Annotated in this window: 41 protein-coding genes, 14 pseudogenes, 1 riboswitch and 1 other annotated feature; of the genes and pseudogenes, 34 read left to right on the top strand and 21 right to left on the bottom strand. The window is 63.9% G+C overall.

Going from position 1 to position 50461, the window contains the following annotated elements:
• The 7 genes and pseudogenes from NI18_RS23545 to NI18_RS15780 form a co-directional block, all read left to right on the top strand.
• Positions 1 to 454 (top strand): annotated as a pseudogene (locus NI18_RS23545) (P-type conjugative transfer protein TrbL); the annotation flags it as partial.
• Between the two features lie 17 nt (positions 455 to 471).
• A pseudogene (gene trbF / locus NI18_RS15805) lies at positions 472 to 864 on the top strand (conjugal transfer protein TrbF); the annotation flags it as partial.
• A 127-nt stretch (positions 865 to 991) separates the two neighbouring features.
• A pseudogene (locus tag NI18_RS15800) lies at positions 992 to 2042 on the top strand (IS110 family transposase).
• 327 nt (positions 2043 to 2369) lie between these two features.
• A pseudogene (gene trbF / locus NI18_RS15795) lies at positions 2370 to 2687 on the top strand (conjugal transfer protein TrbF); the annotation flags it as partial.
• Positions 2684 to 3676, top strand: coding sequence for a P-type conjugative transfer protein TrbG (gene trbG, locus NI18_RS15790; protein ID WP_009398076.1), 993 nt, complete (start codon positions 2684 to 2686; stop codon positions 3674 to 3676). The pseudogene trbF (NI18_RS15795) and the gene trbG, both read left to right, overlap by 4 nt.
• A 2-nt stretch (positions 3677 to 3678) precedes the next feature.
• On the top strand, positions 3679 to 4956 hold the full coding sequence (locus tag NI18_RS15785; protein WP_009398074.1) for a TrbI/VirB10 family protein: 1278 nt from the start codon (positions 3679 to 3681) through the stop codon (positions 4954 to 4956).
• Entirely contained in the window at positions 4953 to 5198 is a 246-nt protein-coding gene (locus NI18_RS15780; protein ID WP_009398072.1) for a DUF2274 domain-containing protein, read from the top strand. The genes NI18_RS15785 and NI18_RS15780 overlap by 4 nt, the downstream gene beginning before the upstream one ends.
• A gap of 291 nt (positions 5199 to 5489) precedes the next feature.
• Here NI18_RS15780 and NI18_RS15775 read toward each other — a convergent pair.
• The 3 pseudogenes from NI18_RS15775 to NI18_RS15760 form a co-directional block, all read right to left on the bottom strand.
• Positions 5490 to 5723: pseudogene (locus tag NI18_RS15775) on the bottom strand (transposase); the annotation flags it as partial.
• A 99-nt stretch (positions 5724 to 5822) separates the two neighbouring features.
• A pseudogene (locus NI18_RS23540) lies at positions 5823 to 6584 on the bottom strand (IS5 family transposase).
• 60 nt (positions 6585 to 6644) lie between these two features.
• A pseudogene (locus NI18_RS15760) lies at positions 6645 to 7601 on the bottom strand (IS481 family transposase).
• 66 nt (positions 7602 to 7667) lie between these two features.
• Between NI18_RS15760 and NI18_RS15755 the strand changes: the two are divergent.
• The 6 genes from NI18_RS15755 (at position 7668) to NI18_RS15735 (ending at position 11481) form a co-directional block, all read left to right on the top strand.
• Positions 7668 to 8264 carry a hypothetical protein gene (locus tag NI18_RS15755; RefSeq protein ID WP_052149243.1) on the top strand — a complete coding sequence of 199 codons (597 nt, stop codon included), beginning with the start codon at positions 7668 to 7670 and terminating at the stop codon, positions 8262 to 8264.
• 17 nt (positions 8265 to 8281) lie between these two features.
• Positions 8282 to 9307 carry a catalase family protein gene (locus NI18_RS15750; RefSeq protein WP_037531276.1) on the top strand — a complete coding sequence of 342 codons (1026 nt, stop codon included), beginning with the start codon at positions 8282 to 8284 and terminating at the stop codon, positions 9305 to 9307.
• A 37-nt stretch (positions 9308 to 9344) separates the two neighbouring features.
• The gene (locus tag NI18_RS15745; protein WP_037531274.1) at positions 9345 to 9914 is read left to right on the top strand and encodes a type 1 glutamine amidotransferase domain-containing protein; all 570 of its coding nucleotides are present in this window, start codon (positions 9345 to 9347) and stop codon (positions 9912 to 9914) included.
• Complete coding sequence (locus tag NI18_RS15740) at positions 9914 to 10675, top strand: SDR family oxidoreductase (protein WP_037531291.1); 762 nt, start codon at positions 9914 to 9916, stop codon at positions 10673 to 10675. The genes NI18_RS15745 and NI18_RS15740 overlap by 1 nt, the downstream gene beginning before the upstream one ends.
• A gap of 96 nt (positions 10676 to 10771) precedes the next feature.
• Positions 10772 to 11104, top strand: a complete 333-nt coding sequence (locus NI18_RS27225; protein ID WP_306286462.1) for an SDR family NAD(P)-dependent oxidoreductase — start codon at positions 10772 to 10774, stop codon at positions 11102 to 11104.
• The gene (locus NI18_RS15735) at positions 11017 to 11481 is read left to right on the top strand and encodes an SDR family oxidoreductase (RefSeq protein ID WP_306286461.1); all 465 of its coding nucleotides are present in this window, start codon (positions 11017 to 11019) and stop codon (positions 11479 to 11481) included. The genes NI18_RS27225 and NI18_RS15735 overlap by 88 nt, the downstream gene beginning before the upstream one ends.
• A gap of 279 nt (positions 11482 to 11760) precedes the next feature.
• Here the strand turns inward: NI18_RS15735 and NI18_RS27220 are convergent.
• The 4 genes and pseudogenes from NI18_RS27220 to NI18_RS27210 all read right to left on the bottom strand — a co-directional run.
• Positions 11761 to 12189: pseudogene (locus NI18_RS27220) on the bottom strand (epoxide hydrolase); the annotation flags it as partial.
• Positions 12190 to 12521: 332 nt separating this feature from the next.
• The gene (locus tag NI18_RS25170; RefSeq protein WP_052149242.1) at positions 12522 to 12806 is read right to left on the bottom strand and encodes a hypothetical protein; all 285 of its coding nucleotides are present in this window, start codon (positions 12804 to 12806) and stop codon (positions 12522 to 12524) included.
• Between the two features lie 1073 nt (positions 12807 to 13879).
• Positions 13880 to 14968: a TonB-dependent receptor gene (locus NI18_RS27215; RefSeq protein ID WP_306286460.1), complete on the bottom strand. Its 1089-nt coding sequence runs from the start codon at positions 14966 to 14968 to the stop codon at positions 13880 to 13882.
• Entirely contained in the window at positions 14902 to 16050 is a 1149-nt protein-coding gene (locus NI18_RS27210; protein WP_306286459.1) for a TonB-dependent receptor plug domain-containing protein, read from the bottom strand. Before NI18_RS27210 ends, NI18_RS27215 begins: the two co-directional genes overlap by 67 nt.
• A 167-nt stretch (positions 16051 to 16217) precedes the next feature.
• A riboswitch (cobalamin riboswitch) is annotated at positions 16218 to 16459 on the bottom strand.
• Between the two features lie 449 nt (positions 16460 to 16908).
• Between NI18_RS27210 and NI18_RS15715 the strand changes: the two genes are divergently transcribed.
• The 6 genes from NI18_RS15715 (at position 16909) to NI18_RS15690 (ending at position 23924) form a co-directional block, all read left to right on the top strand.
• A complete protein-coding gene (locus NI18_RS15715; protein ID WP_306286458.1) occupies positions 16909 to 19107 on the top strand; it encodes a TonB-dependent siderophore receptor in 2199 nt (732 codons plus the stop codon).
• Positions 19104 to 19418 carry a hypothetical protein gene (locus NI18_RS15710; RefSeq protein WP_037531268.1) on the top strand — a complete coding sequence of 105 codons (315 nt, stop codon included), beginning with the start codon at positions 19104 to 19106 and terminating at the stop codon, positions 19416 to 19418. Before NI18_RS15715 ends, NI18_RS15710 begins: the two co-directional genes overlap by 4 nt.
• Positions 19415 to 21010 carry a PepSY-associated TM helix domain-containing protein gene (locus tag NI18_RS15705; protein ID WP_037531266.1) on the top strand — a complete coding sequence of 532 codons (1596 nt, stop codon included), beginning with the start codon at positions 19415 to 19417 and terminating at the stop codon, positions 21008 to 21010. The genes NI18_RS15710 and NI18_RS15705 overlap by 4 nt, the downstream gene beginning before the upstream one ends.
• Entirely contained in the window at positions 21007 to 21291 is a 285-nt protein-coding gene (locus NI18_RS15700) for a DUF3325 domain-containing protein (protein ID WP_052149241.1), read from the top strand. Before NI18_RS15705 ends, NI18_RS15700 begins: the two co-directional genes overlap by 4 nt.
• Positions 21292 to 21759: 468 nt before the next feature.
• The gene (locus tag NI18_RS15695) at positions 21760 to 23037 is read left to right on the top strand and encodes a sorbosone dehydrogenase family protein (RefSeq protein ID WP_084215241.1); all 1278 of its coding nucleotides are present in this window, start codon (positions 21760 to 21762) and stop codon (positions 23035 to 23037) included.
• Between the two features lie 29 nt (positions 23038 to 23066).
• Entirely contained in the window at positions 23067 to 23924 is an 858-nt protein-coding gene (locus tag NI18_RS15690) for a hypothetical protein (protein ID WP_052149240.1), read from the top strand.
• A 458-nt stretch (positions 23925 to 24382) separates the two neighbouring features.
• Here NI18_RS15690 and NI18_RS15685 read toward each other — a convergent pair.
• From NI18_RS15685 to NI18_RS15650, 8 genes and pseudogenes are all read right to left on the bottom strand, one after another.
• Positions 24383 to 25548 (bottom strand): annotated as a pseudogene (locus NI18_RS15685) (IS91 family transposase).
• Positions 25549 to 25582: 34 nt separating this feature from the next.
• The gene (locus NI18_RS15680) at positions 25583 to 26488 is read right to left on the bottom strand and encodes a tyrosine-type recombinase/integrase (protein ID WP_037531264.1); all 906 of its coding nucleotides are present in this window, start codon (positions 26486 to 26488) and stop codon (positions 25583 to 25585) included.
• Positions 26489 to 27011: 523 nt separating this feature from the next.
• Positions 27012 to 27806, bottom strand: coding sequence for a MobA/MobL family protein (locus tag NI18_RS22485; RefSeq protein ID WP_052149239.1), 795 nt, complete (start codon positions 27804 to 27806; stop codon positions 27012 to 27014).
• Positions 27807 to 27849: 43 nt separating this feature from the next.
• Positions 27850 to 28476: a hypothetical protein gene (locus NI18_RS15670; protein ID WP_306286457.1), complete on the bottom strand. Its 627-nt coding sequence runs from the start codon at positions 28474 to 28476 to the stop codon at positions 27850 to 27852.
• A 42-nt stretch (positions 28477 to 28518) separates the two neighbouring features.
• Positions 28519 to 29148 carry a hypothetical protein gene (locus NI18_RS15665; RefSeq protein WP_037531259.1) on the bottom strand — a complete coding sequence of 210 codons (630 nt, stop codon included), beginning with the start codon at positions 29146 to 29148 and terminating at the stop codon, positions 28519 to 28521.
• Between the two features lie 259 nt (positions 29149 to 29407).
• Complete coding sequence (locus NI18_RS15660) at positions 29408 to 29680, bottom strand: hypothetical protein (RefSeq protein WP_037531257.1); 273 nt, start codon at positions 29678 to 29680, stop codon at positions 29408 to 29410.
• Positions 29681 to 30415: 735 nt separating this feature from the next.
• Positions 30416 to 31572 (bottom strand): annotated as a pseudogene (locus NI18_RS15655) (IS110 family transposase).
• Entirely contained in the window at positions 31533 to 33392 is a 1860-nt protein-coding gene (locus NI18_RS15650; RefSeq protein ID WP_128082260.1) for a hypothetical protein, read from the bottom strand. Before NI18_RS15650 ends, NI18_RS15655 begins: the two are co-directional and overlap by 40 nt.
• An 84-nt stretch (positions 33393 to 33476) precedes the next feature.
• Here NI18_RS15650 and NI18_RS24500 point away from each other — a divergent pair, with 84 nt between their 5' ends.
• The 9 genes and pseudogenes from NI18_RS24500 to NI18_RS15600 all read left to right on the top strand — a co-directional run bounded on the left by NI18_RS24500 (position 33477) and on the right by NI18_RS15600 (position 41339).
• Positions 33477 to 34157: a hypothetical protein gene (locus NI18_RS24500; RefSeq protein WP_128082259.1), complete on the top strand. Its 681-nt coding sequence runs from the start codon at positions 33477 to 33479 to the stop codon at positions 34155 to 34157.
• 320 nt (positions 34158 to 34477) lie between these two features.
• Positions 34478 to 35368, top strand: coding sequence for a hypothetical protein (locus NI18_RS15645; protein WP_037531253.1), 891 nt, complete (start codon positions 34478 to 34480; stop codon positions 35366 to 35368).
• Between the two features lie 171 nt (positions 35369 to 35539).
• Positions 35540 to 35737, top strand: a complete 198-nt coding sequence (locus NI18_RS15640) for a hypothetical protein (protein ID WP_037531252.1) — start codon at positions 35540 to 35542, stop codon at positions 35735 to 35737.
• Entirely contained in the window at positions 35734 to 37194 is a 1461-nt protein-coding gene (locus tag NI18_RS15635) for a hypothetical protein (protein WP_128082258.1), read from the top strand. Before NI18_RS15640 ends, NI18_RS15635 begins: the two co-directional genes overlap by 4 nt.
• Positions 37188 to 37469, top strand: a complete 282-nt coding sequence (locus NI18_RS15630; RefSeq protein WP_037531248.1) for a hypothetical protein — start codon at positions 37188 to 37190, stop codon at positions 37467 to 37469. The genes NI18_RS15635 and NI18_RS15630 overlap by 7 nt, the downstream gene beginning before the upstream one ends.
• 25 nt (positions 37470 to 37494) lie before the next feature.
• Positions 37495 to 37947 (top strand): hypothetical protein, encoded by a 453-nt coding sequence (locus NI18_RS15625; RefSeq protein WP_128082257.1) that lies wholly within the window; start codon positions 37495 to 37497, stop codon positions 37945 to 37947.
• A 136-nt stretch (positions 37948 to 38083) separates the two neighbouring features.
• The gene (locus tag NI18_RS24495; protein WP_157840554.1) at positions 38084 to 38257 is read left to right on the top strand and encodes an SRPBCC family protein; all 174 of its coding nucleotides are present in this window, start codon (positions 38084 to 38086) and stop codon (positions 38255 to 38257) included.
• Positions 38258 to 38324: 67 nt separating this feature from the next.
• Positions 38325 to 38945 (top strand): annotated as a pseudogene (locus tag NI18_RS15615) (integrase core domain-containing protein); the annotation flags it as partial.
• Between the two features lie 1165 nt (positions 38946 to 40110).
• Positions 40111 to 41339, top strand: a protein-coding gene (locus tag NI18_RS15600) for an IS3 family transposase (RefSeq protein WP_128082255.1) whose coding sequence is annotated in 2 segments (ribosomal slippage) — positions 40111 to 40399 and positions 40399 to 41339 — 1230 coding nt in all. Because the reading frame shifts where the segments join, the coding sequence is not laid out codon by codon here.
• Positions 40392 to 40508, top strand: a sequence feature (AL1L pseudoknot). Its footprint overlaps the gene before it by 117 nt.
• Positions 41340 to 41378: 39 nt before the next feature.
• Here the strand turns inward: NI18_RS15600 and NI18_RS24490 are convergent.
• Positions 41379 to 41462 (bottom strand): annotated as a pseudogene (locus tag NI18_RS24490) (IS5/IS1182 family transposase); the annotation flags it as partial.
• Between the two features lie 73 nt (positions 41463 to 41535).
• On the opposite strand from NI18_RS24490, the gene NI18_RS15595 reads away from it, so the two are divergent.
• A complete protein-coding gene (locus tag NI18_RS15595; protein ID WP_037531241.1) occupies positions 41536 to 42561 on the top strand; it encodes an IS110 family transposase in 1026 nt (341 codons plus the stop codon).
• Between the two features lie 206 nt (positions 42562 to 42767).
• Here the strand turns inward: NI18_RS15595 and NI18_RS15590 are convergent, their stop codons facing one another.
• The gene (locus tag NI18_RS15590) at positions 42768 to 43145 is read right to left on the bottom strand and encodes an IS5 family transposase (protein WP_037531239.1); all 378 of its coding nucleotides are present in this window, start codon (positions 43143 to 43145) and stop codon (positions 42768 to 42770) included.
• Positions 43146 to 43582: 437 nt separating this feature from the next.
• Positions 43583 to 44626 (bottom strand): site-specific integrase, encoded by a 1044-nt coding sequence (locus tag NI18_RS15585; RefSeq protein ID WP_306286456.1) that lies wholly within the window; start codon positions 44624 to 44626, stop codon positions 43583 to 43585.
• 312 nt (positions 44627 to 44938) lie between these two features.
• Between NI18_RS15585 and NI18_RS15580 the strand changes: the two genes are divergently transcribed.
• The 5 genes and pseudogenes from NI18_RS15580 to NI18_RS15560 all read left to right on the top strand — a co-directional run bounded on the left by NI18_RS15580 (position 44939) and on the right by NI18_RS15560 (position 47598).
• Complete coding sequence (locus tag NI18_RS15580; protein WP_037531235.1) at positions 44939 to 45181, top strand: AbrB/MazE/SpoVT family DNA-binding domain-containing protein; 243 nt, start codon at positions 44939 to 44941, stop codon at positions 45179 to 45181.
• Positions 45178 to 45567, top strand: coding sequence for a type II toxin-antitoxin system VapC family toxin (locus tag NI18_RS15575; RefSeq protein WP_037531234.1), 390 nt, complete (start codon positions 45178 to 45180; stop codon positions 45565 to 45567). The genes NI18_RS15580 and NI18_RS15575 overlap by 4 nt, the downstream gene beginning before the upstream one ends.
• Before the next feature lie 110 nt (positions 45568 to 45677).
• Entirely contained in the window at positions 45678 to 46037 is a 360-nt protein-coding gene (locus NI18_RS15570) for a hypothetical protein (RefSeq protein WP_037531230.1), read from the top strand.
• Positions 46038 to 46389: 352 nt separating this feature from the next.
• A pseudogene (locus NI18_RS15565) lies at positions 46390 to 47323 on the top strand (IS5 family transposase).
• A gap of 23 nt (positions 47324 to 47346) precedes the next feature.
• Positions 47347 to 47598 (top strand): hypothetical protein, encoded by a 252-nt coding sequence (locus tag NI18_RS15560; protein WP_037531227.1) that lies wholly within the window; start codon positions 47347 to 47349, stop codon positions 47596 to 47598.
• 15 nt (positions 47599 to 47613) lie between these two features.
• Here NI18_RS15560 and NI18_RS15555 read toward each other — a convergent pair whose 3' ends face one another.
• The 3 genes and pseudogenes from NI18_RS15555 to NI18_RS25165 form a co-directional block, all read right to left on the bottom strand.
• Positions 47614 to 48930, bottom strand: a complete 1317-nt coding sequence (locus NI18_RS15555; RefSeq protein WP_037531224.1) for an MFS transporter — start codon at positions 48928 to 48930, stop codon at positions 47614 to 47616.
• The gene (locus tag NI18_RS15550; RefSeq protein ID WP_037531221.1) at positions 48927 to 49820 is read right to left on the bottom strand and encodes an ROK family protein; all 894 of its coding nucleotides are present in this window, start codon (positions 49818 to 49820) and stop codon (positions 48927 to 48929) included. The genes NI18_RS15555 and NI18_RS15550 overlap by 4 nt, the downstream gene beginning before the upstream one ends.
• Positions 49821 to 49857: 37 nt before the next feature.
• Positions 49858 to 50461: pseudogene (locus tag NI18_RS25165) on the bottom strand (hypothetical protein); the annotation flags it as partial.

Raw genomic sequence — 50461 nt, 5'->3', positions numbered from 1 at the left:
GCCAAGCTCGCGGGGCTGGCGCACGGGCCACGACCTCGGCGGCTGGCAGCGCGAAGTCGGCTTTCCAGTCCGGTTCTGCCGCTGCGGGCGGCGGGGCCAAGGGTGCAGTGGCAGGGCTGGGCAGTGTTGCCAAGGGCGGCGCACAGACGGCAGGCCAACGCGCCGGTGCTGGCATCAAGCAGCGGCAGCCAAGGCGGCCGCGCCATTCAAAGCAGGCTGGCAAGGCTCTGGTGCCGATGGCGGCTCAGGCGGCGGCACTGCTGGGCCAGCCGCCGCAGGCGATGCCGCTGGCAACACGGCCAACGCGCAGAAGCAGGAACAACCCGGCTGGGCCAAGCGCCTGCAACGCCGCCAACAACTCACCCAGGCCACCACCACTGCCGCGCACACGCTGCGCGGTGGTGACGGCGGCGGTTCGGGCCAAGGCCCGAGCCTGCGGGATTCCGATAGCTGACTTTCAAGGAGAACTCCATGCGATTCAAACGACCGCAGGTGCGTTATGCCGATACGCCACAGCCTGCCACCCCGTATCAAGCCGCCGCCCAGGTGTGGGACGAGCGCATCGGCTCGGCCCGCGTGCAGGCCAAGAACTGGCGGCTGATGGCCTTCGGCTGCCTGGTGCTCGCGCTACTGATGGCCGGCGGCCTGGTGTGGCGCTCGGCCCAGTCCATCGTTACGCCCTATGTCATCGAGGTCGATCAGTCCGGCCAGGTGCGCACCGTGGGCGAAGCGGCCACGCCGTACCGGCCCTCCGATGCGCAGACCGCGCACCACATCGCGCGCTTCGTGACGCTGGTGCGCTCGCTGTCCATCGACCCCATCGTCGTGCGCCAGAACTGGCTGGATGCCTACGACTACACCACATGGGATAATCGCGGGATCGAGTCGCACAATCCAGGCTTACGAATTGGAGGTGGTGGCCGCTCCCCGATATGATTAAAAACGGGCTCATGACGCGGCGTCGGGCCCAAGCATCAAGCGGAGAGCAACCGTGGCCCAGTATGTTGGATTAGATGTTTCGTTAAAAGAGACGGCGATCACAATAAGGGAGGATGGCAGGAAGATCTGGCGCGGCAAGTGCGCGTCTGATCCCAAGCTGCTTGCGGACGTGATCCGCCACCGCGCTCCCAACGCTGTTCGCGTCGTATTCGAGACGGGGCCATTGTCGGTGTGGTTCTATCATGCACTGATTGCGGAGGGCTTGCCCGCGATTTGCATCGATGCTCGTCATGCCAAGGCGGCGCTCGACATGGCACCGAATAAAAACTGATGCGAATGATGCAGACGGGCTCGCACATCTGGCGGAGGTTGGATTCTTCCGCGAAGTACGAGTGAAGCAGTTCAATAGCATGATGACGCGGACGCTCATTGGCGCTCGCGATCAGCTGCTCAAAATAGAAGCGATCTTGTTCAATCAGATAAGGGGGCTGATGAAGACTTTTGGATTAGTCGTCCCAAAGGGTAGAGGCCGAGTGTTTGAAGGCCACGTCCGAGATATGCTTTCGACCAACGCGGATCTAGAAATCATAATCATTCCTCTTTTGGAGGCATGGCGTAGCACCAGAAAACAGACGACAGATCTTAGCAAACAGGTTGTAGCGGCGGGGCGGCAAAGCGAGCAATGTAAATTGCTTATGACAATTCCCGGTGTGGGAGCAGTCACCGCGACATCATTCGTTGCCGCGATTGAAGACCCGGCAAATTTTAAAAAATCCAGATCTGTCGGGGCTTGGCTAGGTTTAACGACCCGCCGATACCAGTCAGGCGAAGTCGACTATGATGGTCACATATCCAGGCGCGGTGATAACCATCTACGTGGACTGCTCTATGAAGCCGCGACCGTCATTTTGACACGCACAAGCAGCGAAAGCAGCCTCCGTACTTGGGGATTGAAACTTCGGGAACGCGTTGGCTTCAAGCGCGCGGCGGTCGCAGTGGCCCGCAAACTCGCCGTGATCATGCACACGATGCTGAAAACGGGAGAGCTTTTCGACAAGGCGCATACGGCCGCCCCATCAATGAAGGAGTGCGCAACGATCTAACCCGCCGTACCTTCAACCAGTTGCATCTGACCCCCAGATGCGTCGAGACGTCCCTGCCAGGACGTGGGTAAGGCCATTCCGCCCCGGGTTTTGCAGTCAACGGCTTCGCCGCTCGACCTGCGTACACCACATTGGAAGGCCCACTCCCGCGTAAACCCATCATGCGGCGATCCTGCATCGACCGCGAAGACAACCCTGCTCCAGGCAAACGCCTCTAAAAGCGCATCCTACCAGCCCTGCAATTGCATCTCCCATCCCGCTGGACCGCTACGCGGGCCGGCTCCGAAGGCTACTATCTTAAGCTGTTGACCGAGCTTCAGCGATTAGACAACCGACCGGGGCGCGGCGGTGCTCAACGACTACGCCCGCACCAATGACCCGTTCGCCCGCATCGGCAAGGAGTCGGTGACGGTGCAGATCACCAGCGTGGTTCGCGCCAGTGATGCGTCGTTCAACGTGCGCTGGACGGAACGCCGCTACGTCAATGGCGCGGCTGCCGGGCTGGAGCGATGGACGGCGGTGGTGTCCATCGTGCAGCAGACCCCGCGCACCGAAGAACGCCTGCGCCGCAACCCGCTGGGCATCTACGTCAATGGCCTGTCGTGGAGCCGTGAACTGGATTCGTCTGAAGGAGTGAAGCCATGAATGTGCCTTTCCGTTTTTACGCTTTGCCGCTTGTCGTGCTGGCCTTGGCCGGCTGCGCCACGCAGGGCAAACCCCCGCCAGTGATTTCCTTGGATGAGCCGGTACAGGCGGAGCCTTTGCCGGAAATGCCTGTGCCGATCGAGGTGGTCACTATTGCAGAGCCACTGCCATTGCCTGAGCAGTTGAAGCCAGTGCCGGAGGAAAAGGATGCGAAGCCTGCGCCTGAACCGGCTGATGAGACGGTACGTGTCTCGAAAGCCAATGCCGAGGCACGGGTGGCTCCGACGCGCGAAGGCTATGTCAATGCGATCCAGGTCTGGCCGTATAGCGATGGCGCGCTGTACCAGGTCTATGCGTCAGTAGGTCGCGTGACGGTGATCGCGCTCCAGCCTGGCGAGGAACTGGTGACGGTCGCTGCGGGCGATACCGTGCGCTGGATCGTCGGTGACACCTCCAGCGGCAGCGGGGCCGATCTGCGCGTCAATGTGCTGGTCAAGCCTATCCGTTCCAGCTTGAAGACCAATCTGGTCATTACCACCAGCCGCAGGACGTACCTGCTGGAACTGACTTCGACCGACAAGGCATGGATGGCGTCGGTGTCCTGGGACTACCCGAAAGACCGAATGCTGGCCTTGCGGCGCCAAGCCCAAGCCGCCAACGCTGCCGCGCCGGTCGATGCAGGCTTGTCGCTGGATAACATCCGCTTTCGCTATGCAATCAGCGGCAGCAATCCATCGTGGAAACCGCTGCGCGCTTTTGATGATGGCGAGAAGGTCTATATCCAGTTCCCGGCAGGCATCGCCCAGGGCGAGCTGCCGCCGCTGTTCGTCATCGGCGCACAGGGCGACGGGCAACTGGTGAACTATCGCTTCCGCTCGCCGTACTACATCGTGGATCGCCTGTTCGGTGCAGCAGAACTGCGCCTGGGGGCCGACAAGGGCGATATGGTGCGCATCGAGCGCGCGGATGGCATCGTCGGGAGGAACTGAGCATGAGCCAGGACGACACTCCCGACCTTGCCACGCCGCAGGCGGACAAGATGGCACCCGAGGCGGTGGCGCTGCGCGCCCAACCGCGCCCGGTCACGCGTCTGAACCGACGCACGCTGGCCATCCTCGCTGGCGGCCTGTCGGTTGGCGTGATGGGCGCGCTGATCTGGTCACTGCAACCGCAGCAACGCGGCGCGGGCGAATCCACCGAACTGTACAACGTGGATCGTGTATCGCGCTCGGAAGGCCTCGACCAACTTCCTGCCGACTATTCCAAGTTGCCAGCGCTGCCGCCCGACGTGCCGGAGCTGGGGCCACCGCTACCGGGTGATCTGGGGCCGGCCATCGTCAATTCGCAGCAGCCGGTCGCCGCCACCTATGCCGCGCCCGGCTACGACCCCAACGATGCGCTGCACAAGGAAGCAGAAGCGGCGGCAGCTTCAACGGTGTTCTTCCGCACCGGCTCCCCGCAGGCCGCGCCCGTGGCGCAGTCGCAAGTCGCTGCCGCGCCGGGCTTCGCCGCCAATGCCGCTTTCGATCCACTGGCCGCTGGCCCGGCCTCGACGGCGGCCCAGCCTGCTGATCCGACTGCCGTGCAGAACCGGCAAGACCAGAAAGAGGCGTTCCTGACAGGCGGTTCTACGGAAACCCGTAACTCCGGCAACCTGCAAATGCCCACCTCGCCGTATCAGGTGATGGCCGGAACGGTCATTGCCGGGGCACTGGTCACGGGCATCAAGTCCGACTTGCCGGGCGACGTGATCGCCACGGTGACGGAACCGATCTACGACACGGCCACTGGCAAGTTCCTGCTGATCCCGCAGGGATCTCGCATACTGGGCAAGTACAACAGCCAGGTCAGCTACGGCCAGAGCCGCGTGCAGGTGGTGTGGAATCGCATCATCCTGCCCGACACGTCATCACTCACGCTCGACAACCTGATCGGCACCGACCCGGCAGGCTATGCCGGTCTGGAGGACAACGTGGACTGGCATTGGGATCGGATCTTTGCAGGTGCCGTGCTGACCACGCTGCTGGGTGTCGGTGCCGAACTGGCTGCACCTGAGAACCGCCAGGACGGCGATCGCGTCATCATCGCCGGGCGCGACAGCCTGCAGGACACCGTGAACCAGGTCGGCCAGGAAGTGACCCGGCGCAATCTCAACATCCAACCCACGCTGACCAGCCGCCCCGGCTTGCCGGTGCGCATCATCGTCAACCGCGATCTGGTGCTACGGCCTTATCAGCCGCTGTTCTTCAACAAGGGGACTTCTCGATGAGCACGACCAAGAAACTGCGGCTGGGGCCGCTACCCAAGACCGAAAGCGTCAAGCTGACCTTCGCTTGCCCGGCCAGCTTGAAAGCCGATCTCGACCGCTACGCCGCGCTGCATGCGCAGGCGTATGGCGAGGCGGTCGATGCCTCGACGCTGATCCCGCACATGCTGGAGGCGTTCATGGCGGGGGATCGGGGATTCAGGAAAGGAAACGGCAGCAAGGCCGTGCCACCGAAGCCAAGCTGAAGATGCACTGGAACCAGACTGACCATCCCTCGAACGCGCAGCCCAACGCTGCGCGTTCTTCGTTCTGGATAGGCTGCGAGGGAATCGGCTAAGATGACTGAACAAGCCTGCCAGCCATTGGCAATCTCCATCGCTGCAACGCGACTCGACTCTCTTTCTCCAGGCTCTTATGTGGCTCCCAGCCCACAATGCCGCATCCTCTGCGAACGGCATGAAACAGAGCTAACCTATTGCCCCGTATATGGTTTCAAGCTTCGCGTGATTTCAACAAAATGCTTGACGCCAGCAATTTTTTAAGATGTCTCGCTCCTCGGTCACCCGAGCCAACTCGCGCTTCAACTGGCGAATCTCGGCGTCCTTATTGGCATCGCCCGACGCCACCTTCGCAAACTGCTTCTTCCACGCATACAGCGAGTGCGGGCTGACGCCGAGGCGCTGCGAAACCTCCGCTACCGGGTAACCCCGCTCCATGATCTGCACCACCGCGTCACGCTTGAACTCATCGCTGAAATTGGGCTTCCCCATCGTCGCCTCCTATCCTCAAAATTAGGATTGAAGCGTCCAGAAATCTAGGGGCTATTCATGGAAGCGGTTGGTCTAACGCTTAGGGTCAGGACTCGTTGATCATAGCCAGAAGATGACGGTGGCGGCGAGGGCCACAGCGGAGAAGAAGACGGTCGGGCATCGATCGTAGCGGGTGGCAACGCGGCGCCAGTCCTTCAGGCGACCGAACATAATCTCGATACGGCTCCGGCTTCGGTAGCGGCGCTTGTCGTATTTGACGGGCATGATCCGGGATTTTCGGCCGGGAATGCAGGGCGTTATGCCCTTTGCCTGAAGGGCGTCCCTGTACCAGTCTGCGTCGTAGCCGCGGTCGCCCAGCATCCACTGCGCCGGGGGTAGATCGTCGAGTAGCGCGGCAGCGCCGGTGTAGTCGCTGACCTGACCAGCCGTCATGAAGAAGCTGAGCGGTCTACCTTCTGCATCGGTGACGGCGTGCAGCTTGGTGTTCATGCCCCCTTTGGTGCGTCCGATCAGGCGCCCAAGGCCCCCTTTTTAACCCGCAGGCTCGATGCCGTGCGGTGTGCTTTTAGGTAAGTCGCGTCATCATGATCGTCTTAGGCGTGGCGCTCGCGGCAGCCAGCCCCTCCATTATGCGGACGAAGACACCCCCTTTTCGCCCCCACCGCTTCCACCGGTTGTAGAGCGTCTTGTGGGGGGCCATACTCCTTGGGTGCATCGCACCAGCGCAGTCCGTTGCGGTTGACGAAAAACGATGCCGCTCAACACCCGCCGATCATCAACTCGGGGCTTGCCGTGGCTCTTTGGGAAATATGGCTCGAGCCGCGCCATCTGCTCGTTGGTCAGCCAGTACAGGTCGCTCATGCGCGGTCTCCTCACGGAGCCTGAATCAGATCGTGCCTCTCAGATCAATGGGTCCTGACCCTAGCTGTTTAGTCCCGGCATCTGGTGGATCGGATCGACGATGAACCTGTCAGGCTCTGACGTCCAGAATTTGGCGATGTATTCGTAAGGCGTGAGGCCACTGAGCGTCTTGAGCGACGGGCGAAATTATAGGCTGCCATGAAGTCTGCGAGGTGCACCCGCAACTGCTCGTGGCTCTCGTAATGGAAGCGTTTGACCGTCGCCTCCTTGATGGTGCGGTTCATCCGCTCGACCTGACCGTTCGTCCACGGGTGGTTCGGCTTGGTCAACCGGTGCTCGATGTCGTTTGCTTCGCAGATCATGTCGAAGCGCATCTGACGCGACCAGGCGGTGTTACGGTTGCGCGGCTGCTCGGCAAACTGGATGCCGTTGTCTGTCAGGATCGTATGGATCCGGTACGGCACCGCTTTCAGCAGGTGTTCAAGGAACTCCCACGCCGTTCGCCTGTCCGCCTTGTCGACGAGCTGGGTGACCGCGAACTTACTCGTGCGGTCGATGCCGACGAACAGGTAAAGTTTGCCTTCGGCAGTCTGAACCTCGGCGATATCCATGTGAAAGAAGCGATCGGGTAGCGCTTGAAGCGCTGTCGCTTCGGCTTGTCCCCCTCAATGTCCGGTAGAGGGATATGCCGTGCCGTTGCAGGCAGCGGTGCAGCGCTGACCGTGTCAGATGCGGGATCGACGGCTGCAACGCGTATAGGCAATCGTCGAGAGGCAGTAATGTGTGACGCCGGAATGCAACGACCGCTGCCTCCTCGGCTTGGGTCAAGGTCGTGGAGTGAGGGGCCTTCGGCCCGGTCTTCAGATCCTCAACCGTTGCCCGCTTGCGCCATTTTGCGACCGTCTTCGGGTTGATCCCCAGCTCTCGGCTCAGCGTCGAGAGCGAAGCTTGCGATCGCTGTATTGCTGCTCTGACGGCGTGCGTGGTCGTGGCGCTCCCGTGACGTACTTGTCCCATACGGCTTCCTTCCATTCCAACGAAAGGATCGCACCATCAAACCGTGGGATCAAACACCTAGCTGCTTTGGAACAGCGAATTAGGTATCCGGACACCAACCCGATCGGCGATCGCTATGGCACGCAAGCGCCGCTCCGATTCGGCGACTATATCGCCAAGTCCGACATCGTGCCGCAATCGCCCAATTCCCGCGCGCTGACCGACCAGAAGCTCGACGAGAGCAAGAGCCCCGACTCGATCCGCGAAGAATTGATGGCGATCTTCGCGAACGAGGGTGGTGCCTGGACGCTGCGCGCGCAACTCTGCCGTGACCTCGAGGAGAACCCGATTGAGGACGCCGCGACGCCGTGGCCCGAGCAGGGCAATCCCTACATCCCGCTCGCGACCATCACGGTGAAGCCGCAGAAGAGCTGGTCCGAGGAGCGCGTCACCGTACTCAACGAACAGACCGCATTCCGCCCGTGGCATGGTGTCGAGGCGCATCGCCCGCTCGGGTCGGTCATGCGCGCGCGCCGTGCGGTGTATCCGGTGATCCAGGATCTGCGCAGCCAGCTGAACGGCTGCCCGATGCACGAGCCGCGGACACTTCCCCCCGCTCGACTGACCGGGTCTGCACGGAACCGTACTGAAACGTCGCCGGGCATTCGGCTGTTAAGATCCTGATCCAACAGGAGCTTCCCATGCCCTATCTACCCTATCGCGACGACATCGAGACGCCCGAAGCCGGCGAGCAGGAGAGTATCGACGGCATCATCAAGGGGATGACGCAGGAGAGCGAGACGGTCGAGAAGCGCGACGGCCATGCGGTGCGCGCCAGCCACGCCAAGAGCACGGCCTGCGTCATCGGCAAGTTGGTCGTCGCCGCGGATTTGCCGCCCGAACTGGCGCAAGGGCTGTTCGCGAACCCGGGGACGTTCGACGTCGCGGTCCGCTTCGCGCAAGGGCCGGGCGAGAAGCTCGGGGATAGGGTCTCGACGCACCGTGGCATGGCGATCAAGGTCTTCGGTGTCGAAGGCGCTAAGCTGGCCGGTCACGACGCGCCAACGCAGGATTTCGTCCTGGCGAGCGGTACGACGTTCCCGGCCGGCACCGCCGCCGGATTCCTAGCGCAGGCGAAGAAGATCGGCATGACCGTGCCGATGCCCGAAGGTGTCAAAAGCGCGGCCGCATCGATCGCGCGCAACATCAACAAGGTCCTGAACGCGGTCGGTGCCGAACCGAGCCCAACGCTGGACTTTTACGGCCATCCGTTCAGCCACCCGCTCGTCGAGACCTATTTTAGCCAGTGCCCCATCCGCTACGGCGGTCATGTCGCGAAACTCGGCGTATTTCCGGTCGCGCCTGAGCAGCGTGCGCTTGATGATTGGCGGCTCGATCCGCATCAGGATGAGGATGGCTTCCGTCACGCCGATGCTGAGATGCAGCCGATCGAAAATACGTCGGTCGACTGGCCGACGCGGGTCAGCGAATACCGCACGATCGCGACGATCCGTCTGCCGCGACAGGCCGCCTATGGCCGGGATCGCGTCCGCTATTTCGACGAGGTGATGACGTTCCGGCCGGCTCACGCCCTGGAGGCGCATCGTCCGCTCGGCGGCGTGATGCGCGCGCGCATGCAGGTGTATCGCGCGCTCAGCGATTTCCGCCACCGCGAGACCGGCATTGCCGCCGCCAACACAGCGACCATCACCGATATCCCGGCCTGACGCCGCTCACGCTTATTCAGATTTCGAAAGGACGAACATGAAGCTCCAAGGCAAGACAATCGCAATTCTGATTTCACCGCGCGGCACGGAGGAGCCCGAGTTCGCACAGCCAAAGGCAGCCGTCGAGCAGGCAGGCGGTGCAGTAACCGTCATCAGCCTCAAAACCGGCGACGCAGAGACGGTCAACAACGATCTCGATCCTGGCAAGACGTTCGCCGTCGAAAAGGCGATCGACAACGTGTCGGCATCCGACTTCGATGGCCTGGTGATCCCGGGCGGGTGCGTCGGCGCGGACACGCTGCGCTCGTCGGACAAGGTCGTGGCGTTCGTGCGCGATTTCTTCGCCGCCGGGAAGCCGGTCGCCGCGATCTGCCACGCGCCGTGGACGTTGATCGAGGCCGATCAGGTGCGCGGCCGCACGCTCACCTCGTTCCCGACGCTCGCCACCGACATCCGCAACGCGGGCGGTACGTGGGTCGATCAGGAGGTCGTCGTCGACCAGGGCCTCGTCACCAGCCGCACCCCGGATGACTTGCCTGCGTTCTGTGCAAAGCTCGTCGAGGAGTTCTGCGAGGGCAGGCACGAGGCGCAGGCGGAGAACGCATGATGGCGCGCTTTGCCGACAAGGTGGTCGTGATTACCGGTGCCGCCTCGGGCATTGGTGAGGGTGCTGCTCGCCGTTTCGCCGAGGAAGGCGCGACGCTGGTGCTGGGCGACATCGACAAGGGCGCGCTCGACCGGTTGGCGGGCGAACTGGGCGGCACCGTCGAAACGCGGGAAACCGACGTCACCGACCGCGCCGCGTGCGAGGCGCTGGTCGATGCGGCGATCGACCGCTTCGGTCGGATCGACGTACTCGTCAACGACGCCGGCGTCGACCATCTGGGCAAACTGGACGAGGGCGACTTTTCGGAATTCACCAAGGTGATCGAGACGGACTTGTACGGCGTCGTCCATATGAGCCGCGCGGCGATCGCACATCTGCGTGCGTCGAAGGGCTGCATCATCAACGTGTCGTCGGTGTCGGGGCTCGGCGGCGACTGGAACCACAGCTTCTATTGCGCGGCCAAGGGTGCGGTCAGCAACTTCACGCGCGCGCTGGCGATGGACGAGGCCAGGAACGGCGTACGCGTCAACGCGGTCAACCCGTCGCTGACCTATACCGGGCTGACTGCGGGAATGAAGGAACAGCCCGACCTGATCGCCAAGTTCGAGGAGCGAATTCCTCTCGGACGCGGCGCCGAACCCGCCGATATCACGGGTGCGATCGCGTTCCTGGCGAGCGACGACGCGCGCTTCGTGACGGGCGTCAACCTGGCGGTCGACGGCGGACTGACCGCGTCCAACGGTCAACCTCCGCTGTCCTGATATAACGAGGGCGCACCAATGCGCTCTCGTTCTCTTCTGGAGTCCATTCGGCAATGACGAACCCCATTACTTTCCATGCACATTTGGGCGCCGTCGATGTCTGACGCGCCCAAGGTCGCTATCATCACCGGTGCCTCGCAAGGCTTGGGTGAGGGGATTGCAGGTGCGTATCGCGCGCGCGGCTGGCGCGTCGTCGGCGTGTCGCGATCGATCGCAGCGTCGCAATCGGACGACTGGATTACCGTTGCGGGCGACGTCGCCGATCCTGAAACCGCGAGGCGCGCCGTGATGGCCGCGCGCGACCGGTTCGGGCGTGTCGACACGCTCGTCAACACGCCGGCGTGTTCATCGGTGAGCGTTTCACCGACTATACGGCGGAGCAGTATCGCCAGATCACGCAGACCAATCTCGCTGGCTTCTTCCACATGACGCAGGCGGCGCTGCCGCTGATGGTCGAGCAGGGCAGTGGCCATATCTTGCAGATTGTCACGACGTTGGCGGAGCACGCCAATGTCGAATTCCCCTCGGTGCTGGCGTCGCTGACCAAGGGCGGTCTTGCCGCGGCGACGCGCAGCCTGGCGATCGAATATGCCGCCCGCGGCGTACGCGCCAACGCGGTGTCGCCCGGCATCACCGAAACGCCGATGCATCCTCCCGAGACGCGCGCCGGGCTCGGAGCGTTTCACCCGCTCGGTCGGATGGGCACGGTCGCGGACGTAGTCAGCGCGGTGCTGTACCTCGAGAATGCCACGTTCGTGACGGGCGAAATACTCCACGTCGACGGCGGACAAGTCGCCGGTCACTGACGCGGAAGACAGGCACGCGTCGTTATATCTCTGAGTGGATCGGCGGGCGCCAAGCTCCCTGACCCCCTTGGCGCTACTGCAAGACGTGTTCGGCGCATCGGCGGGCGCTTGCCCTGTTCCTGCGAATAGCCAGTTTCTTCCTTGGCAAGCTTGGCGCGTTTCACAGCCCAGGCGACCTCGTCGGGCTTTTTTTGGCACCGCATCATTAGCCTGGAGCAGCACCATGTTCAGATGGAGTCCGGCGATCACTTCGGGATGCGCGTGCGCCATCCAGCCACCGATCGCGGAACCCCAGTCCCCGCCCTGCACGAGATAGCGTCGCGTGCCGAACAGCTCGACCATCAGACCGTGCATGAGTTCTGCGGTCTGCTTCGGTCCGATCGGAGACACGGGGCGGCCCGAAAACACGTGGCCGGGCAAGGACGGAACGACGACGTCGTGACCATCGGCGACGAGCGGCGCGATCAGCGCCTCGAATTCGAAGAACGACCCCGGCCAGCCGTGCAGCAGAAGCAGCGGGGGACGTGAGCCATCGCCGCGCGCACGAACGAAGTGGAGGCGCTGCCCCTGCACGTCGGCCGTAACCTGCGGCAGCATATTGAGGCGACGCTCCTGCGCGCGCCAGTCGTAGTCCGCCAGCCAATAGTCGACGAGCCGCTTGAGATCGGCGGGGCCGACGCCTGATTGCCAGGTTCCCGCGTCCGGCATAAGGTTTCAGTTGAACGCCTCGACCTTTGCGCGGATGGCGGCAAGGCGGTCGTCGAGTACCGCTATGACGAAGGGTTCTGCCATGTGTCGGTCCTGCCGATGGGGGTAAACCTTACTTCCCCGATTGAAAGCCTAACGTCGAACGCGCGAAGGTCGCCGAAAGGCGCTTCAAGGCGAGATGAACGAGCGGCTGCTTTTGGGAAGCGGGCACGGCGGTTTAGACGTCTGGTATTGGGTCCGCCCAGTCATCGTATAAGTCTTTTCCATCCCAGCCAGATGCCGCTTATCGGCGTCACCACACCGGCGATGGAGAACAGCCAGATCAGACCATCTTAGGCCGGGCGATGCAGCGTCAGTGTGTTCAGATCCCATTTATGGAGGAGATCGAATACCCAGCGGTACGTCCGCTGCCGCTCATCGACGGTTCGGAGAACCTCTCCGGTAACGGGATCGATATAGAGCCAAGTCTGTGCCGGATCGGCGAACCGCAGCTGCAAAACCGGCAGATGCGGGCGCGTTCCGACCGCATACCAGTATGCATCGGGCGCCGTCAGGCGATCGACCGAGAGTAGCGGCGCAGCACTCTCCAGTTGGCGTGCGGCCCTTACGGTTGTCACCTCTGTAGCTTGGGATGGCGCGAGTGTGACCGCATTCAACACTACTCGCCGCCCGTCGTGATAGGACAGCAGGACGAGGGGGGGTTCCCGCATAGTCAGTCAACTGCGCTATCACCGCACTCTCGCCTGCTATGCGGAGCCGGTCGAGTGCTAGGTCCGGCATCGGATCAGAGGACTGATAGATCCGCATAGCCGCCTCGTCTGGCTTCGTCCCGCGAAACAGATGGCCGGGATCGACCGACAGCCATCCGCTGAAGATCCAGGCGATCAAGAATAGACCACCCACCAGTCCCGCGACATGATGCCAGAGCATCCAGCCGTTGTAGGGCGTCATTCGCCCACCTTTGAAGCGACGTGCGCCGATGCGGGTCCGCAGTATGCCAATCCACATCCCCGCGACCGCCGCGGCGATGCAGGGACCAGACACCCACAGCACGACCTGACGCCAGGCCGTTTGATCCTGTCGTAGAACCGTCGGATAGAGCCAATGCGGCACCGAGCCGAGCCAGTTCCAGAACCGCTCGCGACGGGTGGTCACTTGAACGACGGAGCCAGTATTCGAAGACACATAGGCCTCCGTGCCGGAGGCGTCGGCCAGCGCAACCTTCCAAAGGGGACGGTGCCGATCGAAGCCGCCAGCAACCGTCCACTGATCCCGGGTCAGCCGTTCTACGTGCTTCGTCGGTGCGTTGCCAAAGCGGCCAGCGACCCGACAGGCATAAAGAGCATCGACTGGTCGCAAGACGGTACCGCGACTGGCGGCGAAAGTGGTGTGCGTTCCATCCCACCCGGTCACGCGCCAAACAGGCGTGCCGTCGCGCATCTCGAGCAACAGATCCTTCGGTAGCCGTCCCCCGTCCAGCGGGGGCGGCACGTCCACCGCTGCCCAGTGGATCACATCGCTTCCAGCCAGCTTCTGCGCTGGCGAGAGGGAGGGATAGGGCACGTAGAGCATCACCAGCCCGGACAGAAACCACATGGCGAAGAACAGGCAACTGGCGATGCCGATCCAGCGATGTACGAGGTACAGCCAGCGCCGGGGACTCTTGCCAAGCCCCGGCCACCTGAGGGAGTTAAAAGCTGGCACGAAGCGAAACGTCGACTGACCGGGCACGGCCAAGGACCCACTGCTGGTTATTGTACGTGCTGATCGCATAGTTGCGGTCGAACAGGTTGTAGGCGTGGATGTCGACCGCGAACTGCGGCGTCATTGCATAGGAGAGCGTTGCATCGACCATGGTGTAGCTGGGGACGCGGAAGCTGTTCGCATTGTCCGAATAGCGTCGTCCAACGTAGCGCAGCCCGGCGCGTGCCTGGAGCGCGTGCGTCGCGTTCCAGCGCAGCGAGAGATTGGCGGGCGTCTCGGGCACGTCCGGCGGGGTATTGCCATCGAAGCGCGTGCCGCCGGAGACGAAGTCGTCGAACGTCGCGTCGAGTATGCTGCCGTTCGCATCGATCCCGACACCATAAGGCAGATCGAGCGATACCGCGGCCTCGATACCCTTGGCCGATCGCTGGCCTACCTGCTCGACCGGGCTCGTCGGGGTCAGCTGTGCCAGCAGGCGCTTCTTGACGATGCGGTAGGCGGCGAGGGTGGCGGTGCCGCGACCGTCGAGGAACACCGCCTTGGCGCCGACCTCGACCTGGTCGCCGACCGCGTTGCTGAACTGCACCTGCCCGGTCGAATAGGTCGTCAGCGTCCCCAGCGGGTCCACGCCGGTGGCATATTGCGCATAGAGCGACACCGTCGGGATCGGCTGATAAACGCTCCCGATCCGCCAGGTCACATTGTGCAGCCGCTTGTCGAGTACGAACGTCTCGGTGCCGGTGCCGCCCGGATAGTCGATCGACCAGCGGCGGATCGTGTCGCGTTCGTAGCGGACGCCGCCGACGATCGAGATGTGCGTGCCGAGCTTAAGCCGGTCCTCGGCAAAGACCGCATATTCGGTCGTGCGTGTGCGATAGCGCGGTGCGATGCCTTGCGTGTCGATGATCAGACCGGGATCGAACGCGAAGGGATCGACCTCCGAAACCTGCGGGTCAGACCCGAAATTGTGCGAATAGGTCAGTTTGATGAGGTTGACGTCGAAGCCCATTACCAAGCGTTGCCGACGCCATCGGCGATGCCCGTCCTGAACGTCACGCTGCCCTGGTCGCCCCATTGCGTCTGGTCGTGGACGATGCCGGTCATGTCGGTGCGCAGGACGCCTCCGGGTGTGCCGGTGTTGCCGCTGCCGTTGGCGCAGACCCCGTCCGCGGCGATCCAGCAATAGCTTTCGAGATTGAGCCAGGAGCGTTTCGAGATGAGGCGATAGGCCTGGTTGCTGACGGTGACCGCATCGCTCGGCGTCCAGTCGACCTGCAGGCTGGTACGGTTGTCGCGGTACCGGATAAAGCCGTCACGTGTGTTGTAGTTGCGCTCCCGGATGCGGTCGTCGAGCCGACCGTCGATCAGCGGTGTGCCGAAATAGCGCATCGGCTTCTGGTTGCCATAATCGTCCCGCGCAGTGACGACGAGCGTGTCGGTCGGTGCCCAGCGCAGCGTGCCCGATACGGCATGGCTGCGCGACTGGCCGCGATCGACAAAGCCGTCGGACCGGCGATAGCTGCCGTCGATGCGGTAGGAGAGGCGCTCGGTGATCGGCCCCCCTGCGCCCGCCGCGAGATGGAAGCTGTCCTGCGACCCATAGCCGATCTCGCCCTCCACGTGCGTCCGCTGCGTATCGGGTTTGCGCATCAGGACATTCACCGCGCCGCCCAGCGCGCCCTGGCCGTAGAGCACGGAGGCCGGACCACTCAGGACGTCGATCCGCTCGACCATCCACGGATCGGTCGGGAAGGTGATCGTGCCGGCCGCCGGGAACAGCCTGATGCCGTCGATGAGCTGGAGCACGGATCCCTGACCGCTGAACCCCCGCGCGGCGAGTGCGGTGCCGCCATTGCCGGGATTGCCCGCGTTGCTGATGCCCGGTGCGCGGCTCGTCGCGTCGATCACCGACATATCGCCGCGCGCGCGGATCGTGGCGCCGTCGATGACCGACAGCGTAGCGGGAGTCTCGAGCGGCGTAAGGCCCAGGCGGCTGCCGGTCCCATTCGGCGTGGTGAGCGTGTCCTGGGCATACTGTCCGACGATCAGGATGTCCTTGGTATCGGGATCCGGCGCGGACTGCGCGTCGAGCGGTGCTGCGAAGACAGGCGACAGAATAGCGTCCGCGAGCGCGAGGCGAGACAATAGGAACGGCATTACGGTAATCCCCCGGGCGTCTAGCGAACCCGGCAGGGACCTCCCGCGAACGGCCGACATCCGCGCCAGCCGGACGCGATTGCGACCGGCACGCATGCCCGTGCGGTCCCCACCGCACACGTCGTCGCTCGACGGAGTACCGTGCCGCGGCCACCCCCTGGGCCAGGCAAGAGCGACCAGACGCCGGCAGGTCTCCTGGCTCACGGGTCCTCGCACGATGCACGGCCTTCCCAGGCCCTAATGACGTAACGTCTGGCCCAGTGGCTGCCCCTTCCTTTGCAGGAAGAAGCGAAATGCATCGCGCTCGCCGCTTACAGTTGCAGGGACAGCCTCGGCTTCAGGTGGCGAACCACCCTCACCGCGTTCCCTATTAAGCCCCTTCCGGGGCACCGACGCGATCATGCCGACCGTCTCCAGCGGAGCAGGTCAGCGGGGATGATGTATCCTGACGAAGACGATCCGGCAATTGGTCGACGCGACGATTGCAAAGGTCCAAAAAGAGTGCCGGTGCCCATTAACGAATGTCGGAAGTTGGGAAGCGGCAGATGCGTCTAGAACGACCGGAATTGGGTCAGAATTGCTATCCATCGCGCGCTGAAATCAACAGGCGCGGCCGGCGATCTATAAGCCTCGTGAGACATAATATTTTTGCGAATCTCAATAGGTTAAACTTGCGCCTGCTCGCGCTCGCCTCAACGATCATGACAAAACCGTTATATTGCTAGTGACTCGCAACAGCATATGACATAGAGGCCTCCCGATAACGGGGGGTTCAGTATGAGTTTTTCGAGTATATTGCTGGCGAGTGCAGCGTTTGTCGGAGCACCTTTGCCAGCTCCGGCTGAGGAGCCAAGGACCGTGGAAACGGCCTCCGGATCGGACGATGCGCAGAAGTCCGACGAAATCATGGTGATCGGCAAAAGCTATGGTCGTGCGGTCGGCAAGACTGTGACGCCGCTCAAGGACACGCCGAACACCATTACCGTGATCGATCGCGATCAGATCGAGGGTCAGAACTTGTTTACGCTGGAAGACGCGCTGACCGCGACCAATGGCATCACAGTCAATGGCGTCGGCAGCGAGGATCCGTCGTTCTTCTCGCGCGGGTTCGCGATCACCAATTACCTGATCGACGGCGTCCCGAGTTTTGCGTTCAACTTCCCATCCGCCGTGCCGGACCTGTTCTTCTACGACCGGTTGGAAGTGCTGCGCGGCCCGGCAGGTCTGTTTAGCGGATCGGGCAATCCGGCGGGCAGCATCAACATGGTGCGTAAGCGACCGCTCGACGCGTTCAAGATGCAGGCTAGCGCCGGTGCCGGCAGCTACGACAATCTACGCTTCGAGCTCGACGTCTCGACGCCAATCAGCACCAAGGCAGGCTTACGGTTCGGTGCAATGGCACAGGACCAGGATCAGTTCTTCGCAAACGCGCACCGCAACCGCATTGGCGGGTTCGCAGTCGGTTCGCTTGAGATCGGCGAGCGCACAACGCTGACGGTCGGCGGCTATTACGACCGTTTCCGTCCAGCGGTGCAGTCGGGCCTGGCCGGCATCATCGGTGGCGCGGACGGCAGCGACGGCAAGTTGCTCGACGTGAAGCGATCGACCTATCTCGGCGCCGACTGGAACCGGTTCAACGCCGAGACCTGGACCGGGTTCGCCGAACTCGCGCACAAGATCAGCGATCGCTGGACGTTGCGCGCGACCGGCCTGTTCACCGACGTCGATCGCGTCGACATCTACAGCTATATCGGCAACCAGCCGGTCACCGCGACCAACGGCTCGACCAGCCACATCGCCTATCGCGGCGACAGTAAGCAGCAGACGCGATCGTTCGACTTCAACGGCATAGGCACTTTCCCACTGTTCGGGCGCGACCAGACGCTGATCCTCGGCACAGATTATCAGGCGAGTTCGGGCACGTCCTATTTCACCCGGCTGTCCAATTATGCGCGGATCGACGTGTACAACCCTGTATCGCCGTTCGAGCCGCCGCTGAACCCGTATGGCGCGTCGCCGTATTATCCGGTGCAGGGGACGGGGGCGACCTGTCCCAATTCCAGCACCACGATCACGCCTGCCAATTGCGCGCTGCAGGTCTATGGCGGTTCCTCGACCGACGTCGAGCAGTACGGCATCTATGGGCAGATGCGAATGAGCCCGCTCGCCGGCCTGACGCTCATCAGTGGCGGCCGCGTGACATGGTGGGATACCACGACGACCACGTTGCTGACACCAAGCGGTGTCTTGCCACCGTCGACCCGCTACGGGATCGACAACCGCTTCACGCCCTATGCCGGAATCGTCTGGGACTTGACGTCGCAGCTCAACCTCTATGCGAGCTATGCCGACAGCTTCACACCGCAGGCGGCACCGGTCGGCCGGGCACGTCCCGACGGGCAGCAGATCGAGCCGCTGGTCGGTGCGCAATATGAGGCGGGCACCAAGCTTTCGCTGATGAACGATCGCCTGTTGCTGTCTGCGGCAGCGTATCAGATCACACAGACCAACAGGTTGTTCAACGATCCCGACATTCAGACCGTCGTGCTTCAGACCGGCAAGGTCCGCTCGCGCGGTATCGAGGCCGAGGCGACCGGCGAGATCCTACCCGGCTGGCGGATCAATGGCGGCTATACCTACACCAAGACTAAGTATCTGGAGGACCAGACCACTGCGTTCGAGGGGCTGCCACTGGTGCCGATCGTGCCGAAGCACATGGTTAAGGCGTTCACCAACTACGCCCCGGTCGATGGGTCACTGGCAGGCGCGAGCCTTGGCGGCAGCGTGACATGGTTCAGTTCGACCTATGGCGGCAATGCGGCGGTGTTCAACGCCGACGGTACGCTGCGCACCCGGTCCACCATCGTCCGCCAGCCAAGCTATGCGGTGCTCGACCTGCGCGCAGGCTATAAGTTCAACGAGAGGGTGGGTGTCTCGGTCAACGTCGCGAACGTACTCGACAAGACCTATTACGCGCGCATCGCCGCCACCGGCCGCGGCAACTACTACGGCAGCCCGCGCACCGCGTTCGCGACGCTTCGGTACAGCTTCGAATGACGGCGGGCGATGCGCATGCCCGTGCGCGATGGGCGCGGCGCGGCGACATCGCGCTGCGCGTCGTTGCCTCCGTGCCGCTCGCTTATGCAACTGCGAGCCTGTGGGCGATGGCGCTTGCGCGGCTGCTGCCGGGGGATCGTGCCGAGGCGACCGTCACCGCCGCGCTGATCGCGCTCGCCTTGTGCTCGCTTGCGGCGATGTGGGCGTTCGCGGCCCGTAGCGGTTGGCGCGCGATCTGGACACTCGGCCTCGCAGCGGCGGTTGCGGCCGCAATCACGTGGATATCGATCGGCGCGACGGGGCGGGTATGAGCAAGGGCTTCCGTCAGTCGCAGGCGTTCCTGCACACCTGGTCCGGATTGCTGCTTGGCTGGATCCTGTTCCTCGTCTTTGTCGCCGGCACGATCGCGTTCTGGCGCGAGGGGCTTAACCGCTGGATGCGACCCGAGATCGCGCGCGTCGAACAGCCGATGCGCGTGCTGGCAGGGTCGCAAGCGTTCCTTGCTCGCAAAGCGCCCGATGCGAAGAGCTGGATTATCCCGGTAGCGACGGAACGATCGCCCGGTGCGCAAGTCTTCTGGGTGCCGCAACCCAAGCCCGGCGAAGAACGTGGCAGGCGAGGCAGGCGAGGGCGCGGCGACACGCAGGCACTGATCGGTGCCGACGGACAGGTCGCGCAGGCGCGCGAGACGCGGGGCGGGGAGTTCTTCTACCGCTTCCACTTCGATCTCCACTACATGCCGGTGATCTGGGCGCGGTGGCTGGTCGGGTTCGCGACCATGATGATGCTGGTGGCGATCGTCAGCGGGATCGTCACGCACAAGAAGATCTTCAAGGACTTCTTCACGCTGCGACGTGCCAAGGGCCAGCGATCCTGGCTCGACGGTCACAATGCGACCGCGGTGCTGGCGCTGCCGTTCCACCTGATGATCACTTATACCGGGCTGGTCACGTTGATGACGCTTCTGATGCCGTGGGCGGTCGTCGCCAATTATAATGATCAGAATACCCTGTTCGCCGCGCTGTTCCCGGCCGCCAACGTGGTCGAGCGGACCGGCCGTCCCACGCCGTTGATCGATCTGCGACGGATCGCGACCGACGCCGAACGCCGACTCGGCGCGCCCGCCAGTTTCATCGAGGTCAGCGATCCCGGCGACGCCGCTGCACGGGTCACGATCAGCCAGAGCGCCAATTCGATGCTGTCCTCGCGGACGCCGCGACTGACCTATGACGGCGTGACCGGGCGCCTCGTCTGGCGTTCGCCGCCACCGGGCGCCGCTGCCGAGACCGCGGGCGCGATGATCGGGCTCCACGCCGGACGGTTTGCAGGCGACGGCGGCCGCTGGCTCTACTTCCTGTGCGGGATCGCGGGCACGCTGATGGTCGCGAGCGGTCTCGTGCTATGGACCGTCAAGCGTCGCGAGCGCCTGCTCGATCCGACCCGGCCGCATCTCGGGTTCCGCCTCGTCGAGCGGCTCAACGTCGCGGTGATCGGCGGTTTCCCGCTCGGGATCACGTGCTTTTTCTGGGCCAACCGCCTACTCCCGGTAGCACTTCGCGGACGCGCCGATTGGGAGATGCACATGCTGTTCATCGCTTGGGCTGCCGCGGCGCTGACGGCCTTCGTCGTCAGGCCGGCGCGCGTTTGGCCTTCGCTATTCGCGGTGACCGGGGTGCTGCTCGCTGTGTTGCCAATGTACGACGTCGTCGCGACCGATCGCGGGTTGTTCGCGTCGCTGGCGATAGGCGACCTGATGATCGCTGGCATCGATGCGGCGATCTCGGTCTTCGGAATAGGGTTTTTGCTGCTTGCCCGCCGCGTCGCGCACCATCGCCCCGCTGCAAAGCGCGTTCGCAGGGCTGAAGCCGCCACCGCCTCCACGGTTCCGGAGCCCGCCGAATGAGCATCCTGTCACTCCTGCTCGGCAGCGCCGCGTTCTTCCTGCTTGGCCTGGCGACCGAGGCGCATCATCGCCGTCGGTTCGGGGCATGTCCGCAGGCAGCGCGGTGTAAAATGTTGCGGACCGGCGGCTGGCTTTCGCTGGTCGTGAGCGTCGCGCCCGCCCTTCTTGCTCAAGGATGGATCTTTGGACCGATCCTTTGGGCAGGCGCAATCATGGCCGGCGCCGGGATCGCCTTCCTCGTGCTAAACTTCGTTCCCGCTCGCGCCAACGGGCGATCCTAAAAAACCGTAGCTCAGGGGTTTTCCCTTGCGCAGCAGTCATCCTCTACATCCCTGCAGTCGTACAGCCCCAGGTCGCGACCGCCAAGGAAAATGGCACGATTTCACTTCCGGACGGCGTTGCACAGACCATGCATCGCATCACGACGACCTCGTATGTCGCCCATTTAAGTGGTGACGCTGTTGCGCAACGAGCGGGCAGTGTTTTCCAGATCAAAACCTCTGACCAATTGCGGTCAGACCGCCAAACCAGGGATCTCATCAGTAAGCGCTTCCAACCGCCTGTGTAATGGATTGGCGTGCAGGTGCGGCGCATCGATCTGATGAATGAATGGCCGATATTGGGCAGCCGACAAGAGCCTACGAATGTCGGCTTGTGGGTCAACCGGCGGGCATACCAGCGTTGCGCATTTCGGCTTGGATATATGACTGATCCCAGGGGTTCATCCCGACGCAAAGCCGGGAGCTTCCATGAACAAGATCGTATTCACTCACGTCTGCCTCGCTACCACGCTGATCACTGGCCCCGTACAAGCCCAGCGTAATCCGCAAGTCGTTGGACTCCAACCGCAGGCAGAGCCATACGCTACCGAGTCTGTGGTCAACCATCCGCGCACGATCGGCTGGCCAGAAGGGCGCAAGCCCGTGGCGCCCCGCGGTTATGAGGTGGTGAAGTTCGCCGGCGGCCTTGAGTATCCACGCCAGGCGTTGCTGCTGCCAAATGGTGACGTGCTAGTTGCAGAGGCCCGGACCAAGCCGAAGCTCGACGCCGAGCCGGAGGTGCAGCGCGGACAGGCGCTTTCCAAGACGACCGGATTTAGCGCAAATCGCATCACGCTTCTCCGCGACGCGAACCGGGACGGCATCGCCGAACAGCGCTTCGTACTGCGTGAAGGGCTCAACCAGCCGTTCGGGATGCAATACGCCAGCGGACGACTCTATGTTGCGAATACCGACGGCGTGGTCAGCTTCCCCTATCAACCGGGTCAAACGCGGATTACCGCAGCGCCCGCTCCCCTGATCTCGCTACCTGCCGGGGGCTATAACAATCACTGGACGCGCAACCTGCTGCTCAGCCCCGACGCGCGCACCTTGTATGTGTCCGTGGGTTCCGCTTCCAACGTCGGCGAGCATGGAATGGACGAAGAAAAGCGCCGCGCCGCGATCCTCGCGGTGGATCTCGCAACCGGGCGTGAGCGACTATACGCTTCGGGTCTGCGCAACCCGGTCGGCATGGCTTGGGCACCTTCGAGCAACACCTTATGGACTGCGGTAAACGAACGGGATGAACTGGGCGACGATATTTCCCCCGACTATCTGGTCGGCGTTCGTGAAGGAGGCTTCTACGGCTGGCCGTACAGCTATTATGGCAAGCAGGATCCACGGCATCCCAACGAGAAACGCGATCTGCTCGCAACCACGCTGATGCCCGACGTCGCGGTCGGTCCGCATGCCGCAGCGCTGGGTCTTGCCTTCAACAAGGGAACGGATGCGGGCAAAACGGCCTTTGTTGCCCGACACGGTTCGTGGAACCGGTCGAGCTTCATCGGCTATGACGTGCTGGCGGTGCCGTTCGCGAATGGCCGGCCGACCGGTGCGCCGCAGCCATTTCTGACCGGGTTCGTCGCCGATGAGAAGAAGGGCGATGTCTATGGCCGCTCGGTCAGTGTCCAAGCCCGTGAGGACGGTGCGATCTTCGTCGTCGATGACGCTGGCGATACCGTATGGATGGTCCGCCGGACCTCGTGATGCGACCATCAAGGGCATTGCCGGCTGCCGTGGCACTCGTCGTCACGGCGCCGGCAGGTGCGCAGACCATCCCGTTCGCCGATACCGAAGATGCGACGTTGTCGGAAACCGATGTCGGGTCGGGAAACATTCATCCAGTTGTGTCGATCGACCTGCGTAACGGCGACTATGCGCGTGGCGCGTATGACGACGACAATGCGGATCTTGGCCGCGTCCCCTTTCATTTCTCGGTAGGCGGCGCGGTCGTGCTTCGCCGTCAGGAGGGCGGAGAAGGGGAGGGCGCGCTGTTCCTGATCGGGCAGAGCTCCAACGGCTTTCATGCGCCCCGCTCCGATGAGAGGGCGCGCCCGCGTAGCTGGTACGAGAGCAATAACCTGCTTGGCATCGCCTGGCGGCCTGTGAAAGGCGTCACCGCAGCAGCCACCTACACGATCAAGACCAGTCCCAACGCCATCGCTACGACGTCGCATGAAGCGAGCCTGACTTTTCTTTACTCTGCCGATGACCACCTTGGGCGGCTGAAGCCGCGACTGGCGGTAACGCGGCGAACGCGAGGTAATGGCGGTTTCTACACCATCGGGGGCATCGCACCGTCGTTCGAGCTTTCGAAGCGGGAAAATGGACCCACGCTGGGACTGCCGCTTACCGTGGGTATAGGATGGGACGGCTTCTACGCAGCAGACAGCGGCACCCGGGCTTATGGCAGCGGCGGGATATCCCTGTCGCAGCGGTCAGTCTTGGCGGCGCCAAGGCAACGCTGCAGGCCGAAGTGTTGGCACTGGTGCGAGACAATCAGCTGCGGCGGCTGGACGCGCCTTCCGGTACGACCGCAACGCTCGTTCCCTACGCTACGGTATCATTGGCTATCGCGTGGTGAGCGCCAATGATGAACGAACATAATGCCGCTCAATGCGACGGTTTTAACGCTCAACGGCCCAGTCCTACTGTGACATGTCATTCCGCAAATCACCTGAGTTCCATCGAAATCCACATGAACGGGCGGCTGCTTTTGAGAAGCGAGGAAGGGGACGTGAATGGCCGGACATGTGAAGGAAATCGGGCACCGGCAGGTGTACGATTTCCTCCAAAGCAAGAAGCCGCGGGCCGCGAGCGGTAACCTATGGGGTTTTCGGGTTTTGCTTGGTGAGAGGCGGGCGTCGCGGTCGTTCGGGTCCCCGACGTTGGCAGGCAGGACAGCGTCCATGAGTTGCATTCTGCATTGATTGTGCCCGGAGCTGGGGCACCGGATGGACATTGGCCCGGCAGGTGACATCGCCGGCGCGAGCGGCACCATTGCCGGAAGCGCAGGGGCTGCGGGACGGGATGTATTGTGGCCATGCCGGGTTCATGACGTGGTGGTCCGGGTCGATGCAGGGTGGTGTGGCGGAGCGCGGGGCTGGCGCCAGCGTTCGAAGGTTTCGATGACGAGCATGCGCCCGCCGCAGCACGGACATGGCGGGCGGGCGTCATCGGGTTCGACCGGCTCAGCAGTGGTGACGGGCGGGACGGCGCCAAGCAGTTCGCGGGCGCGTTCGAGATGCGCCTTGCGAGTGGCGCCGGCGAGCAGGCCGTAGTGGCGGATGCGGTGGAAGCCTTTTGGCAGGACGTGAAGCAGGAATCGACGGATGAATTCGGTGGCGGCCAGCGTCATGACCTGCTGGCGGTCGGCGCCGCCCCGGCGGTAATCCTTGTAGCGGAAGGTGACGCCGGTCTGGTCGAAGCGCAGGAGCCGGCTGCTCGAGATCGCGACGCGGTGGGTATAGCGCGACAGATAGGCGAGCACTGTCTCCGGCCCGGCGAACGGCGGCTTGGCATAGACGACCCAGCGCTTCTTCCGGACCGGGGCCAGGTGGCGCAGGAACGTACGCCGGTCGGCAAGATGCGTGAGGCTGCCATGGAAGGCGAGCCGCCCGGCCTCGTACAGCGCCATCAGCCGCGTCAAGAACAGGCGGCGGAACAGCTTGCCCAGCACCCGCACCGGCAGCAGGAACGCCGGACGTGACGAGATCCAGCGGCTGCCGTCCGGCGACAGCCCGCCACCCGGCACGATCATATGGATGTGCGGATGGTGGGTCATGGCCGAGCCCCATGTATGAAGCACGGCGGTGATGCCGATGCGTGCGCCCAGATGCTTCGGGTCGGCGGCGATGGTCGTCATCGTCCCGGACGCGGCCTGGAACAGCAACCCATAGACCGCCGCCTTGTTCTGCCACGCGATGTCGGCAACGTCGGCCGGCAGCGTGAAGACGACGTGGAAGTAGCCGACCGGCAGCAGGTCGGCCTCGCGCTCGGCGAGCCAGGTGCGGGCCGCCGCGCCTGGCAGCGTGGGCAGTGCCGGTTGCGGCAGCTGTTATAGGTGACCCGCCAGTGGCCACAGTCGGTGCAGGCCTCGACATGTCCGCCCATGACGGCGGTGCGGCAATGTTCGATGGCCGACATGACCTTGAGCTGGTCGAGGCTCAGATGCCCCGCACGAGCGACCCGGTATGCAGGACCGGCTGCGCGGAAGATATCGGCGACCTCAATGGAGGCGCGCACGTGGGTGTTACCCGGCCGGCGTCCTGCCCTCCATCAGCGCCATCAACTGGTCGAGCGGGCCGGTCACCGCGCGGATCGTGCGCGTCGCGACCTTGGTGTAAAGCGCGGTGGTCTCGAGTTTGCTGTGCCCGAGCAGCACCTGGATGACGCGGATGTCGACGTCCTGCTCGAGCAGGTGGGTGGCGAAACTATGCCGCAGCGTGTGCGGGCTGACGCGCTTGCGGATGCCGGCCGCCTCGGCTGCCTCGTGAACCGCACTGTGCAACTGCCGCGTCGAGATCGGGTCGGTGTAGCTGCGACCCGGAAACAGCCAGCCGTGCGGTAAAAGAACGCTGCGCCGCTTGCCCTCGCGCCACCAGAGCCGCAGCAACTCAAGCAGTTGCGGCGACAGCATCGCGTTGCGGTCCTGGCGGCCTTTCCCCTCCTCGATGCGGATGAGCATGCGCTCGCTGTCGATGTCGTCGGCTCTGAGGTGCGCCACCTCCGACACGCGTAGACCGGCGCCATAGGCCACGCCGAGTGCGGCCCGGTACTTGATGCCCGGCGCCGCCTCCAGCAGCCGTCCGACCTCCTCGACGCTCAGCACGTCGGGCAGCTTGCGGGAACGCGGCGCCAGCACCAGCTTGCGCGACAGGTCGGGCCGGTCGAGCGTCACGGCGAACAGGAAGCGCAGCGCCGATACCGTTGCGCCGATGACGGACTCGCTGACGCCATGTTCACGCTGGTGAACCTGGAAGCGTCGCACATCTTCGGCGGTCGCGGTATCCGGCGAGCGTCTGAGAAAGGCCGCGAAGGCGCGGACGTGGCGGACATAGTCGTGCTGGGTCCGCCCCCGCATTGAAGGCATCGCCATATCGTCGAGCATCCGCTGGCGCAGCGGGGTAACTGTCGGTTCGACAAGTGCAGTAGCCATGATGGATTTCCTCTTGTTGAAGGATCTCCATCGTCTGCCCCCGCTGCCGCAGGGCCAAACCTCAGTGCTGACGCGCTACTTCACCGCGAACACCACTGCCGCGCAGCGGCTTCGTGCTCTGGGGCCGAGCTGCCGTAGTTCGGCTTAGCGCCGATGGCGTGACAGGAACGCCCAAATGACCTCATTGTCGACGACTGACCAGCTGTGCTGACCACCGCGTGTCACACGCCCGGCAACCGTCGCGCCGCCTGGGCAGCGTGCATAGGCTTGCTCGTAAACCATCGCGCTTAAGTCTCCTCCCTCCTCAATGGTTCTGTAACTTGACGGGTCATCCGGTCTGATAATGCTCCCGTCCGCGGGGGGCCGTAGATATCAACATGAAAGGAGGGCGGAGGCTGGTGAGCAGTAAAAGCTTTTTGGAAGACCGGCCGTCTAAAGGAGATTGAACACCAGCAATTGAACGATTCTTTAGACCGCGCGATGCGACGAACCGCAATCATCGCCGCATTCATGTCCGGTCAGGTTATGACGATAGCCCGGATGACGTCTCATCTCCTTTCCGGATACGGTAACGACGCCGGCGCGACTTCGAGATTTTCGCAGGGGCGCTGGTCGGCGTCCTGGGGCCGAACAGCGCCATCAGGCGCGAGCAATCGGGATGCGCGCGCGTCGTGACACCGACCTGGTAGGGGCTGATGGCGTTATCCCGCATGGCCAGGGGCAGCTTCTCCAGCCACCGGCTGTGAAGCCGTTCGCGCATGGCAGGCCCCGACCAACTGCCGACCGTCTCGCCATGGCGGGCCTCATGTTTCCAGACGCGTGTCGTCATGAGCAGGTGCGCATGCGGCGGGATCGCCCAGCCGCCGGCACCGTCGCCGCGGGCATGGATCGCCCACGCGACCGCGGGTCCCCATGCGGCAATGCCATCGGCATAGTCGCGGACGATGTCGATCCAGTCGTCGCTATCACGTACGGCCGGCAGGCTGACGACGACATGCCAGGCCCGCACGACGTCCGCGGGCATGGCATCGGTCGCCGCGTCGAGTTCGCGCCAGATCCGTCCCTCTTCGACTGCCCATTTCGGATGGCTGGCCGGTAGTTCGAGGCCGGAGGCGACGAGGTCGTCACGGGACCGGAAGTCGATGACGCCGCGCGCATCCTCACCTCTCGTGCGCGTGATGTAGTGATAGTTGGCGGCGGCACCGGCATGGGTGGCGCGGCGGTCGCCGGTCATCGCGGTCCAACCGGTAGCGGAGACCGGGCGGATGCTGACGACGCGGCGGGCGTGCAGCGGCAGATTGGTCATGGCGTTCATCATTGCGATACCTTTTTGAAATGTGAGGGAGACGGAATTGGCCGCATCACCGGGCGGCGTCGGTACGACCGGCGCGCCAGTCGCGGGCGGCGGTGAGCGCTTGTTGCGCAGGCGAATTCGCATCGTCGAAGTCACGGAACAGGCTCGCCCATGTCGTCCAGCCGCGCACCGCCTCGCTGATGAGGGTCTGCTCGGTGACAGCGGGATCGGGAAGCAGCGCGGCTGGCAGTGCCGGACGGCACGGTTCGGGGTCGCCCGTGGTGCACAGGCAGGGCATCGACGCGGCAACTGCATGGCGCAGATGCCAGGTCACCGATCGCGGCAGATCGCGCCAGCGGGACGTGGTATCAGCGGCCGCCGCACGGATACGCTCGCGACGATCGTCGGCCAACGCCGTCAGACGGGCGGGCAGGGACCACCAGTGATCCCAGCTGATGATGGCGCCGTCAGCCGGCATCCGCTCCTCCAGCCAGCCCAGGAGCGCGTCCGGCAGTTCGCCATCGCGCAATGCGCGCGCTTCGGTGGTGAAACGATAGCCATCGTCTGCCGGGATCACCGAGAAGACGGCAAGACCGATCAGCGGCCGGGTGTCGGGATAATAGCACGCCTGATAGCAGCCACCGATCGTGCGGGCGGCGATGGCGGTCGCGCGCGGCTCGAAGCCGCGCGCCATGATGGTGTCGAACATGAAATTACCTTTTGTCGGAGAGGAGGTTCAGCCGCCGGTGCGGGCGAGGCTGTCGAGGTGGAGGGCGGCGGCAGGAGTGCCCTGACGGTGCAACCAGTCGATCAGATGTCGCTCGATCGCCGCGTTGACGCGGTGCCCGAGCGAACTGCGGTCGGCGATGAGGCTCATCGTGAGCCGCCAGCTGGCAATCGCGTCGGTGGCCAGCCGGCCGGCAAGCACCGCCTGGCGACCGGTCATCCAGGCGTTGAACGTCAGGTCGCTGTCGGGGACCGTGGTTGGGATGCCGGCCGACAGGGCGGCGTCGACGAATTCGAGAGCCTGGTGATCCGGCCCGCGCAAGACGGTATCGATGAGCCGCCGATGGCCGTATCTGCTCAGCTGGCGAAGGGCCGAGGACCAGCCCGCATCCGGCAAGGCGTCGAGCGCGGCGGTGACCTTGCCAAGATCATAGCCGGTCACCGTGGCGTGCTCGTCATACAGCGCCAGATCGAGCCAGGAGAGCAGGCTGGAGGAGGTGTCGGTCGGCGCCAGCACAAAGGTATCGAGCGTGAAGTCGACCGCGCCGCGATCGACGCGACCGGTGAAGGCGCCGGCCCCGATGATGGTCGGCAGGGGGCGACCGAGGTGATGGCCGAGATCGATGTCGAGGATCGTCACGGCAGTGAGGATATGATGGGGAAGCACGGGTTTTATCGCTTTCAGGAGCGCAGGGCGACCAGCCCCGTTCGCACCATCAGAAGACGGCACGGACCGGGGAGGTGGCCGGGCGGATTGGGCTGGAACCTCGCGGTGCGAGGCCGTGGCAGTGTGAAGAACCCTGAGGGGCGAGGCTGGCTCTTGCCCACCTCTTTTTCCCTCCTTCGGGTTCTTCCCCTCTCGCTTTTGAATAAGAGTGGTGGGCTGCTGCCCACCGCCATCACGGCTTTTCATTGCCAGCGCGGGTCCGGTCGGTCCGGGCCTCGTCACACCATCTGACATAGTCATCGTTCTTCTCCTTTTCCTGACGACACGGTTCGATGCTCGACGCCGTGGGTGGGCGCGTGCGGACGCGGTCGGCGGTCGGTGCAAGCGTCGCACGCTTCATGATCGGCGCGCGGTTGCCGGCCGATGCCCGTTGCCGAGCGATGGCCTGATGCATTGCTGGATGCGTCAGGATCGTCGTGGTGCGGTGCCGCGCGAGCGTCCTCACATGGGGATTACTTAGTCAAGCGATCGTGCAATACCCGGCACGGTCGCTTTCTTTTTGTCAGCTACTGCTGAGCCTGCGGTCGCAGTTACTGAAGCGGTTCCGCCGGCGTCGCAACATCTTTGAACCCGGCCAGCTGTAAGGCGTAAATAGCGCCCCCTATGCATCGGTAGGGTGTCTCTTCCGTAGCCCAGTTGATCTGGCTCTTCGCCTTGATTTCGCTTCCGGACGCGCAATTTCGAGCAGCTCTGCAGTCGTGACTATGCGGTCATCCACCGCGAGGGTGCATGACGATGAGGATCCGCGGACGACCACATTGAACGGCGTCACGGCGGTGTGACTTGCGCATCCCAGCGTAGCGATCAGAAAAGCCGCTGCCACGATCGGGAAGATCAAGGGTTTCATAGTCCGATGATGCCCAAGTCGCGATCACTCGGCAATGTCTGCTACTTATCTCGGCAAAACATTTGGATCTTTATATCATGAACCGTTGCCCTCTCGATGACGGATAGCTGGTCTGAGCCTGTTGCAATAAGCGTCCCGCTGACCGGTCCGCTCTAACCTCACATCCGGTCGCCGCTCAGTCACGGCTGCACCACAATCCCGCTTGCGTCGGGTCTGGCTCAGAAGACGGGACCAACCTTTTTTTCGGCATTTCAAGCCAAGAGACGCGAACGGTCCGTCCACCTTGCATCCGGCAGGGACGATGCCCTGCAGGAACTCGTATAACTGGTTTGTTCAAGCAGCTTTGAGCAGCGCCCCCTTGGGCACGACGCCGGCCGAGGAAAACTGCCACAACGCGATCAGCAATTTGCGGGCGAGCGCCACGATCATCACACGCCTGATACGACCGCCATTTGCTTGGACCCGATCCGCGTACCAGAGGGTCAATTCGGACTCGGGCTGGTGTCGAAGCCATAGCCATGCGACCTGAATCATCATCGTGCGCAACCTCTTGTTGCCCGCCTTGGAGACACCCTGCTCGCGGTCCATGGCGCCGCTTTGCCAAGGCGAGGGAGCAAGGCCGGCGTAGGCCGCTACCTGCCGCCTGTTACTGAAGCTACGGAAGAAGCCCTCCCCCTGCAGGACCGAAGCGAACTCAGGACCGATGCCGCGCAGTTCAAGGAGCCGGGCGCTTCCTGCTTTCTCGTCCCCATCTGCCGTCTTCGTTTCAAGCAAGGCGTCCCGTTCGCGTTCAACCTCCTTGATCTGTCCCATAACCAGTTCCAGCCGGTCGAGTTCACGCTCTATCTCGCGACGAACGTGTTTTGGGAGAGGACGATTGTCGCCGGTAACAAGCTCGTCCAGCCGAGTTCGGCGGTTAGCGCGTAGCGGCTCGAAGTCGCCGACGCCTGAGCGAACAGCAGGCCCTTGATCCGGTTGACGTGGCGAACCCGTTCGGCGACCAACGAGCGCCGCTCGCGGCAAACGCGACGGCGATCTTCGTCCTCCACGCTTGGCACTGCCACCATAGCACAAACCCGCGGCTCGCCGCGTTTGTAGGCCAGCAACGTACGTACCAGAGCTTCGCCATCAAGCTTGTCGGTCTTGGCTCGCCGACTGCGTCTGGAGGCCGCGATAGAGGCAGCATCTACGACGTAACTTTCAACGCGTTCCTGGACCAGGCAACGATGTATCCAGAAGCCGTCGAGGCCAGCCTCCTGGATGACAACTAGCGGATACTGTTCGCCTGTCCGAGTCCGCGCTTTCGCCTGTAATTGTTCGAAACGCTCAAGCAGCGCCGGAACGTCGCCCCCCTTGACCTGATGTCGCGAGATACGCTCGCCCCGCCCTGGTGACAGCGACGTCACCAGCCACGTGGAGCGGCTTAGTTCCAGAGATACGAATATGGCGTTCAACTGCGTGCTGACAGCAGCATGAGATGGCACGGACATGGGCAACCTCCTTCACGACAAACGGGAAGATCAGTTTGCCCTAAACGGCACTGCCCCGCACCCATGGGATCTTTTTTCCGGCCCCGAAGCTTTGCCGACTCCCGGAGAGAATCCGGCCCAGCTGATGTCTTCCCGCTATCGTCTACGGCCTCGTCGCTCGGCCGTGAGGCCGCGATCCGGTCCTCGAGCAGGCGCAGGACGGCAGGTGGATCGCCGGCATCGCGAGCGGCCGCCAGCGCACGTCGATGGGGATTGGCGCACCGCGCGGCCCGCTCCGCGGCCGCCTTGGCGGCAGCCCCGTTGGACCCGGTATCGAGGTAGAAGTCGGGGTCATCGCGCCAGCGCATAAAGGCGTCCGCCAACGCGGGTGACACGGGCTGGGGCGTCACCACTGGCCGCACAGCACCGGCACCAGCGAAGACCAGCCGACGCTCGACCCTGGCGGTGCCGTTCGCCAAGGCCGTGAGGCATTCGACGCGCTCTTCCTGCTGCTCCCGGTACGCCGCGACGAAATGTTCCTGGACGCCTGGATAGAGCAGGCGAACAAGATCGGCGTCGTCCCAGCGAGCAATGTGGCGAGTGCCGGGAACCACCAGCCCGTCGATAGTCTCGAGGATTGGTGAAGTCGGGTGGAGGGGCTCGATGCGCTCGCGAAAGCGGGCATCGTTTTCCACCCAGCCCGCACGTGCCGTCGTCGCAGCGCCGTAACCATAGCGGCCCGCTTCATAGCGCCACATCCCGTTCGCCAGTTCCGCCGGCCACGACGCGCCGGGGGCATCGGCATCGCTGAAAAGCGCCGTCACCTGCTGTCGGACGGCGGGGTGCTGCATGTATACCGCGAAGCGTTCGGCGAACGCCTCGTTCCGTCTTGCCACGACCGGCACGTCGCGCTTGCCGCCCGACTTGAGCTTCCAGCGCAGCAGCGTCGGATCATCGCGGATGGCGAGCAGGAAGGCGGCATATTCCGGGCTCGGCGCGTGCGGGTCGCCCTGCTGGAAGAGATGCCGGTCGAGAAGCGTCCGGCGTCTGGCGGCGAGCGTTTCGCGCTCTTTTTTCTGCGCGGTGCGCAATCGGAACAGCAGGAGAGCATCGTCGATATTCGACGCTCCGGCACGCGCGGCAGGCGTTGCCGGCAGTACGGGTGCCGGCAACGCCGGGCGCGTTACCGGGACGCGGTCGAGCGTGATGCCGACAAATGAGAAAGACGGCAGGACGATCGGCATCAAGGCGACCGGTGGCCTCGTTTGGAATGGCGCAGCAGACATATTGAATGGAGCTGCCAGGACCGTGCGCGCTGCGTCGTTGGTCGTCGGGCGGTTTGGTATGCCCGGGTGAACACGCTCCATCGTATCGGCATCGACGCCCTGTGAGACAGGTCGCGGCACGACGGCTTTTGAACGATCGACCCCATATGATGGCGTGAGCATTTCTCCGCCAGATGCGGGGCGAAGGGAACCGGACAGGCTCGCACGGCGAGGCTTGCCGACCGCGGTAGTCACTACGGTATCGACGATCCCGACCGGCGCCCGCAGATCCGGACGCGGTCTTGTCAGCGTCTCGCCCGCCGCCACCGTGAGCGGCGCGCGCGATGCCGTCGACTTTTCCTTCAGCCATTGTCCACGCTGCGTCGCGTAACGCTTCAGGTTGTCGGCGATGATGCGGATATTCTCCTCGACGCCGCCGACATATTCGCCGCGCCGATACGCCTCGGTCTGCTCGCGCCCGACTTTCTTGAGCGCCCTGAGGGCGAGGCCGCGCTCCTGGTTGGACAGTGATGTGTAGGTGCGCTGTTTCCCTTCGCTTCGACACACCTCGGTCATCGTGTCGGCGACGACGGCACGGAGAAGTCGCATGCCCTCGGGCCTCGACAGGTCGGTCCTGAGCTCGGTTCCGACATCCCATTCATGGCCGCCGACGTGATGCATCGGCCGAAACCCGGCCTGGATATGGCCGTGGAAATTGCGGTCGTCGCTGTGCGGATCGGGCGGATGGACGGCCGCCGCATAGGGCAGGCCGTTGCGCCCGAAAAAATCCTCGCAGATCTGATGGAGGATCGTGAACCGCGCCTCTGGACTGATGTCGTCGGGCAGGCGGACGATGATGCGGATCTCGATATTGGCGTTGGCCCGCGACGCTCGCGCCACATCCTCCTTGAGGTCCATCGCGGCCGCCACCTGCTCGAGCGTATCGCCCATGTTCGAGGCGCGCGACAGCGCGCCCGACGCCAGCCGCTCGACGGCATTCTCCGCCCAGATATAGTTGAGATGGACCCGCGCGCAGCCGGGCCGATAGCGCGCCTGATTGGCACCGACCGAGGTCACCTCGACGAAGATCCCACGCCGCCCCAGCCGATCCACGATGGCGATGCCCATGCCCGGCAAGCGGCGCTGTGGCGGCAAGTCGACGCGCTTGCGGCGCGTCGTCGGCACGGCCTTCTTCCGGTCATGGACACGGGCGGTGAGACGAAAGGTCACGCCGGCCAGTTCACGTTCGAGCTTCGCCATGGCAATGACGGACCGGCGTACCGCCCGGTCGCTTTTTGCGATCGCCGCCAAGCGGTTCTTCTCGATCCGCATGTCGCGTAACTGGGCGCGTTCGGCATCCTGGCAGCGGCCGAATTCGTCGCGCAGCCGCGCCGGCGTCGCGTCGATCAGCGCGCCTTCGGCGTGAACGCCGGGCGTGAAAGTTGGGGAGAAGAGGGGGCAGGGGGGTGGGATCGGCGGCGGGGTCGCCGCGCTTGCGTTTCGGAGAAACGCTTATCTCGCATCCCCCCCATTTGACACCTCCCTGAGCCTTGGGAAGAGCATGCCGCCTGGTCGTGCGCATGGGTACGGCAATGGCTCAAGGCGAAAATATTTGAGCCATTACCCCATGCAGGGCCAGGGCCGGCTGTCACAGCAAAGGGATGTCATCGAGACTCATCCAGAACCGTGCCGAGGCGCACAGTGATAATGGCGCGAACGCCGCAGCGTCGCAAGGCCGGGCAAGCGACTATCGCTCGCTGCCGGCCATACGTGACGACGATGCATCTGTCGCCGCGCCGCGCTGGGATGCACCGGTCATCGGACACCCCAATCGCAGCCGCTATGCCCTGGGTGGCGTCGTCGCGGCGGCCGGCATGGATGGAGATCATGTCCTGGGGTTCGCTGGGCTGCTTGCCGCGCCGTTCGCCGATGTCTGCCGGTGGCTCGCCGATGCGCAGGATGGCTCGGAGGAGCGCTACGCCTGGCGCGTCGCCCGCTATGCCATCGAGCGTCATCAAGCCGCGTGTGACGAGATCGGTCGCCGGATGGTCGTCGCCCGCCAGGACATGAAACCGCGCGGTCGGGCGAGCGATGGTCCCGACGCGGTCAAATACGCACTCGGCATGCCGCTCTACGGTTACGGTCTGCGCTATACCCATGCTTCAGCGCTGGCCGGGGTCGGCACGCTTGGTATGTCCGTCATGCTCGAGCGGCTCGCGTCCGTCGCCGGCCGGCGACGGACGCTGGGCGGACGGCTGCTCCTGGCGCTCGAACCCGGCTTTGCCGAACTCGACCGTCGCGGGCGGCGGTCGGCCTTCAACCGTGGTGCGGTCGCCTATGCGGATCGCTGCGAGACATTCGCGACGCGCGAGGCGGCGAGCGAGGACCGTTCATGGCGCGAGGCGCCCGTCACCCACCCCCAGCGCTGGACGATGTTCGACACCGCTGTCGCCCTCGGCATCGCGCTGCCGACCTGCCGCACCTGCGGCGAGGCGGCCGACTGGCTGGAGGCGAACGGCGCTATCCTCAAATACCGGCAAGGAGGCAAGTGATGCAGCGTGATGAGGCGAACAACGCGCGAGAGGCGGTGAAGCCGATGCTCCCGGGCAGCGACGAGGCAGATCCGGCCCGCCGCCATACCGCTCTGTTGGAAGTGCTCGACCGCATTGATCTCGACATCGTGCGCATAAAGATAGGGGTTCAATCGGCACCGGCGGGGGGAGTTGGAGGGGCTGCTGAAGAATGCGGGGCAACTGGTCGATCACCGAGCGGCGCTGCTGGCCGAACTAGCGACGCTGGAATCCGAGATCATGGCGCGCCGCCACCGCGAACTGGAGCGGTTGCGCGACGACTGGGTGAGCGAGATCGAGCGCCAGCAGGCGGCCGGACATCTGCCGACGGATGACGAGGTGCGCGCGTGACGGAGTGGGAGGCCCTGATCGCCAGGACGAGCCTACGGCGCGGGCTGGCAGGGCGGCCGGATATACTCGCCACTCCCGGGCATGAGGAAGACCCTGATGCCGTACGGCAGCGCCTGTCGCAGATGCTCGCCGGCGTTGATCTCGAGCGGCCGGAGATAGCCGCGCCGGCCGGTGAGCCTGTCGTGAAGACACCCCGGTTGCCCGCCGGGGTACGGATGGCGCGGCTGGCGTTCAGCGCAAGCGTTCAGGCGCTGAGCGCCACGGGGGACCCGGCGGTCCCGACCGGGCTTTTCCGTCTTCCCGGTGACAGGGGGGCGGTTATCGGGTTTCTGGCCGGGCGGGCGGGGCTTGGCGACCCCTCAGGATCGACAGTGCCAGACGAAAACGTGGAGGCGGCGCTCGCCCGGTTTTACGGCTTTCGCATCGGCGATGTCGCGGACGATCTGCTGGCGCTGCGCGAGAGCGATCAGCCGACCTATGTACTGCTCCTCAGCCTCGAGTTCCAGCTGGCGCTGGACCGGCGCCCGACGCTCGCCGCGGCCCATCCCCGCTACCCGCGGCTGCAACGAGGGTTGCTCGATGCCCTGCTCATCCTGGCGGAACTGGAACGCCTGCGCACGATCCTCGGCAGGCTTGCCGAGCGATTGTCCGGCAGCAGCCGAAACGGTGCGGTTAATAAGCCTCTCAACAGCACCGCGCTGGTGCGGCTCCTGACCGGCAAGGCGGGCGCGCTCGATGGTCTCAGCGACGAGATCGTCGCTCACCTGCGCGACGCGTTGTTCCACGTCGAGACCTTGCTCTGGTCCGTCGATCTCGGCCCTGCCAGCATCGATCCGGAACACCCGCTGCTGACACTGCTCACCGATGGAGACGCGGTGCGTGACGCGTTGCGCCACCCGGAGGGGCGTTCTGGTCTTGCCGGAAGACTGCGCGGGGCCCGTCACATGCGGCCCGACAGGGCGGGCAAGATCATGCCGGTTGATGCCGTCCTCTTCATGGGAATGAACCTCCTCGACACCGCGACGGTCGGCCTGATCGAGATCGGTCTGGGCGTAGCGGACATCGGCAACGGACGGACCCCAGTCGCAGACCGGATCACGCCCGAGGCGGCATTCTGGCGGCTGTTCCTGACGCTGCTGCGCGAGGTCGATGCCAGCCTTGCCGATCGGGCGATCAGAAGCTCGCAAAGGGGGCCGGCAAAGTCTCTTCGGAACGACCCCGTCGATTCCGAATTCGGCGAAGCGCGCATCAAGCGAGTTACCAACCCAGAGGCCTCATCCACGTCTACCTGCCGCCGGCCAGTGAGGCCGGCGGTGCCGGGCGGTTCGTTCCTGATCATTGGCTTGAAGGGGATCGGCACCGGCCGTTTTGGACCAGAATCGTGCGAGGCTATCGACAGGGTGCCTATGGCGGTCTGTTCGATGCGCTTCCAGCCGAATGGAAGCCTGCCATGCTAGCCCGCGTTTCAGCTCTGCGCCGCACTCTTCGCGCGATACAGGCGAAGGTCGTTGCCGATGGCGACTTTGATGAGAATTTGACCGTCGATGTGCTGGCTGCGCTGTTCGCCGCGATGATGCCGCTGACCAGCCATCCGCTGCTGCTTCAGGTGCTCCGCAAGCACGCGCAATCCAGGCGTGGCGACTGGCTGGCAGAACGCCTCGCGGTCTACCGGGATCTGGGTAAAGAACCTGAAGGATGGCGTCGGGAAACAACGACGGCGAAGAGGAAGTAAAATGACGAAGGCATCCGCCGGCCGCATGGCGGCGCGACATCTCTCGCGGCCGCTGGCGGCGTTACTGTCGTCGGTAGGACTGGCTGTCGAGGATGTCGACGACGCGATCTCCGGGCAAATCGCGCGCGGCCTGGCGCCGTTGCTACGGCCGGGTCACCCGCACATCCGCAAGCTGGCTGATGCGACAGGTCTCAACGTCATGTCGGTAGCCCGGCGCTATCACCGTCTGTTGGTCGAGATCGAGCAGAAGTCTCAGCAGGGCATTTGGTGGATCTACCGGGAGCATAATCGCGCGACCGCAGACTTCATGTGCAGCGGCGTCGTGCCTGACACGGCAGCGGTCGCACTCGGAGGTCGGCCTTTGCGGGATCTCGCCGATCCGCCATTCGAGATTGATACGGCACTGATCAAAACTGCTTTGGTTGTCGAGGGCGGTGCGATGTCGGTCACTGTCACACCAATCTGGATCGACCTCTAGCTAGAACAGCGCGCCATCTGCACTTCGCCTGCCGCCGTGATTATGCAGCTCGACGGTGTCGCCCCGCGGGTCGACATCCTTGTCCCCGAAGCAGAAGCGCCGTGGACGGGTCATCACGCACGCTACGCGGAACATAGTGAAGCGCTTCGGCGCGATCGCCGACTGGCACCCCGCCATCGCCGAGAGCCGGATCGACGGCGACGTGCCTGATGGCACGCCCGGCTGCGCCCGCGTCCTGCGGCTCGCCGATGGCGGGACCCTGCGCGAACGCCTGCTGGCATTCGACGACACCAACCGCAGCCTCACCTAGCGCTTCGACGCGGCGCAGCTGCCGGTCGACGACTATCACCTCACCGTGGCGCTAGCGCCGATCACCGGCGAAACGCGTCTACCGCGTCATGAAGGTGCACGGGCTGCTGCTACAGCGAGACGGCGAACGCCGCGAGGAACAACGTCACGACGGCCGGGTCGCCGTCGACCTCCGCAACCCCCGCTGATGCTCCGACGGGTTGGAGATCGCTTGCGACATTGGTGAGAAGGTGCGTGTCGCCTTCGCGCTCGACTGTTGCGACTGCGAGGCGATGGGCCACGTGGCGACGACAGGCGGCATCACCGCCGAGGACGTCCAGGACCTGATGGTCGCCACGGAGCATCGCTACGGACAGGTGAACCGCGTGCACGAACCGATCGAGTGGCTCACCCATAACGGCAGCTGCTACACCGCTCGCAACACACGTGCGTTCGCCCGGGGCATCGGGCTGATCCCGCGCACGACCCCGGTCAGCAGTCCTCAATCGCATGGCATGGCCGAGGCGTTCGCTCACACTCTCAAGCGCGATTATGTCCGTGTGAACCCCAGGCCGAATGCGCAGAGCGTCATCGACCAACTGCCCGGCTGGTTCGCACACTATAACGAGGTGCATCCGCACCGCGCTTTGCGCTATCGATCACCCCGCGAGTTCATCGCGCAAACCTGCGAGGCCCTGTCAGGCCTTTAGGGGGCAACAACAGTCAGAACCTCCGCCTCGCCCTCACCTAGTTGCGACCCGAGTGTGCAATCGACTGAGGACCAATGGCCACAAGCTTGGAATTCGCTGCATTTAGCAGGCGTCTCGCCGGCACTTTGGCGCTTACTGAGTAAGCCCTACTTTGCCGCTTCTTCGGCACCACGGTCCGCTTGCTCTTTGACGCTGCGGATGTTGCCCGGCCGCGGATAACTTCGCGCGTTTTCCAAATGCCCGTGGCGGGGCGGGTCGTAGAGTTGCCGAGTGCCATCCTGGCAGGAGTGCTGTTGACACGCACGGTGTTGTAGTCCGCCTGCCATGCCTCGCTGATTCGTCCCGCCGTCGCCAGCGAGCAGGTGTTCGCTCAAACCCCCGGCGCGCAAAAGAGAATTGGACAATTTCATGAATTCATTCGTCGGTAGGTCAGTAATGCGCAGGAGGCTCTATATCTATGATGAGATCGAGAAGTTCACGGCGTACTTGATCAAGTTCGAGTGCCCCCTGGAGGTCTCCGCGCTCAATCTTGGCATCGACTTCGCGCTGGGCGACGAACGCAGCATCCACCCCGTACCGACTAACCATAGTGTGGGCCGCAGAGTGCGCCACAGGGAAGTTCGATCGGTGGGAGGCATTCATGCTGCACCTCATTGATAATCATCATCAATGCACAAGCGCTCGACGAATTTCTTCAAGACGATTGTTGATACAACCTTATGGTAAAGAAGGTGTTAATGGCCACACGCGCTAGTTCGATCAAGCGAAAGCGCCCCGCGTGGCTGTGCGAAAAAACATGGCGAGGCGCTAAAAAGGTACGCGGTACTGAAGGCCATAGCCTCGGTTTTTGGCTACACGCTTGATAGCTGAATATTCGTAAAGCACCCCGCCCGCTTGTGTGACTCGCTTGATGTCGCGAGCGGGATGCCGAGCTCTCACTGTCTTGGGTCAGCGAGCTCTTAGGTCTGCCTCGCAGAGAGCCGTCTACGTCGCAAGCGCATTTCAGAACTGCAATCTCGCGGTGATACAGGCCGTTTTTAACTCGAGCAAGAATTGCCACGTTGCTGCCTGCGCAGACCTGCCCGCCCCAAACGCCGATCCGTGGGTCTGAATGAAGCGTCCCGGATTTCCTGGAGGCTCCCACTTGTGAGTAGGAGCATCGAGAATGAGCAAGACGACAAACAAGTTTTCGCCTGAGGTCCGCGAGCGGGCTGTTCGGATGGTGAGCGAGCACCGGGCGGATCACCGTTCGGAATGGGATGCGCTGGTGTCGATCGCGGGCAAGATCGGCTGCACGGCGGAGACGCTGCGGCGTTGGTGCCGCGACGATGCTGGCCGGCGTGCGGGGCCAGCAGCGCTGGCAGATGATGACCGTGCCAGATTGAAGCTGCTCGAGCGAGAAGTGAAGGAGCTCCACCGGGCCAACGAGATCCTCAGGAAGGCGTCGGCATATTTTGCGATGGCGGAGCTCGACCGCCCCGGGCGATGAAGATGGCGTTCATCGACGCGCATCGGGAGGAGTTGGGAATCGAGCCGATCTGCCAGGAACTGGCGGTCGCCCCCTCCTCGTATCATCAACATGCGGCCCGGCGGGCAGATCCGGGCAAACGTTCCGCTCGCGCCCGGCATGACGACGAGCTGAAAGAGCATATCCGGCGTGTCCACGAGGACAGCTTTGGCCTGTACGGTTCGCGCAAGGTATGGCGGCAGCTGCTGCGCGATGGCGTCACCATCGCAAAATGCACGGTCGAGCGGCTGATGAAGGTGATGGGGCTGGCCGGTGTCCGGCGTGGCAAATCCTGCGTCACCACGGTTTCGGATCGCAAGGTCGTATGCCCGCTCGACAAGGTCAATCGGGAATTCAAGGTCCAGCGTCCGAATGCCTTGTGGGTCGTGGACTTTACCTACGTCCACACCTGGGCGGGGTTCGTCTACGTGGCGTTCGTCATCGATGCTTTCGCCCGCCGGATCGTCGGCTGGAAAGTCAGCAGCAGTGCTACCGCCGGCTTCGTGCTGGATGCGCTCGAGCAGGCCATCCATGCCCGTCGTCCTACCGCCGACGATCGTCTCATCCACCACTCGGACAGAGGCTCGCAATACCTCGCCATGAGCTACACCCAGCGCCTGGCGGAGGCAAAGCTGGTGCCGTCGGTCGGCAGCGTCGGAGATTCGTACGACAATGCCCTCGCCGAGACGATCAACGGCCTGTTCAAGGCTGAGGTCATCTGGCGCCAGCGCTCCTGGCCAAGCCTCGCCGCTGTCGAAATGGCGACGTTGCGGTGGGTGGACTGGTTCAACAACCAACGCCTCTTCGGCCCGATCGGCTACGTCACGCCCAGCGAGGCCGAAGCTGAATACTATGCCGCGCAATTGGAAACCGCTATCGCGGCATGACTCAAACCAAACTGCCTCCGGGAAATCCGGGACGCTTCACCCACCGGCATCGGCGATGCAGTGAATCTTACAGCCGAACCCGCCCCGCGAGCGGCCAAGAGCCTGTCGATGAGTCCCCCCTTTATGGATGGCTCGCCCCTTATCCGAATCGTTGTCATCCTACGACAGCAGGTCGTTTGAGGAAGGAGCGAAGGTCATGGACGTATCGGTTCTGGGAATTGATCTAGGCAAGAACAGCTGCAGCGTGGTTGGGCTGGATGCGACCGGCAAGGTCGTCGTCCGCCGACGGATGCGCCGCGACACGGTCATCACATACGCCGCAGGTCTGCCGGCTTGCGTCGTGGCGATGGAGGCCTGCTGCGGAGCTCATCACATGGGACGGGCGCTGGCACGACAAGGCCATGCCGTTCGGCTGATGTCGCCGGAATATGTCCGTCCATACGTTAAGGCGCAGAAGAACGACGACCGCGACGCTGAGGCGATCGCGGAAGCGGCAACACGGCCGACCATGCGGTTCGTCGAGTTGAAAACCGAGGAACAACTCGACATGCAAACGCTGCATCACATCCGTGACCAGCTTGTCGGTGATCGCACCTCGTTGATGAACCAGATCAGAAGTCTTCTTCTGGAGCGCGGCTACATAGTCCCGCAAGGACGCGCAAAGCTTGCCGTCCGGCTGGGTGAGATGCTCGATGGTGACGAGCCAGTGCTGGGCTCTCGTATCCACCGGCTCGTCAGTGATATGCGTCTGCGCTGGATTGCCCTTGATGACCGGATCGCAGATCTCAATGCCGAGTTTACCGAGGCTGCCCGCTCGGATGAGCGAACGCGGCGCCTCCTGACTATTCCTGGTATCGGCGCGCTGAACGCGACGGCGCTGGTAGCTGCAGTTGGCGACGCTCGAACATTCGGACGGGGCAGGGATCTTGCCGCGTGGCTTGGGCTCGTGCCGCGTCAAGCAACGACCGGGGGTAAACCGCGATTACTCGGCATTACCAAGCGCGGAAGCCGCTATCTGCGGAAAAACCTGATCCAGGGTGCCCGGGCATCACTACCGACGATGAGCAAGAGCGACACACGACTTGGCGCCTGGCTACGCGGCCTTTTGTCGCGTTCCCATCACAACACCGTCGTGGTGGCGCTAGCGGCCAAGATGGCGCGCATCGTCTGGGCGCTGCTGCGTCATGAGCGTACTTACGATCCAGCCGCACAAGCGGCGTGAACGAGATCAGCCGATGCACCTTGCACCGGCTGGATGATGTCTGCGGGAGGTAAGTGAAAGATGGCCTGACAGTCGACCGGTGACCTGGAACCCTATGGCTTAAAATGGCACTCGATGCCGGCCCCTTTATGAGGACCAGGACGCGCGGATCTCCATCTTGGCCAACGACCTCGCGTCGAAAGGCCGGATACGTTTTCGCAGACTGCTCAGAACATCAGACACAAACCGCTTGCCGACGGGGCGAGCCATACGTTTACCCCCGCTGCCGAAACGTGAGCGCGGATGGTGGTACTATCGATGCTGTAGTGGCCGGTGTCCGCCATCATCTCGGCCAGGGTGATCGACACGATCTCCCAAGTGCCGGCCTCGCTCCAGCGCCGGAACCGCCGGTAGATCGTGTTCCACTTGCCGTACTTCTCCGGCACGTCGCGCCACGGAGCACCGCAACGCAGCCGCCACAAAATGCCGTTCAAAACCGAACGGTTCTCGGTCGGACGCCGTCCGCGACCACGCATCGATGGCTCGATCGGCAACAGATCTTTCAAGACCCGCCACTCTGCTTCGCTCAGATCGCCCCGGCTCAATCACGCCTCCAAAAGGAAGCCTTGAATCAACCGCCCGATCCAGCGTCAACCAATTCGTCCACGCCGCCTAGAATGGCTCGGACTTAGGTGAGCCAGGTTCCCCCCTGCCCTACTCAGCGACGTTATCTACAAAGTCGACTGATCGGTTGCCCCCGACGCATTTCGGGCATGGAGGCCTCCCTTCTTTATCACCAAGGGGACGCTGCCACCGTAGCCGCGATCCACGGGCTTCCGCGCGGCGACGGCGACATTCCTCCGGCTGAATTAAGGGGTGCCGTCGAACGCCTAGGCGTGCCCGAAAGCACGAGCAGACTGGCGGCTATACTGTGATGTCTCATGGCGACCGCGGTAATTCGCCCCCTCTCATCGCTACAACGTAGCCACTATGAACCAAGTCGATGCTTGGTGTGTACAAGCTGCCTTTGATCGAACGCCGCTCAGGCGAACCCCTCGCCCGCGTGGTTCCGAAAGGCCTCCTGATCGCGCACATACTCGCTGAGCATCTCCAGCGACTTGTGGCGGCTATGCTCCTTCATCTTGAACAAATTGGCACCCTGTCGCCCCGCCTCGGTGAGAAAGCCCGCCCGCAGACTATGTCCCGCAAAGAGCGCTGGATCATAGCCGGCCGCAGCGGCGCGAGCCTTGACGACAAGTGCCACGGTTTGCGGGCTGATCGCATGCGCCGTCACGCGACCGTGCGGCGTCAGCCGCCGAAAGACCGGACCGCCGGTGATCTGCGCCGCCTCCAGCCATGCACGATAATGCCGCACCGGCTCCATGCGCCTCCCATCGAGAATGGCAACGGATTGCCCCCTGCCCTCCTGGTCACCTTTGGACACAGGGATGTGGATGATCAGACCGCGCGGATCCTCAGAAATATACGCGACCTCGATCGCCACCAACTCGGACCGCCGGAAGGCCCCCATCATACCCAGACTGAGCAGCGCCCGATCGCGGTAGTCCTGCAGGGTCGTGCCGGTGATCGTCCGCATCATATCGCGCAGCACATCACCGTCAGCAGGCCGCTTCTTGGCCGGCCGCTCGCCACGCTTGGAATTCCGGATCCCGCGCATGACCTTTTCGAGCGCCGCAGCGCCGGCCTGTGTGGTGGGCGGTTCAAGCTCGGCCGCGCGGTGCGCAAAGACGATCGCCGCCAGGCGCCGGCCGATCGAGGCCTTTGACAAGGCACGGCCTTGGGAAAAGGCGCTGCCGGTCGTCGCGAGTTCGCTCAGGAACGCCGCGACAATGGCGGGTGTTGCGGGCAGCGCGCGGTAGCCGCGCGTGTCGCACCACGTACAAAAGAGCTGCCAGTCGGACCGGTAGGCGCGCAAGGTTGCTGTGGCCGAGGCGCGGGTGATGAAGTCATCGACGCGCGACTGATCGTCGTGGGTGAGATCGGGAAGCCAGGGCTGCAACGCATAGTCATCGGACTGCGGCACGATCGCCTGCCCGTCTGGACGATCGGGACCGTCATCGTCCATCATGACACCGTCACCGGTGATGTCGACGCGGCGGGCATGGCCGAGCCGGACCGCGACGGCGTCGGGCTGATCACCGGTCGTCGCGCCAGGCCGTCCCGGCCCCCTTCGATGTGCGCTCGCCGCATTTTTCCACCCGGTTTCATCGTTTTGACCGTCCGGCGGTAACAGCGAAAGTTGCTAATGGGAATACCATTTATCGCTAGTAGCTATTGTGACGTTCCGCGTCGATCGGGCGCCGAGCGATCCATTTCACTTTCTAACGAAACTGTGGTATTAAAGTCCAGAAATGCTACTTCTGACGGTCAGTGCCACATGACTCTTCAAGTAAACATCACACCTAACGGTCGCATGAGTCTTCCTGTGGGTATCCGTAAGCGGCTGGGGCTTGAAGGTGGTGGTGCGGTGCTCGTTGAAGAAACGTCAGAAGGTGTCATTCTGCGTACGGTCGATCAGGCGGTGGCAAAGGCTCAGGCCATCGCCAAGCGCTTCGCCGATCACCCCGACAGCTCGGTTGATGCCTTCCTGACCGCCCGGCGTTCGGACAGCGGCGAATGAGCAGCGTTGTGCTCGATGCCTCTGCGATCCTCGCGCTTCTCAAAGGTGAGCGCGGTGCCGCCAAGGTCGCCAGCGCCATCGCCGACGCAGCGGTCTGCGCGGTCAATCAAGCTGAGGTAATCAGTCACTTCGTCCATCTCGGCGCACCGCTCGAAGACATCCGCGCCATGCTCGGCGCCCTCCCCTATATAGTGGTGCCCGCCGACGATGCGCTGGCATGGGAGGCTGGCAGCCTGCGATCGGTGACCGCATCCGCCGGGCTGTCGCTGGGCGATCGTTTTTGCCTGGCGCTTGCCAAACGCTTAGGGGCGCCGGGCTACACAGCGGACAAGGCCTGGAAGGATATCTCTGGTGAGGCCGGTGCTAAGGTCGTGGTCATCCGCTAATTACGGCATGCGCATGAGCCATCTCCAAGGCGACCGGAGACAGCGTGACAACTGGATCGCAATGCTCTGAAAGGCCGCGCCATTATAGTTCGCATATAAGGAGTCATCATATGCGACCACTGATCCTGCTATCCGCCTGCTTCCTCGCCTCTGCCTGCGGCGTCGGCGCGAGCGCTCCGACCGTTATCGATGGGAGCAGCGCTGCGACCTTTGATCAGACGCTACGCGCGGCAAAGGCTGACCTTGGCCCGAAAGATCGTCTCAAATTCGAAGCCGCACTCTCAGAATTCAAGGCTCGGACCTTTGCCAAGGCCAACTCTCGGCAGGAGTATCAGCGTCTACTGCGCAAGGGGCTCGACGGTCTGACGGCACCGCGTGTCGTCGATCAGTTTAACCAGGATGTAGACCGGGTTGGCGGCCAAGCCGCGGATGCCGTGTTCGAAGCCAAGCGAGCTTTGAACCGCAAATAGCCGTTGGCTCAGGTCTACGCTGCGATTATCAAACGATGGATCGCAATCCGCCAGACCCATAATGGTGTGCGCGCCGCAACCTTGCCCGATAATTGCGATGTCAAAGACATGGGCAACCTTGATGAATTGAACGGATACTCGACCTCTCCCGATAGGTGAGTCGGCATTTGGCGCTCGGCCATGCGAAACGGTCAGGTTACTCCCGCAGTTGCGCATTAGGACTCGTGTGAAGGTGACGCCGCGACTCCGGCGCCTGCGTGACCCAATTCCAGCCACTCAGCCCACTAAAGGGCTTTGTTGCACAAAGGGCGTTGGGATTCCCTGTGAGGGTCAGGAAGCGTAGGTGGGATGGATGCCAAAACCGACCATGCCGAAGTACCGCACGACGAACTGGAGCGAGTATAACGCAGCGCTGAAGCGCCGCGGGTCGCTGGAGGTCTGGTTTGACCCGGGCATGGATTGGCTGGCAGCCCCCGATTGGTCGTCGAGGTCGGCCGATGCGGTTTTCGGACAGCGCGATCAGGGTTTGCCTGACGCTGAAGATAGTGTTCGGACTGCCGCTACGGCAGGTGACGGGACTGGTTGCCAGCCTGCTGAAGCTGGCAAAGCTGGATTGGCCGGTGCCGGATTACACGACGCTATGCCGTCGGCAGAAGACATTGGCGGTGTCACTTGATGGTCGCGCCAGTACGGGTGGTCTGCATTTGCTGGTCGACAGTACCGGGATCAAGATGATGGGCGAAGGCGAATGGAAGACGCGCAAGCACGGCGCTTCCTACCGTCGCCAGTGGCGTAAGGTTCACCTTGGGATCGACGCCGAAACCCTGGAGATCCGGGCCATCGAGGTCACAACCAATGCGATTGGCGACGCCGCGACACTGCCGGATCTGCTGGCGCAAATCCCGACGGACGAACGGATTACGATCGTCGGGGGTGATGGCGCCTACGACACCAGAAAGTGTCGGGCCGCGATCGCAGCCCGGGGCGCAGACGCGGTCATTCCCGTACGCCGGGGCGGCCAGCCATGGAAGAAGCCGGCGGCCGGCGCCGATGCTCGCAACGAAACGCTACGCGCGATGAAAAGGCTCGGTCGAACAATCTGGAAGAAGTGGAGCGGCTACCATCGCCGCAGCCTGGTCGAGACGAAGATGCACTGCTTCAAGCTGCTCGGCGAGCGCGTCGCATCGCGCACCTTTGATCGTCAGATTACCGAGCTCAAACTCCGTGCCGCAGTTCTCAATCGATTTTCACAAATAGGAACACCGACCACCATCCGCGTTGCATAGATCTCGTCAGTAAAACCATATTTGTGCTTAATTATCTTTGTGCAACAAAGCCCATCAACTGGGGCATCGCCTGGATCGATCCGGGTGAGTTCGTGATCTCGAGCCCGTTGCCGACGCCGATCCTCGACGCGCTGGTCCGCCACATCGATTTCGGCGCGATGCATATCGGCGACCATTGCAGCGTCCCGCCGCGCATCTCGGTATCGACGCTGCAGGGTGCGGCCGCGACGATCGGCGCGGCGCTGATGCCGATCCACGCGACCGCGGTCGGCTGACGCCCGGTCCCGCCGTTACGACGCCGATCGCGTCGCCGTCGCGGGCATCCGGACCCGCATCGTCGCGGCCGCGCCGAGCACCATCAGCGCACCCGACACATACAGGATGTTGCGCGGGTCACCGCCGAGCAGCGACTGGTAGAAAAGCGGGACGGTCAGGCTCTCGATGATCATCGGGATGACGATGAACATGTTGAAGATGCCCATATAGACGCCGTTGCGTTCGGGCGGGATCATGTCGATCAGCATGACGTACGGATTGCCCATCATGCTCGCCCAGCCGATGCCGATGCCGAGCATCGCGACGAACAGCCCCGCCTCGTCGCGGATGCCGGGGATCGCCAGCATGGCGACGCCCGATGCGAGCAGGCAGCCGGCATGCGCCGTCTTCGCACCGAAACGGCGGGCGACCGGCACCAGCGCGATCGCCGCGACGAACGCGACCGCATTGTAGAAGGCGCCGAGCTGGCCGACGGTCAGTACGGTATCGCGGAACGCGACGCTCTTCGCATCGGCCGTGCCGTGCAGCGAGCGCGCGACCGCGAAGGTAATGAACTGCCAATAGGCGAACATCGCATACCATTGGCACAGCATGGCGAGCGCGAGCTGGCGCATCGGCCGGGGCATCTCGACCAGCGCGGTCTTGAGGTCGCGCAGCGTGCCGCCGAGCGTCAGCGGTTCCTTCGCCAGCCGCGCCTTTTCCTCCTCGGGAAGGGGCAGTTCGGGTACGCGCAGGACCGACCAGAGGATCGTCGCGAGCGACAGCACCGCGCCAATCAGGAAGGCGATCCGCGTGATGTCGGGGATGCCGTTGCCGTCAACCGCATCCTTGTTGAAGCCGATCCAGACGAGCAGCGACGGCGCGAGATAGGACAAGGTCTGCGCAAGGCCGGTGAACGCCGACTGGGTCAGGAACCCCGCGGCGCGCTGATCATCGGGCAGCCGGTCGCCGACATAGGCGCGGTAGGGCTCCATCGTCACGTTATTGGCGGCGTCGAGCACCCACAACAGGCTGGCGGCGACCCACAAAGTCGGGCTGTACGGCATGGCGAGCAGGCACAGGCTGCACAGCACCGCGCCGACGAGGAAATAGGGCGTCCGCCGCCCGATCCGGGTCGAGGTCCGGTCGCTCATCGCGCCAATCAGCGGCTGGATCAGCAGCCCGGTCACCGGACCCGCGAGCCAGAGCAGCGGCAGGCTCGCCTCGTCCGCGCCGAGATAGCCGTAGATCGGCGCCATGTTGGCCTGTTGCAGGCCGAACGAGAATTGCAGCCCGAGAAAGCCAAGATTCATCTCGATGAGGCGGATCAGCGACAGACGGGGTTTGGTCATCGACGCGCCCTTTGTGCGAGTGCCAGCGCGCCGAGCAGCCCGGCACGGTCGCCAAGTCCCGGCGCGACGATCAGGGTGGCATAATCGGGGGTGCCGAAATAGCCGTTCGACATCCGCGCGGCGTGATCGCGAACCCGGTCGAGCAGCCCGGGCGTGCCGAGCACGCCGCCGCCGAGCACGATCCGCCGCGGCGACAGCAGCGCCTGCTGCGCGACGACCAGCTGAGCGAGATAATAGGCGACGATGTCATGCGCGGGATGATCGGGGCCGAGCTCCGACAGCGACGCGCCCCAGCGCGCGGCGATCGCGGGTCCGCTCGCCAGCCCTTCGAGGCAGTCGCCGTGAAAGGGGCAGGTGCCGGCGAAGCCGCGGTCGTCGGGATGCCGGCGGGGGAGGATATGGCCCATTTCCGGGTGGCGGCTGCCATGCACCGGGCGTTCCTCGACCAGCGCACCGCCGCCGATGCCGGTGCCGACGGTGACGTACACCGCGATGTCGGCGCCGGTGGCGGCGCCCCACAGGCTCTCGGCAAGGATCGCGCCGTTGACGTCGGTGTCGAACCCGACCGGGCAGTCGAGCGCGCGTGCGAACGGGCCGACCAGGTCGGTGCCGCTCCAGCCCGGCTTGGGCGTGTCGACGATCCGGCCCCAGCCGGGCGACGAGCGATCAAGATCGACGGGGCCGAACGAGGCGATGCCGAGCGCGTCGAATGCGCCCCATTCGGCTTGCGCCGCGGTGAAGAATTCGAGCGCGGCGCCAAGCGTCTCGTCGGGCGTGGTGGTGGGTATGCGTGCGGTCCGGAGGACGGTGTCGGGATCACGCGCGACGCCGAGCACGAACTTGGTGCCCCCCGCCTCGATGCAGCCGAACAGCGGCGGGGCGGCGGTCATGCCGAGGGTCCTGCCCAAAGCACGCTCCAGGGACCGATCATGGCGTCGTCTCCGATGGGGGTATCCGCCACCCGGTCGTGCCGGCCGGCGAGATCGCCGACCCGGACCGCATGGGGCGAGAAGTTGAGGAAGACGCGGTCGCTGCCACAGGCGATGCCGAGCAGCGCGGGCGTCGACGTGGCGATCGTCGCAGGCGCGCCGGCCCCGCCGCTGGCGATGCGCGCGGCGCGGAGCGCCTGATGTCGCCGGAGATCCGCCGGGCGGCGTCGCGGTCGAGCGCGTCCCAGTCCATCACCGGGCGGTGCAGCCAGCGCCCCTCATGCGCGCGATCGGGATCGTCGCGATAGCTGTGGTCGTTGAGCAGCCCGGCCTCGTCGCCCATATAGAGCGTGGCGAGTCCTCCGCTGGCGATCGACAGCGCGTTGAGCAGCGCGATGCGGCGGAACGCATGCTCGCGCTCCTCATCGGTCCGCGCGGCCTCGAGCCCGGCAAGCGACGCCATCGTCCCGTTCGAGCCGTGCAGCACGGAGCCATCGGACTGGAACGGTTCGCCCCGCGCCCAGCTGCCGTCTGCGCCGTCGAGAAACTTTGCCGCGATGGTCAGCCGCGCGACGGGGTCCGGGTCGATCCGAAGGTCGCCG

Source organism: Sphingomonas sp. Ant20 (genome assembly GCF_000783375.1).
GTDB lineage: Bacteria > Pseudomonadota > Alphaproteobacteria > Sphingomonadales > Sphingomonadaceae > Sphingomonas > Sphingomonas aerolata.
This window is presented reverse-complemented; position numbering and strand designations above follow the sequence as displayed.

Coding starts and splice junctions, on each gene's coding strand:
- trbG (WP_009398076.1), top strand. CDS start 2,684: ATGAATGTGCCTTTCCGTTTTTACGCTTTGCCGCTTGTCGTGCTGGCC.
- NI18_RS15785 (WP_009398074.1), top strand. CDS start 3,679: ATGAGCCAGGACGACACTCCCGACCTTGCCACGCCGCAGGCGGACAAG.
- NI18_RS15780 (WP_009398072.1), top strand. CDS start 4,953: ATGAGCACGACCAAGAAACTGCGGCTGGGGCCGCTACCCAAGACCGAA.
- NI18_RS15750 (WP_037531276.1), top strand. CDS start 8,282: ATGCCCTATCTACCCTATCGCGACGACATCGAGACGCCCGAAGCCGGC.
- NI18_RS15745 (WP_037531274.1), top strand. CDS start 9,345: ATGAAGCTCCAAGGCAAGACAATCGCAATTCTGATTTCACCGCGCGGC.
- NI18_RS15740 (WP_037531291.1), top strand. CDS start 9,914: ATGGCGCGCTTTGCCGACAAGGTGGTCGTGATTACCGGTGCCGCCTCG.
- NI18_RS27225 (WP_306286462.1), top strand. CDS start 10,772: ATGTCTGACGCGCCCAAGGTCGCTATCATCACCGGTGCCTCGCAAGGC.
- NI18_RS27215 (WP_306286460.1), bottom strand. CDS start 14,968: ATGGGGCGACCAGGGCAGCGTGACGTTCAGGACGGGCATCGCCGATGG.
- NI18_RS27210 (WP_306286459.1), bottom strand. CDS start 16,050: ATGCCGTTCCTATTGTCTCGCCTCGCGCTCGCGGACGCTATTCTGTCG.
- NI18_RS15710 (WP_037531268.1), top strand. CDS start 19,104: ATGACGGCGGGCGATGCGCATGCCCGTGCGCGATGGGCGCGGCGCGGC.
- NI18_RS15705 (WP_037531266.1), top strand. CDS start 19,415: ATGAGCAAGGGCTTCCGTCAGTCGCAGGCGTTCCTGCACACCTGGTCC.
- NI18_RS15700 (WP_052149241.1), top strand. CDS start 21,007: ATGAGCATCCTGTCACTCCTGCTCGGCAGCGCCGCGTTCTTCCTGCTT.
- NI18_RS15695 (WP_084215241.1), top strand. CDS start 21,760: ATGAACAAGATCGTATTCACTCACGTCTGCCTCGCTACCACGCTGATC.
- NI18_RS15680 (WP_037531264.1), bottom strand. CDS start 26,488: ATGGCTACTGCACTTGTCGAACCGACAGTTACCCCGCTGCGCCAGCGG.
- NI18_RS22485 (WP_052149239.1), bottom strand. CDS start 27,806: ATGATGAACGCCATGACCAATCTGCCGCTGCACGCCCGCCGCGTCGTC.
- NI18_RS15670 (WP_306286457.1), bottom strand. CDS start 28,476: ATGGCGCGCGGCTTCGAGCCGCGCGCGACCGCCATCGCCGCCCGCACG.
- NI18_RS15650 (WP_128082260.1), bottom strand. CDS start 33,392: ATGACCGAGGTGTGTCGAAGCGAAGGGAAACAGCGCACCTACACATCA.
- NI18_RS24500 (WP_128082259.1), top strand. CDS start 33,477: ATGGCCGCCGACGTGATGCATCGGCCGAAACCCGGCCTGGATATGGCC.
- NI18_RS15645 (WP_037531253.1), top strand. CDS start 34,478: ATGTCATCGAGACTCATCCAGAACCGTGCCGAGGCGCACAGTGATAAT.
- NI18_RS15630 (WP_037531248.1), top strand. CDS start 37,188: ATGCTAGCCCGCGTTTCAGCTCTGCGCCGCACTCTTCGCGCGATACAG.
- NI18_RS15625 (WP_128082257.1), top strand. CDS start 37,495: ATGGCGGCGCGACATCTCTCGCGGCCGCTGGCGGCGTTACTGTCGTCG.
- NI18_RS15595 (WP_037531241.1), top strand. CDS start 41,536: ATGGACGTATCGGTTCTGGGAATTGATCTAGGCAAGAACAGCTGCAGC.
- NI18_RS15585 (WP_306286456.1), bottom strand. CDS start 44,626: ATGGACGATGACGGTCCCGATCGTCCAGACGGGCAGGCGATCGTGCCG.
- NI18_RS15580 (WP_037531235.1), top strand. CDS start 44,939: ATGACTCTTCAAGTAAACATCACACCTAACGGTCGCATGAGTCTTCCT.
- NI18_RS15575 (WP_037531234.1), top strand. CDS start 45,178: ATGAGCAGCGTTGTGCTCGATGCCTCTGCGATCCTCGCGCTTCTCAAA.
- NI18_RS15570 (WP_037531230.1), top strand. CDS start 45,678: ATGCGACCACTGATCCTGCTATCCGCCTGCTTCCTCGCCTCTGCCTGC.
- NI18_RS15555 (WP_037531224.1), bottom strand. CDS start 48,930: ATGACCAAACCCCGTCTGTCGCTGATCCGCCTCATCGAGATGAATCTT.
- NI18_RS15550 (WP_037531221.1), bottom strand. CDS start 49,820: ATGACCGCCGCCCCGCCGCTGTTCGGCTGCATCGAGGCGGGGGGCACC.